This window comes from Blautia sp. RTP21359st1_E11_RTP21359_211015 (genome assembly GCF_040910705.1).
Lineage (GTDB): Bacteria > Bacillota > Clostridia > Lachnospirales > Lachnospiraceae > Blautia_A > Blautia_A fusiformis.
Map to the genome: position 1 here is coordinate 1 of NZ_JBDGAB010000023.1, position 55483 is coordinate 55483.

Here is a 55483-nt window from a genome sequence, read left to right on the forward strand (position 1 = left end):
AGGTGACGCCATAAAATGAGAACGGAATATAAAAGAGATATGAATCATAATTATCTGATCCTGACAGGAGATGAGAGAATCGATACAGATTCTTACCAGGTAAGGATGATCGTGGCCAATGCTGTGCCGGATCTTCTTCAGTGTCGGATACAGGGAATCGACGGAAAATTCATGGTGTATTATGATATAACTTCCAGGCATTCCATGACTGCGCTTTTTGAGGAAAAAAAGATGGATCTGGAGTCGCTTCAGGTGATACTGGGAGGCTTTATACAGATCATGGAAGAAATGTCCGAGTATCTTTTGAATCCCTGTCAGCTGATCCTGGAACCGGAATATATCTATCTGGATGCGGAAAGAAAAAGTGTCCGATTTTGTTATCTTCCGGGATTTCATGGGGAAATACAGAAACAGTTTCAGAGTCTTGCGGAGTATATCCTTCCAAAGCTGGATCATGAAGACGGAAAAGCGGTCATGTTGGGATATAATGTATACAGACGTGCATTGGAGGACAGCTTTCATCTGGAATACATCAAGGAAGAGTTATATAAAATATGTAACGGCGACGAGGAAGATTTTTCTCCATATGAAAAAAAGAAAACAGTGCTCCAGGAAGAAAACAGGATGACTGAGGAGGAAAAAGCAGAGGATCTGTGGCAGGTGGAAGGCTGGGAAAGAGCCAGTGTGTCCGGAAATGAAAAACAGAAAAAATCTTCAGCGGACTCACAGAAGCGGAAAACAAACAAAATATGGAAGCCAGTGGCTGGATTTGGTGCAGCATTGGTGCTTCTTCTGGGAATTACGGCAGGAATGGCCGGCGGATATATTCCAAGAATAAGCAAAGAAATTTTTCTTCTGGGAATTCTTGCAGCAATGATACTGGGGATGCTGAGCTATATTCTGATAAAAAAAGTCTGTGGAAAAAAGAAAAAACTGGATACGCCGGTGCCTGAACAGAAATATGGTGCGGTGGAAAAAGAGGCAGCTGTATATTCTGAAAATCAGAAAGAATCTGGTACGCTATCAGGGAGCAATGCCGGTGACAGCAGAAAAGAACTGGAAAAGATCAAAAAAAATATCCCGACAAAAGCGGAAGATTTTTTAGATGGATTTGGTGAAACAGTAGTTCTTTCGGCAGGTGCATCCAAAGGTCCTGCTACATTAGTAAGCCGGGAACCGGGGGAATTGGCTACCATTTATCTGGAAAGAGATATCACAGTGATCGGAAAACTGGAAACTGCGGCGGATGCAGTGATCAATATACCAACTGTCAGCAGGATCCATGCCAAGATCCGAAAAAGGGAGGGGGCATATTATCTGGCAGATCTGAACTCCAGAAATGGGACTTCTGTAAATGGACAGCTTCTGAAAACAGGAGAAGATTATTTGCTGGAGGATGAGGATGAAGTCGATTTTGCACAGGCCCGTTATATTTTTTTGAAATAACAGAGCGAAAAATCCAGTTTTGTATCGTATTAATATGGGACCGTAGGTTGTCCGCCTGATGAAAATCTGTTAAAATAATGAAATAAATTCGAATTTTCAGATTATAACAGCGAGTTATGGGAAATATTTCCGGAACCGCTGTGGAAAGAGGCCGGAATTGGAAGAAATAAAAAAAGAACCTGTGACAGTTTTACTGATCCTCATAAATACGCTGATCTTTCTTGTGGTGGAATTTACCGGCGGCTCGGAGAACGGGCAGCATATGCTGGAATGCGGTGCTGCTTATGCACCGCTGATCCTGGAACAGGGACAGTGGTATCGGCTGTTTAGCAGTATGTTTCTGCATTTTGGTGCGCCACATCTGATCAATAATATGCTGGTTCTGTTTGTGCTTGGCCAGAGACTGGAACCGGTAACAGGAAAGATAAAATTTTTTCTGATCTATATATTTGGTGGTCTGGGCGGAAATATGCTCTCTTTGTTTTTTGATATGCAGTCAGGAAACACTTCTTTATCTGCAGGAGCTTCCGGAGCTGTTTTTGCAGTCATGGGCGGTATGATCTACGTGATCATACGGCACAGAGGAAGAGTGGCAGATCTGACTGTCAGACAGATGCTGATCATGGCTGCGTTTTCACTGTATTTCGGATTTGCAAGTGAAGGCGTGGATAACGTAGCGCATATAGGCGGTTTGTTAAGTGGTTTCCTGATCGCTGTAATTCTTTATCATCCCAGAAAAATATGGAAAACAGTTCCCTGACCGGGAGCGCTCTCAAGCGTGATGTCTCCACTGTGTGCCTGAGCGATCTGTTTTGAAACAGCAAGGCCAAGGCCGGTTCCGGATTCTTTGGTTGTAAAAAATGGCTGAAATATCGTAGCCTGCTGTTCTTTTGAGATTCCACATCCGTTATCCCGGATATCAATGCGGATGCCGGAATTTTCCGGAATGACAGAAAAAGAAATCTTTCCTCCGGGAATGGGAACGGCTTCCCATGCGTTTTTCAGAAGATTCAGAAGCATCTGCCGGACACGGATCCGGTCAAGAGCCATCGATGGCAATGAATCCGGAATATCTGTTTCAAGTGTGATCTCCAGATAATCCAGAGTAGGTTTTATGGAGGAAAGGATCGTTCGGAGGTAGCTGCAGGTGTCAATGTTTTCTCTTTTGACATGGCCTGCATTATTAAATGCAGAAAGTTCATCAAGAAGTTCTTTTACATAATCAAGATTATCCATAACATCATCCCAGTGCTCATATTCTTTGACCTCAGGATGTGCAGATGCGATCATCTGGAGTCCGCTGTTAATAAGAGTCAGAGGATTCCGGAGTTCATGTGAAAATTTTGAAAGTGTATAATGAAAATCGTTTTTCAATTTACTGACTGTAGTATCGTTGCACATATTATCACCTCGGAAAAATATTAACATCAGAAATTTCAAATATCAACAAGAACAGTATTGAAAAATTCGAGAAAATACGACAAAATAAGAATATAGATAAAATAATTTTGCAAACAAGGAGGACAAAATAATGGGAGATTGCATATTTTGTAAAATCGCAAATGGAGAGATTCCATCAGCAACACTTTATGAGGATGAGGAATTTCGCGTGATTTTGGATCTGGGACCGGCAAGCAAAGGACACTCATTGATCCTGCCGAAAAAGCATGCAGCGAATATTTATGAACTTCCGGATGAGACTGCTGGAAAAGCAATGATCCTGGCTAAAAAAATGGCAGGAAAGCTGAGAGATGCACTGAACTGTGATGGATTTAATGTTGTGCAGAACAATGGAGAGATCGCAGGACAGACTGTGTTTCATTTTCACATGCATCTGATTCCGAGATATGAGGGAGATGGTGTTGGTTTAACCTGGAAACCCGGAGAACTCAGCGATGAGGTGAGAGATGAAATCTTAAAGAAAATTAAAGAATGACAAATAGCCACTAAAGAGGAAAAATGAATAATCAGACATTTGAAGAGTTTTATCTTAAATACCGAAAAATATCCAGAGGGTATGCGTATGGGGTTCTCCATGACTGGAGTACTGCTGATGATGTCAGTCGGGATGTACTTTACAAAATGTATACTATAAAGGATGGCCTGAATATTGATAATGAAAAGATGATGTTTTCTCTGATCAAGAGGGCATCTATGAATAAGGCTTTGGATTATATAAAGAAATCAAGCTCCAAGCATGAGTTTGTCTGTCAGGAAGAAGTTGCGGCATTTCTGGAAGAACAGAATTCGGTCGATGCGGAAGAGGTATTTCTGCGTAAAGAGAAGAAAGAATTTATGTATATGGTGCTGAGAAGATTTCGAAAGAAACAGCCGATAAATTATGAGATCTTAATTCAGGTCAAATATCTGGAGATTTCCGTTGAAACAGTTGCAGAAGAATATGGTCTGACGAAAAGTGGTGTCAATAACAGGATATATAAAGCGAAGCGCTGGCTGCAGGAAGAATTTCGCAAAGTATACGAATAAAAGAAAACCCTGCCAGCCCGGAAGGGAGTGGCAGAGTTTTCATATGGCTGTTGTGGAAATATAGTCAGGCTCTGGCGCATTCTTCAATAAGATCAGTGATCTTACTGATGGAATCTACCTGGCCGTTTCCTGCCATAGCATCTGTATATTTCTGACGATCGGTATAGAGCTGGCGGATGGTTTCCAGAAGCTTTTCTTCTGTGATCTCCTCTTCTTCCAGCACTTTACTGAAGCCCTGGCGTTCAAAGGATCGTGCGTTAAGGATCTGGTCACCACGACTGGCTTTGGCAGAAAGCGGGATCAGAAGATTTGGCTTATGAAGCTCGCGGATCTCACAGATCGCGTTAGCGCCTGCGCGGGAGATCACGATATCAGCCATGGCAAACAGATCCGGAAGCTCGTCCTGGATATATTCATACTGGACGTATCCGGCAGTACCGTTGAGAGATTTATCGGTTTTTCCCTTTCCGCAGAGATGGACAACCTGGAATTCCTTCAGAAGTTCAGGGAGGATCTTGCGGACATTATCATTGACAGAAGCAGCTCCCAGACTACCACCGATAACCATAAGTACCGGTTTGTCAGCAGTGAAACCACAGAATTTACGACCGTTTTCCGCATTTCCGGAAAGAAGTTCCTGGCGGATCGGAGTTCCTGTAAGAACTGCTTTGTCAGCTGGAAGATTGGCGACTGTCTCAGGAAAATTACAGCAGATTCTGGATGCAGAAGAGAGACAGAGTTTATTGGCAAGACCTGGAGTCATGTCGGACTCGTGGATCAATGCGGGGATTTTTAAACGTTTGGCCGCGATCACAACGGGAACCGTAACGAAACCGCCTTTAGAAAAAACAACGTCCGGTTTCAGCTCTTTCAGAATCTTTCTGGCCTGGCTGAATCCCTTCAGTACACGAAACGGGTCAGAGAAGTTTTTGAGATCGAAGTAACGTCTCAGCTTTCCGGATGAGATTCCATAATATGGGATTCCAAGTTCTTCGATCAGTTTTTTTTCGATTCCTTCGTAGGAACCGATGTAGGAAATCTTATAACCAAGCTCCCTGAGCTTTGGAATCAGGGCAATATTTGGAGTTACATGTCCGGCAGTACCACCGCCGGTAAGTACGATGTGTTTCATTTGGATTCCTCCTGAATAGTCATATACTATCATTAAATATGAACTCTAACGGAGGAATTGTCAAGGAAAGATAGGATTACAGGAGAAAAATAATGGAAAATTTCAGGGATGCCGAACTGAAAAAATGGTTGGCAGAAGAATATGAAAAAGAAACCGAAGAGATGGAAAAAATCCTGTTTCCAGATGGAGTGATTCCTGATGATGGAGAAACAGAAGAGGAGGCAAAGGCTGCTTATCAGAGGCTTGTAGAAAAACTGAAAGCAGATGGTGTTTACAAAGAAGACGAAACTGACAGTATTAAAACTGATGATCATAAAGAGAATGTAAAAATCGTTTATCTGCCCGAAAAGAAAAGTCATAAAGCAGCTCGTGTAGCGGCAGCAGTACTTGTATGCTCAGCCGGTATCTTCGCCGCAAGCATGACCAGCCAGGCGAACAGGAGTTATTTTATTGATTCTGTGAGGTATTGGGTTGGGGATGATACGAGTATCTCAATAGAAAATGATGAAGGAAATGAGAGAGCGCATAAGGATGAGCAGACAGCGTTAGATAATATTGAAAAAGAGATTAGTGCAAAAGTTCCACAATTTATGTATCGTCCAGATGGTTTTGAATTTAAAGATTATTATGTGAGTACTTCGGCGGGATATGCAGTAATGGAATATTATTATGGGGAAAATATAATAATGGTATATATAGGAAGATATGATCAAGAAGCTAAAAGCAGTGTTTATATTTTAGATGGGAAAGTAATTGATAAGGTAAATCTTGAGAATGAAAATATTACAGTAAATATTGAAAAAGTAAAAGATGATGCAGATACAAATGAAAATTATGTAGCATGTTGGAAAGATGAATCGATATTTTATCAGATTACAGGTAAAATGCAAAAAGAGGAATTTATAAAATTTATAAAAAATATAGTTTTCTAAAGCGATTATGGAGAATATATATCGTAATATTATTGTAATGGAAGTTTAGCGGTGAAAAGGTGATACATGAAAGAGAAAATAAAGAAAACAATAATGGCGGTATTTTTAGTATTCTGTTGTTGTATGTTGCTGGGAATTCCTGTAATGGCAGAAAACTTATCAGATGATTTTTCAGTAGAAACCGATACGGATGCAGATTATGCAGAAGATACAACCTATAGCGTATTACGTGGAAATAATTTAAATTTGGGAAATTCAAGTATTAAGAAATTAGCTAGCAATAAAGTGATTATTTCTGGTCTTACGCAGTGTCATCACTCTTGCGATATAGTTTATTTAAACATGTATTTAGAACGAAAAGTTAATGGTACTTATTCAACATATAAAAGTTGGAGTTTTACAAAAAAAAATGCAACTAATTTAGTTAAAGATATTACAGTAATCGTGCCAAGCGGTTATTACTACCGTGTACGAGGCTATCACGCAGCTAAAGATGGCAGTAAAGAATCAACCACAACCTTAACCAGCGGTATTCTCGTAAAATAACAAATCAACAAAATAAATCACATCCCCAGCGATGCCACTCCCCCCAAAAAAATAAAAAATCCAGTAAACTTTACATTACCTTCGCTGGGGAATGCCTAAAAATTCTGAATAATATCAAAAAATCTAAAAAAATCCCCTTAAAAAAAGAAACATATTTCACAAAAAGACTGTCAAAAAACATATATTTCGTGTATAATAAATACAATAATAAACCGTTAATAAACAAAAAGTCGATTATTTCTTCTTGGAATTGTATATCACAGCGTTTCTGGACGATCGGATATCACAGAGAGATCCTTCAGGCTTTTTTTGATATGGAAATTTCAGAACGTGGGATGGAAAAGGGGGCTTGTGCATGAAGATAACATTTATCGGTGCTACGCATGAGGTGACTGGAAGCTGTTATTATCTGGAAGCGGCAGGACGGAAGTTTCTGGTGGATTATGGAATGGAGCAGGGACCGGATTATTATGAAAATAAGGAGCTTCCGGTGGCTCCGGGTGATCTGGATTTTGTGCTTCTGACACATGCACACATGGATCATTCCGGAAATCTTCCGGCCTTGTATGCAAAAGGCTATCAGGGGCCGATCTATGCGACAGAGGCAACTTGTAATCTCTGCGATATCATGCTTCGTGACAGCGCACATATCCAGATGTTCGAGGCTGAGTGGAGAAACCGAAAGGGGCGGAGAGAAGGAAAACCGGAATTTATTCCTGCATACACTATGGAAGATGCCATGGGTGTGCTCCGGAACTTTGTCAGATGCCCATATGATAAGATCATCAAACCGGCAGAGGGAATCGAAGTAAGATTTGTGGATGCAGGACATCTTCTTGGCTCCAGCAGTATTGAAGTCTGGATGACGGAAGAGGACAAAACAGAAAAGATCGTTTTTTCCGGCGATATCGGAAATATCGATCAGCCGCTGATCAGGGATCCGGTATATATCCGAGAGGCAGATTATGTTGTGATGGAATCTACCTACGGAGACCGCAGTCATGGAGAACGTCCGGATTATCCGGCAATACTGGCAGAGATCATCCAGAGGACCTTTGACAGAGGCGGCAGTTTGGTGATCCCGTCCTTTGCAGTAGGCCGTACTCAGGAAATGCTGTATTTTATCCGACAGATCAAAGAACAGGGACTGGTTCACGGCCATGATGGTTTTACGGTATATGTAGACAGTCCCCTTGCCAATGAGGCAACTACGATTTTCAGTGAGAATGCATATACCTGCTATGATGAGGAAGCAATGGATCTTTTGAATAAAGGTATCAATCCGTTATCCTTCCAGGGATTGAAGACCTCCGTTACTACCGATGATTCCAGAGCTATCAATTTTGATGAGGACTGCAAGGTGATCATTTCCGCCAGCGGTATGTGTGATGCTGGTCGTATCAAACATCATCTGAAACACAATCTGTGGAATCCCAGAAATACCATTCTTTTTGTTGGATACCAGGCTATCGGAACTCCGGGACGGGCATTATTGGAAGGTGCTGTGGAGATGAAGTTGTTTGGTGAGACTGTGCAGGTAGCTGCTGAAATATGCAAAATGTCGGGAATCAGCGGTCATGCTGATGTAAACGGACTTATAGAATGGGCGAAAGCCTTTGAGACGAGACCAAAACACGTATTTGTTACGCATGGTGATGATACGGTGACGGAGATTTTTGCCCAGAGGCTTAAAGAAGAGCTTGGGTATGATGCAACAGCACCCTTTAGTGGAACTGAATATGATCTTCTGGAGAACCGGTGTATCCATGAGGCTGTCGGTGTTCGGATCGTAAAGGCAACTGCTTCGCCGAAAACAACCAAGGCTGCCCGTGCATATGAGAAGCTGTTGGCTATGGGACGTCGCCTGATGTCCGTGATCCGGAAGAATGAAGGCTGCCCCAATAAAGATCTGGATCGTTTTGCAAGAGATATCCAGTCACTGTGTGACAAGTGGGACAGAACAGATATTTAACCGGATAACAAAGATAACATTGAAACAATTATTTTGTCAAATCATCATAAAATCACCCTGCGGAAATTTTTCGCAGGGTGATGATAAATCCGATATACAAAATAAGATTATGTGAGATCAGCCTTCGTTCAATGCCTGGCGGATGGCTTTTGCAAGCTGATCCGGACATGAAGTTGGTTTGAATCCGCAGCGGATGCCTTCCAGACGGGAGATCACTTCATTTGCATCCATTCCCTCTGCAAGCTGTGCAACACCCTGTGTGTTTCCGGAACATCCGCCTGTAAACTTGATATTGTGAACTTTTTTATTATCGTCGATCTCGAACTCAATTCCCTGAGCACAGACGCCTTTTGTCTTATAAACCATTCTGGTTACCTCCTGTTCTGTTTATTTATCGATTATAGCATCTCTCAAAAAAAGTTTCCATAAAAAATAAAATTTGTTATAATGAACAATGTAGAAAAAGAAAAAGATACTGCTGAACGGAAAAAACTGTGAAATTCAGCGGGATATCATATTGAAAGAGAGGATTTACAGATCATGAAATGTGTTGGAATCATAGGAGCAATGGAACAGGAAGTAGCAAGACTGAAAGAGGTTATGGAGAATGTATCCATTACTACCAGAGCCGGAATGGATTTTTATGAGGGTGTTCTGGAAGGAAAGAAGGTAGTTGTGGTACAGTCCGGGATTGGTAAGGTAAATGCCGGCATGTGCACCCAGATCCTGGCAGATCTCTTTCAGGTGGAAGCGGTGATCAATACCGGTATCGCAGGAAGCCTTAACAATGATATCAATATTGGAGATATCGTACTTTCCACAGATGTTCTTCATCATGATATGGATGCAACCGGATTCGGATATCCGAAGGGACAGATCCCGCAGATGAAAGAGTTTTCCTTCCAGGCAGATGAGTGCCTTCGTAAGATCGCACATGATGTATGCGAGGAAGTAAATCCGGAGATCAGGGTTTTTGAAGGAAGAATTGCTTCCGGAGATCAGTTTGTATGTGATCAGGGTGTAAAAGATAATATTGTAAAGGAATTCAGCGCCTATGCTGTTGAGATGGAGGGCGCAGCGATCGGACAGGCAGCAGCTCTTAACGGGATTCCATTCCTGATCATCCGTGCTATCTCAGATAAAGCAGATAATAGTGCAAACATGGATTATCCGGCTTTTGAAAAGCTTGCAATTGAGCACAGCGTACGTCTGACCCAGGGAATGCTGAAACGGATGGCCTGATCGGAACTTTGGAGGGAACCGTCATTTTTCTTCTGCATATACTGTAAGAGATAGCAGAGAGAGGACAGCAGAAGAGTTATGATCTATCCAGATTTTTATCCGTTTTATGCTACACAGGGAAGTCCTGGTTTTTATAATGAAGAGAGAGAACAGGAAAAGGAATTTGATCTGATGAGATCATACTATCCGGATACAGCCCGAAGGATCCAGGAAAAAGCGGAAGCACAGTGTCAGCTTTTGGATTATGAGGGAAGCCGGCTGTATGATGAATATCCGGATCGTTTCATGCTCTATCACATCTGTCACCAGGTGAAAGGACAGATGGAAGGAGATACCAGTGTACAGGAGATTCCAGGAGGGTTCCTGGATGATCTGATCGAAGTGCTGGTGTATCAGGAGATTTCCAGACGAAGATGCAGGAGGAGAAGGTGCAGAAAATGTTTCCGCACTGAGTATTAAAATGGCGGTTTACCCATGAACGATACAGTGATACTGGCAGAAGCGACCAAAACTGGTTCGCATAACATCTGTCCATATACAATAAAACAAAAAGTGAATATAATGGAAGTATGATGAAAACAATAAGGGAATTTTTAGAAGAACAGATTAATGAACAGCTGATACAGGCTGTTGTCAGTGGCCGCAGGACTGGCGAGGGACCTTCCAAGGTGAAGCTTCGTCCTGTGGAGCTGAAGGGTCAGATTTTTTACCAGGCGTCCATGACAGAAGGGACGAAGGTTTATCATAAGAATTTTACCAGGGAAGAGATGATAGCTTATCTGGAGCATGCCATGGAGGAATTTCGTCAGCTTCAGGCAACCGGACGCAGTCAGGATGGAAGTATCCTTATCAGCAAGAAAGGGAAAGCAACCATCAAAACAAAACAACACGGGCCTGCACAGAATGAGAAGATAAAGATCGCTCCTCATAACCGGGTGAAACAGTACATTCTCAGAGAGGGAACGGCAGCTCCGTTTCTGGTGGATCTGGGAGTTATGACAAAGGATGGAAAGATCGTTGCTTCCAGATATGACAAGTTCAGACAGATCAATCGCTTTCTGGAGTTTATCAGGGATATCCTTCCGAAGCTTCCTAAAGACAGAGAGATCACGATCCTGGATTTTGGCTGCGGAAAATCCTATCTTACTTTTGCTATGTATTATTATCTCAGAGAACTGGAGGGTTTTGATGTAAACATCATAGGGCTGGATCTTAAGGAAGATGTGATACGGCATTGCAGTGAATTGGCCAGATCTTATGGTTATGACAAGCTGCATTTTTACCAGGGAGATATTGCAGGGTACGAAGGCGTTTCTTCTGTGGACATGGTGGTGACACTTCATGCCTGCGATACAGCAACAGATTTCGCTCTGGCCAAGGCAGTGGAATGGGGGGCTCAGGTGATCCTGTCTGTTCCATGCTGTCAGCATGAACTGAATCGTCAGATCCGAAACGAAATGCTCCAGCCTGTTATGCGTTATGGGATCCTGAAGGAAAGAATGGCAGCTCTGATCACAGATGGTCTTCGTGCCGAGCTTCTGGAAAGCAAAGGATATGAAACCCAGCTTCTTGAATTTATCGATATGGAACATACACCAAAGAATATTCTGATCCGCGCAGTAAAAACCGGAAAGAAAAAGAGCAGGGACAGTTTTTCGGATACCATGAAGGCTCTTCATGTGGCTCCTACCCTGGACAGGCTTCTTTATCCGGAAGAGTCAGCCTCACAGAAGGGAGAATGACATGATGAAGATCCTACGTAAGGGAGTGATACTGCTGGTGATCTTTGTGGCAGTAGTAGCCGGGACCTCATTTCTGATGAACAGTCAGTCTACAGATAACCGCTCAGATATGAACGATGCCACACTTCCGGAGGTTATGGTAAAGATCGGAAGTACCCAGGCAAATAAGATGTATGGATACAGACAGCAGATGCAGACCGATTTCATGAGAGGAAGTATTACTCCGCTGGATACGACCAAAAAAGTGTCTTTTGAGATCAACCCATATGCTGATACAGTAACAGGGCTTGCTTATGAGGTACGGACTTCAGACGGAAGCAAGGTTATGGAGAATCGTAAGATCAAGAATCTCACGAAAGAGGATAACGGCTGTTTAAGTACAGAGATTGAGATCGGCAGTGACCTTCGCATGAACCAGGAGTATTCCATGCAGATCACGCTGGATACCAGTGAGGGGGAAGTTTACTACTATACAAGAGTGGTTTCCAGAACCCAGTTGAATACAGAAGCGTATCTTCAGTTTGTCAAGGATTTTTCCACAAAGTGTCTGGACAAGGAACAGGCAGATACGCTGACCGGATATCTGGAAGCGGAGGATATTTCCGGCGGAACGAATTACAATAATATTTCCATCAGTTCCGGACTTTCCAATATCAGCTGGGGATCCCTTTCTCCGAAGCTCTACATGGAAGGAGTTCCGCTGATCGATGATATCAATGAAACGACTGCAAGTATCACGCTAGATTATCAGGTTTCCGCACAGGATGATGAGGGTAAAACCGAAATTTATGATGTTACGGAATTTTACCGTATGCGTTATACAGAAACAAGGATCATGCTGCTGGATTTTAAACGTTCTGCAACGAAGGTATTTGATCCGTCTCAGAAGGTAGTTTCCGATGCAGGCCTGCTTCTGGGGGTCCGTGACAAGAATGTCACCTATGCTTCAGACAGCAGTGGAAAGATCGTTGCTTTTGAGCAGGATGGGGATCTCTGGTCTTATGCACCGTCCAGCGGAAAGATCACAAGGATCTTCAGCTTCCGCAAAGAGGAAGATAACGATTCCAGATATGTGCGCAACGAACATGATATCAAGATCATCCGAGTGGCAGATAACGGGGATGTGGACTTTGTATTGTACGGTTACATGAACCGTGGTGTTCACGAGGGATACAGCGGTGTCTGTGTTTATCACTACAACAGCGACCGTAATGTGGTGGAAGAAAAAGTATTCATACCAAGTACAGAATCCTACGAGTTCCTGAAGGAAGATCTTGGAACACTCACTTATGTAAACAAAAACAATCAGCTGTTTCTGCTGTTTGCACAGAAGCTGTATCAGGTAGATATTGAGACAGGAACCTCACAGGTTCTGGAAGAAGGAATCAAACAGAACCATTTTGTTGTGTCAGATACCAAGGCACATGCAGCATGGCTGATCGAATCCGGAGATGATGCAGGGAAGATCCGGGAAATTGAATTTGATTCTCTGAAAACAAGAGATATTTCGCCGGAAAGCGGAAAAAATCTGAGAGCTCTGGGATTTATGAATGAAGATCTGGTATATGGGATCCTTTCCGATGAAGACATTCTTACGGATGCCAACGGACATGAAACAGAGGGAATCAGTACATTCCGCATTGAAAGCTTTAAAGGAAAGGTGAAAAAAGAGTATCGTCAGGATGGCCTTTATATCACCAACGTAACGGTTGGCAGTACCATGATGGAGTTTGAACTTTCTGCAAAATCGGGGAATGCTTATACAGTCCAGAAAAAGGACAATATCATGAATAACAAAAAAGCATCCGGAAGCCAGATAGATGTAGCATTGATCACTACAAACCGTGCAGGAACGCTGATCCGCCTGACCATGACTCAGAAACCGGAGACAGACAGTCCGCTGCTTGTTTGTTCCAAGATCGAGAGTACTGAAGACTCATCGGTAACATTGGATACTACCGTTCCACAGGGAGAACTTTATTATGTTTATGCATATGGTTCTCTTGACCGTATCTATACCGATCCGGCTGCAGCTGTGAAACGCGCGGATGCGCAGACTGGAGTGGTACTTAACCGTGCGCAGCAGTATGTCTGGGAACGTGGAAACAAAAAAACAAAGCTCCAGATGAATATAGAGGATGTACCGGAAAGTATACGTACAGCCAACTGGAAGAAAAAAGAACTTCAGGATAGCCTTGGTGATATGGGAACGGTGATCGATCTGACCGGCTGCACTCTTGACAATGTTCTTTATGAGGTCAGTGCCCAGAGACCGGTGATCGCCAAGACAGGAGAAAATTCCAGTGTGGTGATCGTAGGCTATGATGAATATAATACCTATCTTTATGATCCGGCAACAGGGCAGATCAGCCCGTATGGAATGAATGACAGTACAGCGCTGTTTGAGAGTGCCGGAAATGTATTTCTCACCTATATAGAAAACGTTATAGAGTGATGCTTACAGAGCAGGCCGGATGAAGGCCATGGGGTTACAGCAGGATGGCAAGACGGGAGTTCCCGTTTGGCATAAATCGGAAAACAGGAAAAAAGTTCCTGTTTTCCGGGGAAAGCGCGACAGGAAAGGGGAAAAATCAATGTTAAGTGAAAGTATTAAAAAACTGGTACAGTATGGGGTGGAGAGTGGTATTACTCCGGAATGCGAAAGAATTTATGCAACCAATCTTCTTCTGGATGCCTTTGGGGAAAGCGAATATACAGAACCGGAGACAGAGTATGCTAAAATCAATCTTGAGGAGACTTTGAACGAACTTCTTGATGAGGCTGTAAAGAGGGGCATCATCGAGGACAGTATTGTGTACAGAGATCTCTTTGATACAAAACTGATGAACTGTCTGATGCCGCGTCCTGCCCAGGTACAGAGAGAATTCTGGGATGCTTATAAAGAAAATCCAGAAAAAGCCACAGATTATTTTTATAAGCTGAGTCAGGACAGTAACTATATCAGACGTTATCGCGTAAAAAAAGATCAGAAATGGACAGTAGACAGCGAATATGGCAAGATCGATATCACGATCAACCTGTCCAAGCCGGAAAAAGACCCAAAGGCTATCGCAGCTGCCAAGCTGGTAAAATCCAGCAGCTATCCAAAATGTCTGCTTTGTCCGGAAAATGAAGGCTATGCAGGAAGAGTCAATCATCCGGCAAGGGAGAACCACAGGATCATCCCGATCACCGTCAATGACAGTCCATGGGGCTTCCAGTACTCTCCATATGTTTACTACAATGAACATTGTATCGTATTTAACAGTCAGCATACTCCGATGAAGATCGAGAGAAATACATTTATCAAGCTGTTTGATTTTGTAAAGCTGTTCCCACATTATTTCCTTGGCTCCAATGCGGATCTTCCAATCGTAGGAGGTTCTATCCTCAGCCACGATCATTTCCAGGGCGGGCATTACACCTTTGCCATGGCGAAGGCAGAGATTGAAAAGCATGTGACGATCCCGGGATACGAAGATGTGGAAGCCGGCATTGTAAAATGGCCTCTTTCCGTACTGCGTATCCGCAGCAAAGACGAGACGAGACTGATCGATCTGGCAACACATGTACTGGCAGGCTGGAGAGGATATACGGATGAGGCTGCATTTATCTTTGCAGAAACAGACGGAGAGCCGCATAACACCATCACACCGATCGCACGTAAAGTGGGAGATACCTTTGAACTGGATCTGACATTACGTAACAATATCACAACAGAGGAGCATCCGCTGGGGGTTTATCATCCGCATGCATGCTATCATCATATCAAGAAAGAGAATATCGGTCTTATCGAAGTTATGGGACTCGCTGTTCTTCCGGCACGTCTGAAAGAAGAGCTGGAGCTTCTTGAAGAATACATTTTAAGCGGCAGGGACATCGCTTCCAATGAGAAAATCGAGAAACATGCTGCATGGGTTGCAGAATTTCTGCCAAAATATGAGAAACTTGATAAAGATAATATCCAGGAAGTTCTTCGCAGGGAAGTGGGCAATGTATTTGTTCATGTACTGGAGGATGCCGGTGTTTATAAATGCACACCAGAGGGCAGGGATGCATTTATGAGATTTATCAATACTCTGTAAAAAAAGTACGGAGGCACCCGGGGATGGATATGTATTTCAGGAGGAGTTTGTTTATATGAAAAACAGAGAAAAAACCGGAAAGGCCTTTCGGATAAAATGGCTTTTGCTGGCACTTGTGGCAGCTGCACTGATCTTTGTGCCGGCTGCATCGCATAAGGTGTCGGCGGCGAAGCTTGTTTATACCGTTAAGTTCAATAATAATTCAGGGACCAGCAAAAGTAAGACGTATACCGCACTGACACAGAATGTGACATTAAATACTACGATCCGGCTTCCGGCAGTACCCAAGGCTGTGGGATATCAGAATCTCGGATGGACCACACGGAAGGGGAGCAGTAAGGTGGTATATAAAGCAGGTGCCCGCGTAAAGGTCAGAAAAGATATGACTCTGTATGCGGTCCGCAGAAAGAGCAGATACTATACCGTAAACTTCTATCTTGGAAATGGAAGCACCAATTCCGCATATAAGAAGCTGCAGAAAAAAGTAGAAGAGGGTACATATTACACATTGCCTGCAGTTCCATCCAGATCGGGATATGTAAATCTTGGCTGGTCAACAGCAAAGAACGGCAAGGCATCTACTGCAAAAAAAGTAGGAACGAAGATTAAAATCTCCGGTAATATCAGATACTATTCCGTACAGATGCAGTCAGTAAAAGTAAATCTCCGCAAGGCAAACGGAACCGTATGGAAGACAGTAACACTTGGAAAGGGCGGTTACCTTAAGCTTCCATCTGTATCCAATGCGACAGGTTATACGTTTATGGGCTGGTCTAAGACCAGACGGACCGGTTCTTCCACAGATCCGGATTATGAAGCCGGCGAACTTCTGCGGATCAGCAAAAACACCAATCTGTATGCGACAGTATTTAACCGTGCACTGGAGAAGGATATCAGCTCCGATGAGATGGCTCATCCGGCGATCGGTATGATGTACAGTAAGGTTATTTTTGTGGGAGATTCCCGTACTGCAGGAATACAGGCGACACTGAAAAAACAGATGAGCAGTTCTGTAACAAATGGGGTTTCTTTTGTTGCAAACCCAGGAAAGGGCTTGAGCTGGTTCCGGGATACAGGATATGCACAGCTTATAGAAGAGATCGACAAAACAGAAGGTTCCAAACCGATCGCCGTTATCTTTAATCTGGGTGTCAATGACCTGGGAAATGCAGGCAATTATGTCAGCTATATGACCAGTATCGCATCCACATTGAAAAGTAAGAACTGTAAGCTCTTTTACATGTCTGTAAACCCGATCAACAGTACTATGATCACAAAAGCAGGAAGAGGCGCCCGTACAGAGGCACAGGTAAGAGAATTCAACAGCAAGATCCGTTCCGGTCTTTCTCTGGATTACAAGTACATCGATATGTACAGCGTACTTATGAAAAAAGGCTACGGGACCAATGCTTCCTACAATGGCACAGACGCTGACAGTGATGACGGACTTCACTACACAACAAAGACATTCAAGAGGATCTACTATTACTGCATTACTTATCTCAACACAGGAAGTATCAACGCATCTTATTATTAATGGTATAACAGACAGAAAAATCCCGTCTGCCGGAGACATTCCGCCAGGCGGGATTTTTCTGTCCGGCGGCCCGCTATTTTTCTGTCCGACAGGGCAATTACTCCTTGCACGAACCATGAGAATAGTCTATACTTAATTCGATACGGACGTTTGGAGGTCCGCAGGGACGTGTAATCCTGAATATGAGGAATGAGGTATAGATTATGAAACTGACAACAGTGAAAGAGATTTACAGAAACCGTGAACAGTATCTCGACAAAGAGATCACCGTAGGTGGATGGGTGCGAAGTGTTCGTGATTCCAAGGCGTTTGGATTCATCGTACTTCATGATGGAAGCTTTTTTGAAACTCTTCAGATCGTATATCACGATAACATGGAGAATTTCGCAGAGGTTTCCAAGCTGAACGTTGGAGCGGCCATCATTGTTAAGGGAACGCTGGTAGCTACCCCTCAGGCGAAGCAGCCATTTGAGATCCAGGCAACAGAGATATCTGTAGAGGGAGCTTCCGCACCGGATTATCCACTTCAGAAGAAGAGACACAGTCTTGAATACTTAAGGACCATGACACATTTAAGACCGAGAACAAATACTTTTCAGGCTGTATTTCGTGTACGTTCTCTCTGTGCATATGCGATCCATAAATTTTTCCAGGAGAGAGGCTTTGTCTATGTGCATACACCGCTGATCACAGGAAGTGACTGTGAAGGTGCAGGAGAGATGTTCCAGGTAACAACACTGGATCCGAAGAATATTCCGCTGACAGAGGATGGAAGTGTTGATTATTCACAGGATTTCTTCGGAAAGGAGACAAACCTTACCGTAAGCGGACAGCTGAACGGAGAGACTTATGCACAGGCATTCCGCAATATCTACACATTCGGACCGACCTTCCGTGCTGAGAATTCCAACACTACCCGTCATGCAGCTGAGTTCTGGATGATCGAGCCTGAGTGTGCGTTTGCAGACCTTCAGGACGCTATGGAGCTTGCAGAGGCTATGCTGAAATACGTGATCCGTTATGTCTTTGAGAATGCACCGGAGGAAATGAACTTCTTCAATTCCTTCATTGACAAGGGGCTTCTTGACAGACTGAACCATGTGCTTAATTCTGAATTTGCGCATGTGACCTATACAGAGGCTGTTGAAATCCTTGAGAAGAACAATGACAAATTTGATTACAAGGTATTCTGGGGATGTGATCTTCAGACAGAGCATGAGCGCTATCTGACAGAGCAGGTCTACAAGAGACCGGTATTTGTTACAGATTATCCGAAGGAGATCAAGGCATTCTACATGAAACTCAACGAGGATGGAAAGACAGTTGCGGCTATGGACTGCCTGGTGCCGGGAATCGGAGAGATCATCGGAGGAAGCCAGAGAGAGGATGACTACGACAAGCTGAGAACACGTATGGATGAGCTGGGTCTGAAACCGGAGGATTACGATTTCTATCTGGATCTTCGTAAATATGGTTCCACACGTCATTCCGGCTTTGGTCTTGGATTTGAGAGATGTGTCATGTACCTTACAGGTATGGGCAACATCCGTGACGTGATCCCATTCCCGAGAACTGTAAAGAACTGCGATCTTTGATCAGAATACTTTTGCACAGCAGGACGTTCTGTGCTCCTGAGATCAGAGAACAGCAGGGAGAAATTGGCAACAGGTATTGATATGTGTGACTGACACACAAGGGAGAACATTATGAGATTTATTCATCTTGCAGACGTGCATCTGGGCGCAGTTCCCGACAGGGGCTGCCCGTGGAGCAAAGAGCGGGAGGAAGAAATCTGGAGCACTTTCCGCCGGGTTATTGCGGGCATCCGCGAAGATCCGGTGGATTTGCTATTTATATCCGGAGATCTGTTCCACCGCCAGCCTCTTATGAGAGAGCTTAAGGAAGTAAATTATCTGTTTTCCACCATCCCGGATACCAGAGTGTATCTGATGGCAGGAAATCATGATTTTATAAGCAGAGATTCTTTTTATAATACGTTTGAGTGGAATTCCAACGTTATATTTTTCAGGAGCAGGGAACTGACCTGCGTTAAAGATCCCAGGCTTGATGTCTATGTATATGGACTGAGTTACTATGACCGGGAAATAAAAGACGGACTTTATGATCAGGCTGTCCCTGTCCAGAAAGAAGGAATCCATATTCTGCTGGCCCATGGCGGCGATGAGAAGCATATTCCTCTCAGTGCAGCAGCTCTGGCGGCGTCAGGCTTCGATTATGTGGCGTTAGGGCATATCCACAAGCCGCAGATCCTGATCCGTGACCAGGCGGCCTTTTCCGGGGCTCTGGAGCCCATTGACAGGAATGATACAGGGGAACATGGATATATGGAGGGACGACTGATCAACGGAAGGATCCGTACAGAGTTCGTTCCCTTTGCCTGTCGTTCCTATCAGCAGCTGGTAATGACACTTCACGAGGAAACTACACAGATATCTCTGGAAGAAGCGGTAAAATCCCAGATTTTCCGCAGAGGAGGAAGGAATATCTACAGGATCGTTCTTCAGGGAATGCGTTCGCCGGATCTTCTTCTGATCCCTGAGAAACTGAAAAGTCTCGGAAATGTTACCGATGTTGTGGATGAATCCTGGCCGGCGTATGATCTTGGTGAGCTCTACAAACGCTACAGCGGTACTCTGATCGGTGATTATATCGGCTATTTTCTGGCCAAAAAGGGTATGGATACCGTGGAAAAAAAGGCGCTGTATTATGGGCTTCAGGCATTGCTTGAGACAGGCAGCCGGCGATAAAGGGGCAGCACAGGAGGATAGCATAAGATGGTTATCAGACGTTTAAAAATAAAAAATTTCGGGAAGATCCGGGACAAGGATATGGAGCTTTCGCCTGGGATCAACGTACTTTACGGTGAAAATGAGAGTGGAAAAACTACCACACATACATTTATCCGCTCCATGTTTTACGGCGTTCGCAGACTGCGGGGAAAGGCTGCTCTGAACGATACATATACAAAATATGAACCGTGGGAAAATCCGGCAGAATATGGTGGGATCATGTGGTTTACAAGTAAGGGGAAGAAGTATCGTCTTACCAGGAATTTTTATAAAGAAAAGAAGCTGGGAGAGCTTCTCTGTGAAGATGATGGCAGTCTTGTGGATGCGGAACAGGGAGCTCTTGGGACTATTCTGGGAAATGTAAGTGAGGCAGTTTATGATAATACGGTGTCTGTGGCACAGCTGAAAAGCGTTACAGGAAAAGATCTCGTACGTGAACTGCAGAATTACATGGCCAGCTATCAGGGAACCGGTGACAGTTCCATTGACATGGGACGAGCCATGCAGATGCTGAAAATGTCCAGAAAAGGATATCTGACAGAAGCGGCCCGGCGAAAAAAGGAGCTGGAAAAGGAAAAAGAAAAGATTTCCGCAAACATGGAATATATCCGCAGAGAGATCCGTGAACTGGATGAGAAGCGTGATCGGATCATGCAGCAGCAGGACGGGATGAACATAGGGACCAGAGAACGGAGTACAGAGGATCTTCTTGAGCTTCGGATCGATCGTGTAAAAAGAAGGCGGGAGCTGACAGATGCAGTTCTGGCAGTTGTGCTGCTTGGTGGGATTGCCGGTACCAGCTGCCTGGCAGCTTTTTCCGGGCAGGTCATTTTTAGCGTTCTGGCAGGCGTGGCAACTGCGGCGATTTCTGTAGCGGCATTGTTTTTCCGCATACGGCTCAGCAGGGAGCTGAATAAGAGAGAACGTCAGAGAGAGCGCTGGCATTCCAGACATGAGGAGCTGACCTGGAACCGGAACAATCTGGACAGTGACTACGAAGAGAAGCATACAGCGCTGGAGAACCTGCAGGCAGAGTTGACGGAATGTGAAGAAAATACAGAAGTGATCACTCCGGAGGAAACGGAGATTCAGGCGTTGAATATGGCTATGGAGACGATTGAGGCACTTTCCGGAAACATTACGGATCAGGTAGGGGTCCGTCTGAAAAAACGTACATCTGAGATATTAAGTGAGATCACCGGTGGCAGATACCAGGAGGTTCTGATGGATGAGGCACTGCATATGTCTGTGAACACAGGGGAGCGTATCGTATCCATTGAGAGACTGAGCCGCGGGACACTGGAGCAGATTTATTTTGCCCTTCGTATGGCAGCAGGAGAGCTTTTCTGCAAAGAGGAACCGTTCCCTGTGATCCTGGATGATGTATTTGGCATGTATGATGAAGAACGTCTTGCAGCGGCTCTCAGGTGGCTGCATAAAGAAAACAGACAGGTGATCATAAGTACCTGCCATAAAAGAGAAATGGAGATCCTGGATAAAGAGAGGATTCCCTATCAGAAGCTTCCTATGTGAGCTTTTGCAGGAAGATTTCAGCATAAAGATCAAAAGCAAAGCAGACAGCAGATGCGGATCATGGATATCCGTCTGTTACAGAAATATAAAGCGGCTGCGCTTTCTGAGAAACTGTTATATCGTTCTCAGAAGGTGCAGCCGCTTTGCGTGCGTTATGATTTATTTCTCATGCTGGCTCATGTAATTTGTTACGCAGCGTTTGATTCTGTCTACCGGATTCAGAAGGTGGCTGACAGAGGTATCATGGTTCAGCGTATCAATGATCAGAGCAATATATTTGCTCATATCGCAGCTGATGTAGTATGGCTTCTCAAGAAGCTCCGGTGACTGATAAACCAGGTTAGTAGTAAGGAGCTTGTCGAAGTAGCCCTTCTTGTAAGCATCGTCAAATTTATCAAGACCATCGGTAAAGAATCCGAAGGTAGAGCAGATGTAAACTCTGCCTGCTCCTTTCTCTTTCAGGAGAGACGCGATCTTAATGATCGTATCACCGGAGGAGATCATATCATCGATCAGGATCATATCCTTGCCCTCGATCTTTGGTCCGAGGAATTCATATGCTGCGATCGGATGACGGCCGTTTACATATCTTGAGTAATCCAGACGTTTATAGTACATACCCATATCAACACCGAGGACATTGGCGAGATAGATCGCACGGTTCATGCTTCCTTCGTCCGGGCTGATCGTCATGAAATGATCCTTGTCGATATGAAGTCCCTTTTCATTATTAAGAAGAGCCTTGATGAACTGGTAGGATGGCTGTACAGTCTCAAAACCATGAAGAGGAGTCGCATTCTGTACACGGGAATCATGTGCATCAAAGGTGATGATATTCTCAACACCCATATCGATCAGCTCATGAAGTGCATTGGCACAGTCAAGAGACTCTCTTCCGACACGTTTGTCCTGGCGACTCTCATAGAGATATGGCATGATCACGTTGACTCTGCGGGCTTTTCCGCCTACAGCGGCGATAACACGCTTCATATCCTGGAAATGATCATCCGGGGACATAAGATTCGTGTAAGGTCCGATCGGATAGGATAAGCTGTAATTTGTCACATCTACCATTACGTAGATATCATCACCGCGGACAGATTCGTTGATGGTGCATTTACCCTCACCGGAGCCGAAACGTGGAGTCTTGGCGTCAATAATGTAAGAATCGCGCTTGTATCCCTCGAATGCAAAGGAGTCCATTCCAGGATACTGTCTTTCGGCACGCCATTTGACCAGCCAGTCATTCACCTTCGCGCCTAATGAGCTGCAGCTCTGAAGGGGAATCAGTCCAAGTCTTCCTACCGGGAGTGTGGAAAAATCTTTTGTATTTACCTGTGCCATTTTAATTTCCTCCTAAAAATATTTTCTGTATACGGATGTCCTTCCCGATCAACGATATCATCTGATAGTTGCTGGCAATTCGGGAAAATGTTCTCTCGGAATAGGTATCCGAGAAATTTTTGAGCGTCAGATTCGTGGAAATGATCGTGGATTTCCTGCGCATGATCCGCTCATTGAGACAGAGAAAAAGCTGTGAAGATACGAAACTGTTGGTAAGCTCCGTTCCCAGGTCATCAATGATCAGAAGATCACAGTCATAGATCAGTTCCTCGTCTGTGCCGGTATCTTTTCGGGAAAAAGAATTCGCAGCCATCATATCAAAAAGATCGTAGGCGGAAAAGTACAGGACACAGTGGGTGGATCTGAGAAGCTCTCGGGCGATGCAGTGTGAAAGAAAGGTTTTTCCCACACCGGTATCACCATATAGAAACAGGTTTTCAAATTTATGGTCGAAGTTCTGCACAAAGCGCTGTGCAGTGTCATAGGCCCGTCTGGCTGTTTCCAGGGCAGACAGTCCCGTGGCTTCGTTTTTTATTGTAGCAGAATAATAGTCAAATGAAAAGCTGTCAAAATTCTCTTTTTCGAGAATTTCATTCAGATTGGACTGTGCATAAAGCAGTTCGATCTCAGCTTTTTTAAAACAGGTGCATTTTCGGCTGCCGATATAGCCGGTATCCTGACAGTCAGGGCAGGTATAAGGCATCTCAAGATAGTCTCCGGGAAAGCCGTTTGCAACAAGAAGGGTGATCCGTTCATCGGAAAGCTCCTGGATGGCTGCCTTCAGATCCGAAGTTCCCTTTTCTTCGCCGTTTAAAAGGCGGCGGACTTTGTCAGCACTTAAAGTTGCCACCTCGTCATCGATCTCTTTCAGACGGGGGATCTTTCCGTAGGCTTTGGCTGTGTGCTCCTCCAGAATACGGTGGTTCTGTGCCTGCCGGCGGCTGTATTCTCTCATTATAGTATCATATTGAAAATTCTGTAAAGGCATAAAGCGCTCCTTCCAGGTTCTGTTACTGATTATTTAAAAGACGTTTCTCATATTCCGCAAAATCATAATCACGCTGGTGGAAATTATTGAAGCGGTTGCTATTCTGAGGTTGAGTCTGGGGCTGCTTCTTCCTGGAAACGGATTTCTCAAGCTGGCGTTTTTTGTGTGCGGCATCCAGAAGCCGGATATCCTCCAGCGTATGTACGTTTTTCTTTTTCCAGCCGGAGAGGATCTTATCTGCATATTGGAAACTGGGCTGTCCGGTGGAAAGGACAGTACGGCTGCAGGCTTCCTGGATCAGCTCCAGATCAAAACCGTAGGTCTTGCGCCAGGTATCAATGTAAGTGATCTCGTTATCAACAGGATTGCGGCCGCTGATCCCCATAGCCTTCAGGATCGTGTAATAATCCTTGGAAAAACGGGAGCTGGCATCCCGGGCCATCTCGACGGTGGTGATGCCGTCTTTTGCCCAGGCGAGTGCAACAGTTTCAATATAACGCATACTCTTGCGGCCTCTGGAAACACAGTATTCCACCAGATATTCGATGAGATCCGCAGACATATGGAGTTCATCATAGAAAAAAAGGATCTTCTGCATTTCTGTAGGTGTCAGTGTTTTGGTCAGATACTGCTCTGTGATATAGAGAAGCTGACTGATCTCTTCGTTTTGCTTAAGTTCTCTGATCCGGTCAGGAGTGAGACTGAGAATGTAATCAGCGGAGCTTGGGACTCCCGGATCCGTGTTCTCGGAAACGGAAGCAGAATTGCCGGAACCGGTGAAAGTATCCACGGAAGCGCTGCTCTCTCTATGACCGGTATCCGCAAAGGGTTCCAGCAAAGTGATCCCGGAAAGCTTCTGATCTGCAGTATAGGTTAATGCGATTAGTTTCTCACTTTCCCAGTATTTCAGCGCACGGGAAATATCTCTTTCCGTGCAGAAAAGGCTGTCTGCCATATGCTCCAGGCTGAAAGAAGAAGGAGCGGCAGATACCATCCGGAGAAGGTAGATATATACCTTTACGAACTCCCCGTTGGCACGAGGCATGAAATTGTCAATAAAGCGATTGGAAAGAATCGTTACCTCCAGTTCAGAGGAATTCTGAAGTGAAATCAGGCTCATGATCAGCAGCTCCCTTTCTAAAATACAGCAGATATTTCAGGTGATATCCCAAAGTCCGCCATGCTAAAAAGGATTATAGCACAACCGCTTTTACTTGAGAATAGTCTATTTTCACAGAAGTTGTGCACCAATTTCCATGTGGAAAATGTGGATAGTGTGGAAAACTTTGAGGATAACATTATCAGCAACTAACAAAAACCTTAATTTTGTAAGAAAAATGCGGTATTTGTTGAATTTGGCTGTTGAATTATGTCAAGTAGGTTATACACAAAAAAATCCACATGCCAGGCACGTCTGAAATGTGCATAAGCATGTGGATAATGTGGATAATTATTTTCCGAGAAGGTGTTCTCCAATATTTACAACGTCTCCGGCGCCCATAGTTATCAACAAATCACCATGTGCACAACTTTTTAAGAGGAAGCTCTCGATCTCATCAAAAGTCGGGAAATATTCGCAGGGGGTTCCAAGTTCCTGAATCTGTTTCTGGAGATCCTGGGAAGAAATACCAAGATTGTCTGTTTCACGTGCGGCATAAATATCAGCCAGTACAACATGATCGGCCAGAGTCAGCGCTTTTGCAAATTCCGGAAGAAGAGCTTTGGTACGTGTGTAGGTATGAGGCTGGAATACACACCATACCTTCTGATGCGGATAATTCTTTGCAGCATGAAGGGTTGCCTCGATCTCGGTTGGATGATGCGCGTAATCATCAATGATGGTGATACCGCCGATCTCACCTTTATACTGGAAACGCCGGTCTGTACCGGTAAAGCTTCCGAGACCTTTGACGATCACATCATCCGGAAGGTCCAGAAGGCGTCCTACGGCAATGGCGGCCAGTGCATTGGATACGTTGTGGATACCCGGTACACGCAGATAATAGCTGCCGATCTTTTTGCCCCGGAAGAGAACGGAGAAGGAAGGATGTCCGTATTTATCCCAGGTAATGTCTGCTGCGGTGTAATCGGCATCGTGCTCCAGACCATAGGTAAGAACATTGCATGGAAGCTCCCGGGTGATCGTCTCATACTCCGGTGTGTCGGCGTTGATGATCAGAGTACCGTCAGCAGGGAGAAGCTCTGCAAATTTCCGGAAGGAATGGCGGATGTCATCGATGTCCTTGAAGAAATCCAGATGATCGGCATCCATGTTCAGGATCACACTGATCTTAGGGAAGAAGCTTAAAAAGCTGTTGGTGTATTCGCATGCCTCTGTGATAAAGGTCTCAGAATTTCCAACGCGGATGTTTCCGTGGATAGCAGGAAGGATTCCGCCAACACTGATGGTAGGATCACAGTCACCCTCAAGAAGGATATGGGAAACCATGGAAGTAGTAGTGGTTTTTCCGTGGGTTCCGGAAATTGCGATCGGTGTATCGTAGTTCCGCATGATCTGTCCCAGAAGCTCTGCGCGGGTGAGCATTGGAAGCCCTTTTTCTTTCGCACAGGCAAATTCCGGGTTGTCCGGGTGGATCGCTGCTGTATAGACAACCACATCTACATCATCCTTGATGTTGGAAGCGCGCTGTCCGTAATAGATCACAGCGCCACGTTCTTCCAGTGTGCGGGTCAGCGGGCTGGATTTGGCATCGGAACCGGAAATCCGGAAATTTTCTTCCAGAAGGATCTCGGCAAGGCCGCTCATGCTGATGCCTCCGATCCCGATGAAATGAATATGGAGCGGTTTATGAAAGTCTATCTGATACATAATAATCTCCTTATATATATGTTATTTTCGTAGCTCTTTTGTCTGTTTTATTATAACGCCAACAGAAACAATTGAAAAGTGGTTCTTTTGGCTAAAAAAGCGGTTTTTTCCGGAATATAAAAGTAACCAGAAAATAACATCGAAAAATGTTGAAAATTACCAGAGGAATGAAAAAAATGATGAGTCTTACCAATTTATAATATACAATAGCGATAAAAAAAGTAAAATACAGCTAAAATAATTGTAAAAAATGTTCACTAATACAGTAAAGTATGCTATAATGGAATAATCATAACATACAAGAGGTGATCGCATGATTAAGAAAGAGATGATTGCCATGCTCTTGGCCGGTGGGCAAGGCAGCAGGTTAGGAGTTTTGACAGAAAAGGTTGCAAAGCCGGCAGTCGCTTTTGGTGGTAAATATCGTATCATCGATTTTCCACTGAGCAATTGTATTAACTCGGGAATTGACACGGTGGGTGTGCTGACACAGTACCAGCCTCTCCGCCTGAATACACATATCGGTATCGGTATTCCGTGGGATCTTGACCGCAATGAAGGCGGTGTCACAGTCCTTCCTCCGTATGAGAAGAGCACAAGCAGTGAATGGTACACAGGAACTGCCAATGCGATCTATCAGAATCTGGCTTATATGGAGCAGTATAACCCGGATTATGTACTGATCCTTTCCGGTGACCATATCTATAAGATGGATTACGAAGTGATGCTGGATTTCCACAAGGCGAACAAGGCAGATATTACGATCGCGTGTATGCCGGTTCCCATTGAGGAAGCCAGCCGTTTTGGTATTATGGTTACTGATGAGAGCAGCCGTATTACTGAGTTTGAGGAGAAGCCGGAGCATCCAAGCAGCAATCTTGCATCCATGGGTATCTATATTTTCTCATGGCCGGTTCTGAAGGAAGCACTGATCGCCCTGAAGGATCAGAATGGCTGTGACTTCGGTAAACATATCCTTCCGTACTGTAAAGAGAAGGGGCAGCGTCTTTTTGCTTATGAGTACAACGGCTACTGGAAAGATGTAGGAACTCTTGGTTCTTACTGGGAAGCAAATATGGAGCTGATCGATATCATTCCGGAGTTTAATCTTTATGAGGAATTCTGGAGGATCTACACCAAGGGAGATGTGATCCCGCCACAGTATATTTCCGCAGATGCAGTTGTGGACAAGTGTATCATCGGTGAGGGAACAGAAATCTATGGGGAAGTACATAATTCAGTGATCGGTCCGAATGTTATCATCGGCAAGGGCAGTGTGATCCGTGATTCTATTATCATGAAGAATACAGCAGTTGGTGAGAACGTTGTTATGGATAAAGCCATCGTGGCAGAAGATGTTGTCATCGGAAATAATGTTGTGATCGGATGCGGCGAGGAGGTACCGAATGTTCTGAAACCGGCTGTATATTCCTTTGGACTTGTGGCTATCGGCGAAAACAGCGTGATTCCGGACGGTGTCAAAATCGGTAAGAATACCGCTATCGCCGGTGTTACAACAAAAGAAGACTACCCTGACGGAGAACTGGCAGCCGGCCAGGTAATTGCAGCAAAGGACGGTGGGAAAGAATGAGAGCGATAGGTATTATTTTGGCAGGCGGTAATAATAACCGCATGAGAGAATTATCAAACAAAAGAGCAATCGCGGCAATGCCTATTGCAGGAAGTTACCGCGCGATCGACTTTGCCCTCAGCAACATGGCAAATTCACATATCCAGAAGGTTGCTGTGCTGACACAGTATAATGCCCGTTCCCTTAATGAGCATTTAAGTTCATCCAAATGGTGGGATTTCGGAAGAAAACAGGGAGGACTTTATGTCTTTACTCCAACCATTACCAGAGATAACAGCTTATGGTATCAGGGTACTGCAGATGCGATCTATCAGAACCTGAGCTTTTTAAAGAACAGTCATGAACCCTATGCGGTGATCGCTTCCGGCGATGGAATCTACAAGCTGGATTACAATAAAGTCCTGGAGTATCATATCGCAAAGCGGGCAGATGTTACCGTTGTATGTACTACATGCAAGGATCAGAGCCAGGTTGAGAGATTTGGTGTTCTTCGCATGAATGAGGACTGTCGGATCGAGGAATTTGAGGAGAAACCGATCGTTTCCTCCTATAATACGGTATCTACTGGTATCTATGTCATCCGAAGAAGGCAGCTGATCGAACTGATCGAGCGTGCTGCCCAGGAAGGAAGGCATGATTTTGTAAATGATATTCTTATCCGTTACAAAAATCTGAAGAGGATTTACGGATATAAGATCGATAACTACTGGAATAATATCTCTACTGCAGAGGCTTATTATCAGACAAATATGGATTTCCTGAAACCGGAGATCCGGAACTATTTCTTCAAACAGGAGCCGGCGATCAAAACCAAGATCGCAGATGTACCTCCTGCTAAGTACAATCCGGGTGCAACTGTGAAGAACAGTCTGGTGTCCAGCGGATGTATCATCAACGGAACTGTGGAGAATTCTGTTCTGTTCCGTGATGTATTTGTAGGAAATAACTGTGTGATCAAAAACTCTGTGATCCTTAATGACGTATATCTTGGAGATAATACGCATATTGAGAATTGCATTGTTGAGAGCCGGGATACCATCCGGGCGAATTCATATTACTGCGGCGAAGAAGGAGAAGTGAAGATCGTCGTAGAGAAAAACGAACGCTACGTATTATAAATGCGGAAGATCAGTTTTCCGCAGATACGGTTAGCGAAATGAAAGGGGCAAGTAGCAATGAATATTACAGATGTACGTGTGAGGAAGGTAGCAAAAGAAGGGAAAATGAAGGCCGTTGTGTCTGTCACAATAGATGATGAGTTTGTGGTACATGACATCAAGGTGATCGAAGGCGAGAAGGGGCTGTTCATCGCAATGCCAAGCCGTAAGGCAAGCGACGGTGAATATCGTGACATCGCACATCCGATCAATTCAGCAACAAGAGAGCAGATCCAGACGATCATCCTGGGCAAGTATCAGGAAGTAATGGCTGAGGAAGCTGAGAATGAGGTTCTTATGGAGGCTGCGGAGTAAGAGAAGCAGCTTCAGGGGGGATTACATCAGAGAAGTATTCTCGTAGCTGATGATCTTTGGATTGAAACAGCATAGAATAAAAACTGCCGTTTTACAGATAAATCTGTGAGAGGGCAGTTTTTTTGTGCTCCGGAAAACAAAAAAAACGCTTTTCAGTTCATAAAAATTTAAATTATTACGTATTTGTTACAGAAATAAAATAAAATTATTGCTTTTTATGAAAAATGTGTTATACTAGAATCCATGAAAGGACGAAAGGTGTTTATATGAAGAATAGAAAAGTTTTCACATTACTGCTTACAGGTATGCTGACCCTTTCCATGGGAAGCACCGTATATGCATCAGGTACAGACGCTGCGATCGCAGAGGCACAGGCGGAGAAACAGGCCGCTGAGGAGGGTCTTGCGCAGGTACAGAGCAGCATCGGCACACTGGAGAGCAAGAAGCAGGAGCTGGAGAGCTATCTGGCTGATTTAAACGCACAGTATGAGGATCTTACCAACAGCATTTCTGAGCTTAGTATTCAGGCTGCTGAGAAGGAAGATGAATTAAATAAAGTAAAAAAAGAACTGAAAAAAGCAAAGAAAGCTTCTGCAGATCAGTATGAATCCATGAAGCTTCGAATCGCATATATGTATGAAAATGCCGGAACTTCCGCACTGGAGACACTGCTTTCTTCCGAAAGCCTTGCAGAATTCCTCAATCGCGCGGAGAATGCGATCCAGATTTCTACATACGATAGAGACATGCTGGATAAATATGTGAGTCTTCAGAAGAATATCCAGGAAAATGAGAAAAAGGTTGAGACGGAGTCCGCAGAGATCGATGATCTGATGACGGAGCGTGCAGCCAAACAGCAGGAAGTGCAGTCCATGGCTTCCAGCACAAGCGATGATATTAACTCTTATGTAAACCAGATCAGCGCCAGCCAGGAAGAGGCGCAGCAGCTGATGGCAGATATCAGTAATGCAGACAGCAGTATTACCGCTCTGGTACAGCAGGCAGAGGCGGAGAAGGCTGCAGAAGAGAAAGCTAAGGCTGAAGCGGCAGCAGAGGCTGAGAGACAGGCAGCAGAAGCGGCAGCCCAGGAAGAAGCCGATCAGGATAACGAGGACAGTGAAGAGGCTGATTCTGACGATGATTACGGCTATGATCCGGAGGAGGATACAACCGAGTCTTCCAGCAGCTCTACAAGTACAGACATTGTTGTAGAGGAGGAAGAGGAAGCGGATGATGTACAGTCCGGAAGTTCCGAAGATGTTTCCGAGGACAGCTCCCAGGAGGAGGTTTCTGAGGAGGTTTCCAATGATGAGACAGCTTCCGAGGAGACGGAAGATGCCTCTGCGGATACGTCCGATTCCGGTTCTTCCAGTCAGGGAACATATCTTGGAAACTTTACACTGACCGCATACTGCAACTGTGCACAGTGCTGCGGTACAGCCGGCAATCTTACCGCCAGCGGAACAGTTCCGACAGCAGGACGTACCGTTGCTATGGCGGGTGTTCCGTTTGGGACCAAGCTTCTGATCAACGGCACTGTTTATACGGTAGAGGATCTGGGAACTCCTTACGGACATGTGGATATCTATTGTGGAAGCCATTCTGAGGCATTAAGCTTCGGACTTCAGTCTGCAGATGTATATCAGGTGGGCTGATCCGGAAAAATCCAGAGGAGAATATTTAAGAGAAATACAGCGCTGCAGGATCGTATGCTGATCCTTGCAGCGCTGCTTTTGTATGCATGACGCAGATATGTGTTTCGTGAAGTGTAGTGTGTGGAAATTCACAAATTTCCTGCAATCCGGAGATTTTACAGATACGGCGTACCCGGGATCTCCGGATAGGTTCCCATACCGATGAGAAGCTCAAGGCCTGTCTGACGGCCTTCCAGTACAGCAGCTTTTACAGCACTGGCATCACCGGAGATGGCGATGATCACTTCATTGGAATGACTGGTACCGATATTCGGAGTCATATATTGTGTAATGGATACTGCTGCGGATTTCACGGCATTATCTGCCATTACAAGACCGATAGCAGCCGGAGAACCTGCCATGAAACCAAATGCTTCACCCAGAGGTGTGCCGAAGGCTTTATGGATAGCAGGACCTGCACTTGCGGAAAAAGCAAACTCCAGGTGGCCGGATTCGCTGATGTAGACCTCACCTGCATATTTGTTAGTCAGTTCCAGAGCCAGAGAAATGGCGTGACGCACGTCGGATACATCATTTCCGCCAAGGACGATATAGTTTCCATGACCGCCCCAGCCCTTGGTGTCTCTTGGAAGTTCAATGGAAAGGACTTCTGTATTTGTGGCTTTTACTGCATCGTCAATAGCTGTGATCTGGCCGGCAGCGCCTGTTCGGGAACTGAAAAGCCCCAGACAGTGGTATTGGGTACCTACGTTCATCTTTTTAAGCAGAGAATCATCAACTCCGGAGATCACGAGTCCGATTGTGTCAAGGACTGCGGTCCCTACAAATTCAGTCCGTGTGCAGTTGGTGCTGATGTTATGAATATCGTGTATATCCATGTGGAAAAATCCCCCTTTTTGCTGAAAACTCATTGGTTTCAGTATAGCATCAGAGAGGGAAATTTGAAAGTGAAAATTGACAATATCATTTGTAAATGGCAGGTTTACATAGTAGTAAACGGCATTGTAAAATGTAAACTAAAAAATAAAATTAAGTTGACATCCAAATTCTGCTGTGTTAAATTGTTAACAGCGAAAGAGCGGATATCATTTATAAAGGACAGGAATGATCTTCCGACAGGAAAAGCAGAAAAGGAAAGAAAGGATACAGATTATTATGACAACAGTGGCAGCAGGCAGAAGCAAGACGTATGATCTTGTTTACAGTGCAGTTTTTGCAGTAGTGATGGCAGTTTGCTCATGGATTTCCATTCCGGCACAGGTACCGTTTACTCTGCAGACATTCGGAGTATTTATGGCAGTTGGTGTGCTTGGAGGAAAAAGAGGAACTCTGGCAGTTCTGGTTTACGTTCTTCTTGGAGCAGTAGGAGTTCCGGTTTTTGCAGGATTTTCCGGAGGCATTGGAGCTCTTCTCGGAAATGCAGGTGGATATATCATTGGATTTATCTTTTCCGCACTTGTTATGTGGGCAATTGAGCACGTTTTTGGCAGAAAGCCGGTTGTTCAGATCATTTCCATGGTCGTTGGACTGATCGTATGCTATGCCTTTGGAACCGCATGGTTTATGTTTGCCTACACAAGAAGCACAGGTCCGGTAGGCCTTATGGCAGTTCTTGGCTGGTGTGTGTTCCCGTTTATCATTCCGGATCTTATCAAGATCGCACTGGCTTATGTTTTATCAGGAAAGGTACGTAAATATGCAAGATAAAAGCAGTGCTGCGGCATATGCTTCTGATGAGGGCACAGAGGAAATAGTCATTCCTCTGCGCCCTCATCATGGCATGTGCCTGGCGTATTTTAAGGGGGAAGGCTACAGTAACGGTTTTACTGCACATATGGCCGAGATGCTGAAGATTTTTCTGGAGGGAAAGAAAATAAGGCTTCATGTGGATACGGATGAGATCTGCTCTGCCTGTCCGAATAATCTGGGCGGACATTGTGAAACCGGAGATAAAGTGGCAGAGTATGACAATGCCGTGCTGGAAAAATGTGGACTGAAGGCCGGACAGACATTGCACTTCAGCGAATTTACAAAAAAAGTCCAGGAAAAAATCCTTGCGATGGATAAACGTAAGGAAATCTGTGGAAACTGCCAGTGGAACAGTATCTGCGAAGAACAGAAGAGCCGCTGGGCATAAAAGAAAGCAAAAATATAGAAATATAAAAAAGTATATGATCTGAGAATGCCGGAGGAAATGGCAATGGCTGTTGCATTTCCTGAAATGATGTCTTGGAATATATACTTTTTTTGTTTGAAATATTAGATAATAATATAAATATTTTGAAAACAATTTTTAGTTGAGAAAAAAACAACAATAACCGTGAGGCTTTTTTGCCAGATATGTATAGACAAATAATTTAAGCATTGATAAAATGACGATATGTTAGTTTAGACAAACTAAAGCGTGCTTGACAGAGCACTTCTGCAGAAACTGACATATGTTGAATATTCTGCAGAAGAAATTTCAATTAACCAGAGCAGCTGTAAGGTCATGATCTGGTATAAAGTCGTGTAATATAAAAGACAAAGAGGAGGACAGGTATGCATAAGTGGAAGCTTTTTAAGAAGTCAGCTGCACTCGTTCTGAGTTCAGCGGTGATCGCGTCAGGAGCGCCGGTAACGGCAATGGCGTCTGAGGCGGAAGTTTTTAGTGACGTGTCAGAAGAAACACAAGGAGAGACAGCACAGGAAGAAGGAGAGAACGAGGATCAGGAGTCGGTTTCCCAGGACCAGCTGGAAGTTGGTGAAGCTGATATTCAGTCGGAAGAGCCGGAAGAAAGTGATGCAGAAGCTATTCAGGAAGAAGTAGCAGAAATTTCAGCAGAAGAGATTCAACAGGAAGAGGAACCGCAGATCCAGGAGGATACAGAAGAGGCATTCGGTGATGGAGAAGCATTTATGGCAGAAGCAGGCGAGGTTCTTCAGGATGCTTCTGAGATCACTGTTGCAGGAGTGAAATATCTCTGGTCCATGCAGCCGGCAGAGGGATATACACAGATAGGAACAACAGGCGTTTATGTAAAAGTGGCAGATGGACAGACCGCTCTGAACGGAAAACTGTACGGAACGACAACTTTAAGTTATTCGGAATTTTATGCCGGGGATACCACTCAGGAGAGCTATGACGCTATCACTTCGGCAACAACGAGTAAAAATCAGATTTTTGTTAATGAGGACAGCACAGAGGTGACCTCTTCCGGATATCAGATCCAAGGTGTGAAGAATGTAAGTGTTGCAGTGGACGCGGAAACCTATGTAGATGCACAGGCGCTGAAAGCTGCTTCCAAGCTTCCGAGAGAGGGTGTCTATACAGAGGCAGCAGATATTACATTGAATGAAGCGCCGTCACAGGAAACAGGACAGTATAAAACTCTGAATACAGACGGAACATACAGTGCAACAAAATTCGATGTAAAAGCAACAGTCACAGATGCATCTGCCCAGATCCAGGCACCATCGATCTGGGGCGATTACATGCTGGTGGTAAAAGAAGCCAGCACAAAATATCTCCGCAATTCCAGGCAGGGTGATTTTGCCGTAGGTGGAAATACACTGGGAGTGATCCTTGAAACTGCCAGTGGTAAGAAGGTAGGACTTCGTCATACCTATGAAATCTGGGTACAGCCCTACGAACTTGCGTTTTCAGCAGGATCCGGGCTTATCGGGGAAAAAATTTCAAAGGTGACTTATATTACTCCGGACGGCTCCTATGTATATGAGTTCGGAGACAAAGCTCCTCTTGTAAAAAAACAGCCTGAAGCAGGAATGAAGGTACAGGCAGCTTTTGTAAAAGAAAATACAACCCAGGTTAAAGTTGATGATCTTGACAAATATGAAAACCCTAAGGTTTCCGTATACTACACAACAGGAAGTGGCCATGGTAAAAAGACAACGTATGTTGTAGATCATGCAGTGGCAGAGAATGGGGTGGTAACCTTTGACAGCAGTGTAGCCAGGGCCGGGGATGAGATCTACACGGTTATGATCTCAAGCGACAATTATGTGGATATGACAAAAAATATCACACTGACAGGCCAGCCGATCACGGTTTCCAATGTTTCCTATTACTGGGTAAAGGGAGCGGTGGATGGATATACACAGATTCCGGGAACAGATATTTATTATAAGGTGGCAAATGGACATCAGGCACTGACAGGAACACTTTACGGTACGGCATCTCTGTCATACGAGGAATTTTATGCGGGAGATGCAACGAGCCGCAAGTATGATTCCGTTACATCTGCCACAACCAGAAAAAGTACTGTTTTCGGAAATGCAGATGTTCAGAATCTGACAGAAAATGGCTATGAGATCGCAGGAGTAAAAAAGGTTAATGTAGCTACAGATGCAAAAACGTATGTAGAGGCGCAGATCCTTTCAGAAGCGGGAGAACTTCCGGAAAGCGGAGTATATACAGAAGCAGCAGGGATCACCCTGGGACGTACTCCGACGGTAGAGCCTGGGCAGTATAAAACACTGAATACAGATGGAACATACAGTGCTACAAAATTTAATGTAAAAGCAACTGTGACAGATGCGGAGGCAACACTCAAAACATCTTCTCGCTGGGGAGATTATGAGATTGATGTAAAAGAAACCAGCACAAAATATCTCCGCAATACAAAGAGTGATTCCGATTTTGCAGTTAACTCCGGGATTCAGGGAATGATCCTGGAAACAACAGACGGCGGAAAATATGGCATGCGTCATATGAACGAGATGTGGCTGAAGGTGTATAAGGTTGCCTTTGCAAAAGATACAGGTCTTGAGGGAAAAACCGTAAACAAGATCACGTACATTATGGCAGACGGCGCGTATGTATATGAATTTGCAGATGGTATTTATGTTAAACCGCAGGCAACAGAAGAGATGGCTGTTTCTCCGGAATTTACGGACAGCACCCATGTTAAGCTTGCAAATCTTGATAAATACAAAAATCCGAAGGTATCTGTTTTCTATACAACAGGTGTCGGACATGCTTCAATGACAACATATCTTGTACAGGATGCAGTAACTACAGATGGAGTGGTTGCTCTGGATTCCACTGTAGCGAGACCGGAAAATGAAACCTATACAGTAAGAGTTTCCAGTGATGGTCATGCAGATGTTTCTGTTCAGCTGGTGTATGGAACGATTGCTTTTAAAGAAAATTCAGGAGTTCTTTATATCGGAAGCTCCAGACAGCTTGAAGCAACAGGCGAGAATTGCAAGGATGTAACATACGCTTCCGATAATGAAACGGTTGCATCTGTGGACGAGAACGGAAAAGTAACTGCGAAAGCAGCAGGAACAGCCGTGATCACAGCAACATCTGCAGCAGGAAAAACTGCACAGTACAAGCTTACTGTAAAAACGCCATCTGTAAAACTGAATGCATCAGCGAAGACGCTTTATGTAAAAGGATCTCCAGCTACAGTGACGCTGAAAGCAACGACCGCAGGTGTTACCGGAAAAGTAACCTATACAAGCAGTAAACCATCTGTTGTAGCTGTAGCCGCAAATGGAAAGGTAACTGCAAAGGCGGCAGGTACAGCTGTGATCACAGCGAAATGCGGAAATTATAAAGCAACCTGCAAGATCACAGTTAAGAAGCCGTCTGTAAAAGCTTCGGCTTCAGCGAAGACTGTATTTGTGGGTGGAACAAGCCAGATCAAAGTGAAAAAAACAGGCGTTAGCGGAAAAGTTACTTATACAAGCAGTAATAAATCCGTTGCAGTGGTAAGCGCAGGCGGAAAAGTAACAGCAAAAAAAGCAGGAACAGCTACAATTACAGTAAAATGCGGAAGCTACAAAGCAACCTGCAGGATCACAGTAAAAAAAGGTAGCCTGAAGATCACATCCAAAACAGCTGTAAGTGTAAAAGCAAAGAAAACAACAGCCATCAAGGCAGTTGCTACTTCAAAGGCAAAGATCACCTACAGAAGCAGCAATACAAAAGTTGCTACTGTAAGCAGCAAAGGTGTTGTTAAAGGTGTGAAAAAAGGAAAAGCTGTTATCTATGTAAGCAGCAACGGAATCACAAAAAAGGTAACAGTTACAGTGAAATAAGCATATATTTCACTTGAATATACTTGATATGTTATAAAGAACCTTTCCCAAAACTGCTTCGGGTCTGCGAAAATGCATGCCCGAAGCAGGAAAAAAGAAAAAATTCGATTTTTTTGAAAAATTTTAATTTTTTCTATTGACAAAGTACAGAAACTCTAATATAATAGCTCTTGCAGTTGAGCAACACACAAACAACTGAAACAGAATAACGAAGCGTGGCTCAGTTTGGTAGAGCGCTGCGTTCGGGACGCAGAGGTCGCAGGTTCAAATCCTGTCGCTTCGACTAACAGCTTGAGAATCCCTTGGTTGAGGGGTTCTTTTTTATGTTTGTACATCCTGGAGCTTTTTTCAGTTGATGGAATGATTTCTCTCGATCTTCATATATATTAACGAAACCGAAATACCGGAGGGACGTGCGTTGGCTGGATATCAGCGTTTTGTTGCGTATGTGTACGAGTATCGGAAAGGAAAAAAAGATGGCAGCAGCGGTTATGTGAGGGTGGAGGCCAGAGATAGGAAATGCCGTGTGGAGGTTCATCTGCGCTGCGTTGGACTGGAGCCTGGAAGTCGGTGCAGAGTGTATGGGTTTGTGCGGCAGGAAGGGCTGATGGATGGTATTTTGATCGGAAACTGTGTTACCGGGCGGGAACGGATCGAGTGCGCACTGGAGACGGATACAGGGGATATTGGAGGCATGGGAAAAAGTCTTCAGGAGCTTGGAGGACTGCTTCTGATCTCCGATGCCGGCGGATTCTGGGGAACGGAATGGGATGATCAGCCGATCCGGCCGGAGAATTTCCGCGAGTGGAAGAAAAAAGAAACGGAATCTCGGAAGGAAACGGAGAAAACAGGAACGGAATATCAGAAGGCGGCGGAGAAAAAAGGCAGAGAGCGGGAAGAAAAGGAAGAAGAAAATCAAAAAGATGGAACCTTGCCAGAAGTGCAGGAAAATCAGAAGGAGTCAGATAGGATCATGACGGTGGAGGAGATTCAGGAGGATGTATTAAAGACATCGGAAACCGGAAATTCATATCAGGCTCCCGGTCCGCATCCGCCGGAGCCACCGCGACCAGGCCAGCCGTCACCGCATCCGCCGGAACCACCACGACCAGATCAGCCGTCACCGCATCCGCCGGAACTACCACGGCCAGGCCAGCCGTCACCGCATCCGCCGGAACTATCACGGCCAGGCCAGCCGTCACCGCATCCGCCGAAACCATCGCGACCGGAGCCATCTCGTCCACTTCCGGGAATACCCTGTGATGATCCCTTTAACGACGGCTATTTCACAGACTGCCGCAAGATCAAACCATCGGACTGCAGTGCCTTATGCAGAAAAAACGGCTGTTTCTGCAGCAACCGTTTTGTCATGTACGGATATCAGAATTTCGGCCATCTTCTGCTGTGCAGAAATCCCCGGGGACAGTACATACTGGGAGTGCCCGGCGGATACAGTCAGCAGGAACGGTTTATGGCCAATATGTTTGGCTTTCCCTACTTTAAGGAATGTCCGGATATTCATATCCCAGGCGGAAAGGGAGGATACTGGTACTGTTTTATTAACATCTGATCAGAAAAATTTTGGCATCCATGCAGATAATCAAACAGTTTTGCAAATCCGCAGATCACAGCTCCATACCACGAATTTCTACTACCGGGATCGTCTGAGACAGGATATCCCGGTAGTTTTTCATTTCTTCCTCGGAGCAGGCAGAGAATCCCGGTATCAGAACTCCGTCGGAATCCCGGTAAGCCTGGAGATAATAAGCTTTTGCGCCGCTTAACCACCGGCTGATCTCCTGAAAATCTTTTTCGGAATGAAGTTCCCTCACAACTGTTGTACGAAATTCATAATCAAGGTGTCCGTCCAGCAGCCATCCGGCAGTTTCCCGGATCCCATTCAGATCAGCATGTACACCGGTAAGCACATGATAGTTGGAAGGACAGGCCTTGATATCCATGGCAACCTTGTTGATCAGGTCAGCTGCTGCGAGATTTTTTACCACGGAGGGGCGGGAACCGTTGGTATCGAGCTTCACATCATAGCCCAGCTCCCTGATCCTGCTGAGAAATTCCGGCAGCTCCGGTGCAAGTGTGGGTTCACCGCCGGAAATACAGACGCCATCGAGAATCCCCTTTCTTTTTTTTAGAAAAGCCAGGATTTCCTCCTGGGAATATTCAGGCTGGGTGTCAGGCTCCACGACAAGAGCTCCATTCTGGCAGAATGGGCAGCGGAAGTTGCAGCCGCCTAAGAATATGGTACAGGCTACCCTTCCCGGATAATCCAGCAGGGTTGTTTTGTTAAATCCACATATTTTCATAGGAAAATCCCCTTGTTTCTCTTATTTATGATACTACAAGCATACTCTCCCCCGAAAAAAGCTGCAAGCCTTTTTAACCGAAGCAAGTAAGTTTCCTGCGGAGTTGCGAAAAGCAGTAAGCAGAGATGGGGACTTGCTCATGGAAGAAAAAAACATATAATTTATGGGCTACACCTCCTGGGGCTGCATTGACCTTGTCAGTGCATCTACAGCAGAGCTGAAAAAACGTTACGGCTACATCTACGTGGACCGCAACGACGACGGAACAGGTACACGGAACCGTTATAAGAAAAAATCCTTCTATTGGTATAAAGATGTGATCGCTACCAATGGTGAGTCACTTCACAAATAATCTGGCTGCTTGACTTTCCGGAAAAAAGCAGATATAATGCATTCATTGACGCAGACAATGGAGTTCTCGAGAGCTTCCGTTGTCTGCGTTTTTCTGTCATACAATAAGAAAACGCTGCAGAAATTAGTGTGGAAATTTCTGTGGCGTTTTTGGCTGTGTGCGAATATCTGTTTTGCAGCAGATTGACATGGAATATTTGAAAAGTTATAATCGAACGGACAGAAGGCTGAGAGCAGTCTTAGTATGAACAGATAGAATTCCGGAGCTTTTTCCGGAATGTGAAGTTACAGGAGGAGTAAAAACGTGACAGATCAGGAACGTTTTATGAAAGAGGCGATCCGCCAGGCAAAAAAGGCCCGTGCATTGGAGGAAGTGCCGATCGGCTGCGTGATCGTGCATGAGGGAAAGATCATAGCCAGAGGCTACAATCGCCGCAATACAGATAAAAATACCTTATCTCATGCAGAGCTTAATGCTATCCGAAAGGCAAGTAAAAAGCTGGGAGACTGGCGTCTGGAGGGATGCACCATGTATGTAACGCTGGAGCCTTGTCAGATGTGTTCCGGTGCACTGGTACAGTCCAGAATCGATGAGGTGGTGATCGGCTGTATGAACCCGAAAGCAGGCTGTGCCGGATCTGTGATGAATCTTCTTCAGATCGAAGGCTTTAATCATCAGGTAAAGATCACAGAAGGGGTATTGGAAGAGGAATGCTCCGAAATGCTTTCCACATTTTTCAGGGAACTGCGGGAGAAAAAGAAGCAGGCAAAAATCCTGAAGAAGCAGGAAGCAGAGCGCCTTGCCGGGCAGACACAGTCAGAGAGAGCGGAACAGAACGAAAAATCCCGGGAGATTTACTCTTGACAGAATCCTGTGAAAATATCAAAATAAAATCATAAATGGATTTCACTATTACAGACAGAAAATCCATTCAGGTCAAACGAAAGTCGTTGATACAGGAACGACAGAAAATGGAGGAACAAAAAATGGAACTTGAAGCTTTAAGAAAAGACATGGTAGCAGCAATGAAGGCCAAAGATAAGGTAACAAAGGAAGCAGTTTCCGCACTGATCGCAGCAGTAAAAAAAGCTGCCATTGATGAGGGATGCCGTGATGACATCAAAGGAGAGCTTGTAGACAAAGTTATCCTGAAAGAGCTGAAAACAGCAAAAGAGCAGATCGACACCTGCCCTGCAGAACGTACAGATCTGAAAGAGGAGTATCAGGCAAGATATGATATCATTGCGAAATATGCTCCGAAGCAGATGGATGAAGCAGAGATCAAGGCTTATATCGAGGAGAAATTTGCAGATGTTCTGGCAACAGGAAATAAAGGCCAGATCATGAAGGCAGTTATGGGAGATCTGAAGGGAAAGGCAGACGGCAAGCTGATCAATCAGGTAGTTGCCGGATATTGTAAATAAAATAATAGTACAAAAAATCCCGCCGGATCAGTCATAAATGACAGACCCGGCGGGAATGCTGTTTATATAGAGATCATATATTATAACCTTTTTTACGCGCGCCGCACCTCGGAATGGTCTCACAGACGTTACCTTTACAGTTAACTCAGCCCAGGCACCCTCACGGCACACAAGAGCTTCTGCTTAGTGCTGCTGCATTCCTGCCCTGACACGGTTCACAGATTCCTGTTGCGTAAGACCCAGACGTCAACGCCACTTATAAAGGGCTGCTCTGCAAGATACAAGCCTCAGATTGGCATCACCCCTGCTGTAGCGGATTGCAGGTACAGGGCACCGCTATCTCCCCGGCTGCGCGGAATTTAATTATAGACTCTGAAACCAGATTTGTCAAGGTACAGACCGAAATAAATCAGTTCATATTAAGTGTACAGTACTGTACCGCCCCGTTTTTGGTGTTGCGAAGGGTGAAGCTGATATAGGCGGACTGTTTCGCGGAAAGGTTTCCGATACGGAGCGTGGAAGAAGAAGCCCCGCTGTTAGGGGCGTTGTAATTGGTACTATACTGTGTATGGGTCCGGTTGTTGTTGAAAGAAACGCCTGTGATCTTCCAGCCATTTGCAGCGGTGCATTTCATGACAGCATTCTTCTGTGTCTTGTTGGCGTAACGAAAGGCGTTATGGCCGGAGCTTTTGAATTTTGCGGCAAGGTTGCCTTTTACACCTGTGATGGAGACGGATTTCAACGGGTTGACATAACGAAGCACCTTGATGGTGGAAGTATAGGTTTTGTTTCCGACCTTGAAGGAAATCTTTCCGGTTCCGGGCTTTTTAACGGCAAAACCGATATTGTAGAAACGATCGGAGTGCGTGTACGGTTTTGCACCCTTGCGGAAAGCCTCCGTGGTACTTTTGAAGCTGCTGGAACCGAAGGAGTCCAGTGCGATCACAGATCCTCCGCTGACTACTTTAACATTGGATTTGAGAATGCTCTGTTTAGCAGGAATATTGCTGATCGAGATCTCATCGTATCCCAGGTCCTTTCCGGATGTGGGCATATAAACGATCCGGGTTTTGGAATAATTGATCGCTGCACTGGCGGCGAGAGGAGTCATGGCGCATACCATGGCTGCGGCTAATAAAGCGCAGGATAGCTTTTTGAGGAATTTTTTCATAGGACTCTCCTTTCTAGATGAAAATTTTCTGTAAACATACGAAAGTTACTGATAATTTTATTTTACGATGTGATACAGGTAAAGTCAATCAATACACTCGCTGTTTTCGTGCTTTTTTGGCTATTGTACACTGCCTGAAAATGCTTTATAATATTATACTGTGTAAAACTCTGTGAAAAGAGAGGATACAGTAGTTGTTCTGCAGAAATACGTCAGGTGGAATATCTGTCTTATATGCAGACAGCAACAAATAAAATGTGCACATAAGAGGGCACAGAATGGAGGACGCTATGATTAAAAGAATCGGTCTGCTGACAAGCGGTGGTGACTGTCAGGCACTGAACGCAACCATGAGAGGCGTTGTAAAGGGTCTGAGCAACAGCGTTGAGAACCTTGAGGTTTATGGATTTGATGACGGATATAAGGGACTGATCTACGGGAAATACCGTATGCTTACAGCCAGGGACTTTTCCGGAATCCTGACTCAGGGCGGAACTATTCTCGGAACATCCAGACAGCCATTCAAACTGATGCGGGTTCCGGATGAGAAGGGACTGGATAAGGTTGAGGCCATGAAACAGACTTACTATAAGCTCTGTCTTGACTGTCTTGTGATCCTCGGCGGAAACGGAACGCAGAAAACCGCCAATCTTCTCCGCGAGGAAGGCCTGAATATCATCCATCTTCCGAAGACCATTGATAATGATATCTGGGGTACAGATATGACCTTTGGCTTCCAGAGCGCTCTGGAGATCGCAACAAATGCCATTGACTGCATCCATACAACAGCTGCATCTCATGGACGTGTATTTATTGTTGAGATCATGGGACATAAGGTCGGAAGCCTTACACTGAATGCCGGTGTTGCAGGCGGAGCAGATGTGATCCTGATCCCGGAGATCCCATACGATATCAATAAGGTTGTAGAAGCCATCCAGAAGCGTAACAAGGCAGGCAAGCGTTTTACCATTCTTGCAGTAGCTGAGGGAGCTATCTCAAAAGAAGATGCAGAGCTTCCGAAGAAAAAATACAAAGAAAAGCTTGCGGAAAGAGCGAAGAAATATCCGTCTGTATCCTATGAGATCGCAGACCAGATCCAGCAGGTGACCGGAAGTGAGGTACGTATCACAGTTCCGGGACATATGCAGCGAGGCGGAGAGCCATGTGCATATGACCGCGTTCTTTCCACAAGGATCGGTGCCGGTGCAGCGCAGGCGATCATGGATGAGGAATACGGTGTTATGATCGGTGTCATCAACGGCAAGATCAAGAGGGTTCCTCTTGCTGAATGCGCAGGCAAGCTGAAGATGGTATCTCCAAAGGATCAGCTTGTAAAAGCAGCCAAACAGATCGGAATCAGTTTTGGCGATTAATGAATTATGAGTCATCTGGCCGCCGCGGGAGTCTTTCCGCGGCGACTGTGGCGAAGAGAAGGAGAGTTTTATGAGTTATACTGCTCTTTACCGTAAATTTCGTCCCGACAATTTTGACGATGTAAAAGGACAGGATCATATTGTGACAACACTGACCAACCAGATCAAGGCGAACCGTATCGGACACGCATACCTGTTCTGCGGAACGCGTGGTACCGGAAAAACTACGGTTGCAAAGATCCTGGCGAAGGCAGTAAACTGTGAACATCCTGTAAATGGCAGCCCCTGCAATGAATGTGCCATGTGCAAGGCCATTCAGGCGGGAACTGCCATGAATGTGATCGAGATCGATGCAGCCTCCAACAACGGTGTTGATAACATCCGTGAGATCCGTGAGGAAGTGGCTTATCGTCCAACAGAGGGTAAATACAAGGTTTATATCATCGATGAGGTGCATATGCTCTCAACAGGTGCATTTAATGCTCTTCTGAAAACATTGGAGGAGCCGCCTTCTTATGTTATTTTTATCCTGGCGACTACAGAGGCCCACAAGATACCGATCACAATACTGTCCAGATGTCAGCGCTATGACTTTCACCGGATATCCATTGATACCATTGCTGCCAGACTTTCCGAGCTTCTGACAGCAGAAGGGGTGGAAGCAGAGGAGAAGGCTGTACGCTATGTGGCAAAAAAAGGCGACGGGTCCATGCGAGATGCCCTGAGTCTTCTGGATCAGTGTATTTCCTTTTATCTGGGACAGGTGCTTACTTATGATAAAGTCCTGGATGTTCTGGGAGCTGTGGATACAGAGGTATTCAGTAGGCTTCTCCGAAAGGTTCTTTCCGGCGATGTGACAGGTTCCATCCATGTGCTGGAGGACCTGATCACAGGCGGCCGGGAGCTGGGACAGTTTGTATCAGATTTTACCTGGTATATGCGAAATCTTCTGCTTGTGAAGACTTCCGAAAATCCGGAGGAAGCCATTGATGTTTCTTCTGAGAATCTGAAGCTTCTGAAGGAAGAGAGCGGGATGACAGATGTGGAGACGCTGATGCGTTACATTCGTATTTTTTCCGATCTGTCCAATCAGATCCGTTTTGCAAGCCAGAAGCGTGTATTGGTGGAAATCGCACTGATTAAGCTGTGCAGACCGGCCATGGAGACAAATCTAGACTCTGTTCTTGACAGGCTTCGTGTCCTGGAAAAGCAGATGGAGGAACGGCCTGTGCAGCAGGTGATCGTTCGGGAGAGCGAGGCCGGTGGAGCCGGGGAACCGGGGGCGGCAGTGACCGGTACAGCAACGGTACAGCAGCAGAAACCACAGAAGGCAGCTCCTGAGGATCTTCAGAAGATCGTGGCAGGCTGGCGTGCCATCGTGGGTCAGACTACCGGACTTTTCAAGCAGTCCCTGCAGCGTGCAGTCCCCAAGTATAACGGAGAAACAGGAGATCCCATCCTTTATGTGGAATTCCAGGATTTTCTGGGGATGAATTATGTAGACAATCCGGAGGCGAAGAAAGAGCTTCAGGACATTATTGCTGCCCGGACAGGCAAAAGCGTGGAGATACATATGCTGGTAGCCAACAAACATCAGCACACCAATCTCGCGCAGATCACAGTAGACGATGCACTTCGGGAGAATATCCACATGGATATCGTAGTGGAAGAAGACCCGGATGAGGAGTCATAAATCCGTAAACAAAAAACAGGAGGAAAGTATTATGGCAAAAAGAGGTGGATTTCCTGGCATGGGTATGCCGGGAAACATGAATAATCTTATGAAACAGGCGCAGAAAATGCAGCGTCAGATGGAAGAAAACCAGAAAGCTCTTGAGGAAAAAGAGTTTACAGCAACAGTAGGCGGCGGAGCTGTTTCCGTTACAGTTTCCGGTAAACGTGAAATAACAAAGGTCACACTTTCCGAGGAAGCGGTAGATCCGGATGATATCGAGATGCTTGAGGACATGATCGCGGCAGCAACAAATGAGGCGCTCCGTCAGGTTGAGTCCGAGTCAGCAGCAGTGATGTCCAAACTCACAGGTGGCCTTGGCGGTCTTGGCGGAGGTCTTCCTTTCTGATGGAATATTACAGCAGCCATATCAATAAACTTATTGAGCAGCTTTCCCATCTTCCGGGGATCGGAGCCAAATCTGCCCAGCGTCTTGCATTTCATATCATGAATATGCCGAAGGACCAGGTGGAGCAGCTGACCGCCTCCATTACCGATGCAAGGCAGAATGTTCAGTACTGTAAGTGCTGTTACACGCTGACAGATCAGGAGCTTTGTCCGATCTGCGCCAATCCCAAAAGGGATCACAGCACGATCATGGTGGTTGAGAATACCAGGGATCTGGCAGCATATGAGAAAACAGGTAAATTTGACGGTGTATATCATGTACTTCATGGTGCGATTTCCCCGATGCTTGGGATCGGGCCGGATGATATCAAACTGAAGGAACTGATGAAGCGCCTTCAGGGGGATGTAAAGGAAGTTATTGTGGCAACCAATTCCAGTCTTGAAGGCGAAACGACAGCTATGTACATCAGTAAGCTGATCAAACCGACCGGGATCAAAGTAAGCCGTATCGCCAGCGGAGTTCCGGTGGGCGGTGATCTGGAGTATATTGATGAGGTGACACTTCTCCGGGCACTGGAAGGAAGAGTGGAACTATAACCGGATCAGGTGAAAAATTCCCTGAGGGATTGCAAAAAGTGATAAGCAGCCAGGAAATTTCCCCAGATTATAAAGGAGGTGAGACTGGTGGCAAAAAAGAAAGCAACCTCATCGGATGTGGCAGCACGCGCAGGAGTTTCCCAGGCAACGGTATCCATGGTGCTGAACCGGAAATATAATGTTTCTTTTTCGAGAGAAACTGTGGAGCGGGTGGAGCAGGCGGCCAGAGAGCTTGGCTATGAGCTTCCCGGACGTCGGAAACACAAAGCTGACAGAAAAGAAAAGCTGATCGTTGTTTTCTGTCCCACACTCACCAGTCCCTATTATGTACTGTTGCTTCAGGGAATCGAGGCTGTGGCCAATGAGCAGGGATATGGGGTATTTATCTGCAACACCCAGCGCGATGCGGGGCTGGAAGAAAAATATCTCCGTATGATGCAGACCATGCGGCCGGCAGGGATCATCTATACCTGCAATCCTCATCCGGATTTCCAGCATCAGGTAGAAAAGATCGCAAAAGAAACACCGCTGGTCATCATCAGCAACAAGGAAAAAACAACCACGGTAGATGCTATCAATCAGGACAACACAGTGGTAGGAAGGCTGATGGCCAGACATCTTCTTGATCTGGGGCACACGGATGTGGCATTTATCACGCCGCCACTTACCAGACGGCAGTGGCAGCGATCCAAGCGTGTGGAGGGCTTTGTCCGCGAGTTTGAAAAAGAGGGAAAAAAGGATCATGTGCTCATCAAGGCGGCAGATGAGTCCAATGACAGAAAGATCCCGCGGATGGATTCCGAGTATGCCATGGGCTACGAGCTGACCATGGAGCTTCTCCAGGAAGGACATAAATTTACGGCTATCGCAGGACAGAATGACATGATGGCCATAGGCGCCATTGATGCGCTGCATGAAATGAGGATACACGTTCCGAAGGATGTTTCTGTCATAGGGTGCGACAATATTTTTTATTCCGGCATCCGCAGGATCTCCCTGACAACCATTGATCATTTTGTTGCGCTGAAGGGAAGAGATGCCTGTGACATCATTATCCGTAAGATCGACATGAATGATAAATTTTACCTGGATGAAAGACCTGCCAGCCTGTATAATATCGAATATACCCCGAAGCTGATCACGCGCCGCACGACGGGGTATGCAAGACTGGACAGAAACCAGTCTGATGAACAGAAAAATAAATAATAGCGCAAAAATTATTAATAATAATATATAGAGAGAGTTTCCATGACACATTTGAATAGAAACCTTGTTAGCTACGATAATTACGGCGATATTCGAATTGAGGAAAATGGAAAGAAGCTGTTTTGGGTGAAAAAATTGACAGGCACTATTAATAAAATGTTATTTTATTAATAAAAGATTTATTAATAAAAAGCAGGTGCCTTGACCCCCGCAATGAGTTTGTTATAATGGAATCATCAAGAAAAAGAACGAACGTAAACAGGAGGAAAAAACAATGAAATTTTTTATCGACACAGCTAAAGTAGAGGATATCAGAGAAGCAAATGACATGGGAGTTATCTGTGGAGTTACAACAAACCCGTCTCTGATCGCCAAAGAAGGAAGAGACTTCAACGAGGTGATCAAAGAGATCACAACGATCGTTGACGGACCGATCAGCGGTGAGGTTAAAGCTACCACAACAGATGCTGAGGGAATGATCCGTGAGGGACGTGAGATCGCAGCCATCCATCCGAACATGGTTGTTAAGATTCCTATGACAACAGAGGGACTGAAGGCAGTTAAGGTTCTTTCCTCTGAGGGGATCAAGACAAACGTTACTCTGATCTTTTCTGCTAACCAGGCACTTCTTGCAGCAAGAGCAGGTGCTACATATGTATCTCCGTTCCTTGGAAGACTGGATGACATCTCCACAGATGGCGTTGAGCTGATCCAGCAGATCGCTGAGATGTTTGCAGTTGCAGATATCCCGACAGAGATCATCGCAGCAAGTGTTCGTCATCCAATGCATGTAACTGCATGTGCACTTGCAGGCGCAGATATCGCTACGGTACCGTTCAAGGTAATTGAGCAGATGACACATCATCCGCTGACAGATGCAGGTATCGCTAAATTTCAGGCTGATTACAAGGCAGTATTCGGTGAGTGATCGAAACCTCTTTTATATACAAATTCCCTGTGAACAGCAGGGCACTAAAAAGGAGACATTAATAACATGGATAAGTTAGAACTTCAGAAAGTTGCCAACGAAGTCCGCAAGGATATCGTAACAGCAGTCCATGCAGCAAAGGCCGGCCATCCGGGCGGATCCCTTTCTGCAGCAGACGTGTTCACCTATTTATATTTTGAAGAGATGAACATCGATCCGAAGGATCCTAAGAAGGCAGACCGTGACCGTTTTGTCCTTTCCAAAGGACATACAGCACCGGGACTCTATTCTGTACTTGCAGAGAGAGGATATTTTCCAAAAGAGGATCTGAAAACACTTCGTCATCTGGGCTCCTATCTTCAGGGACATCCGGATATGAAGCATATTCCGGGCGTTGATATGTCCAGTGGTTCTCTTGGTCAGGGAATCTCTGCAGCAGCAGGTATGGCTCTTTCTGCCAAACTCAGTAATGATGACTATCGAGTATATACATTGCTGGGTGATGGTGAGATCGAGGAAGGCCAGGTGTGGGAGGCAGCTATGTTCGCAGGCTTCCGTAAACTGGACAACCTGGTTGTGATCGTAGATAACAATGGACTTCAGATCGATGGTGACATTGCAGATGTATGCTCCCCGTATCCGATCGACAAGAAATTTGAAGCTTTCAATTTCCATGTGATCAATGTTGCGGACGGCAACGATATGGATCAGCTGAAGGCTGCTTTTGATGAGGCAAGAGCTACAAAGGGTATGCCGACAGCTATCATCATGAAAACAGTAAAAGGTAAAGGCGTTTCCTACATGGAGAACGCAGTAGGCTGGCACGGAAAAGCTCCGAATGACGAGCAGTATGCACAGGCAATGGAAGATCTGGAGAAGGTAGGTGAAGCATTATGTCAGAAGTAAAGAAAATCGCAACGAGAGCAAGCTACGGCAGTGCCCTCATAGAATTAGGAAAAAAACACGAGGATCTTATCGTTCTTGACGCTGACCTTGCTGCAGCTACACAGACAGGTATGTTTAAAAAAGAATTCCCGGAGCGTCACATTGACTGCGGTATCGCAGAGTGCAACATGATGGGTATTGCGGCAGGAATCGCTTCTACAGGTAAGGTTCCCTTTGCAAGTACTTTTGCAATGTTTGCAGCAGGACGTGCTTATGAGCAGGTTCGTAACTCCATCGGATATCCGAAGCTGAATGTAAAGATCGGAGCAACTCACGGCGGTATTTCTGTAGGTGAAGATGGCGCCACACATCAGTGCCTGGAGGATTTTGCCCTGATGAGAGTGATTCCGGGCATGGTCGTTGCAAGTCCTTCTGATGATATCGAAGCAAAAGCTATGGTTGCTGCTGCTTACGAGCATCAGGGACCGGTATACATGAGATTCGGACGTCTTGCTGTTCCGGTTATCAATGACAGACCGGATTATAAATTTGAGCTTGGTAAGGGCATCGTTCTCCGCGAGGGAAAAGATCTTACCATCATCGCAAACGGACTTTGCGTTGCACCGGCTCTTGAAGCAGCTGAGAAGCTTGCAGCAGACGGAATCGATGCAAAAGTGATCAATATCCATACCATCAAGCCTCTGGATGAGGACCTTGTTGTTGCAGCTGCCAAAGAAACCGGCAAGGTTGTAACTGTTGAGGAGCATTCCATCATCGGCGGTCTTGGCGGAGCTGTATGCGAGTGCCTGGCTGAGAAGGCACCGGTACCGGTTAAACGTATCGGAATCCATGATGTATTCGGTGAGTCCGGTCCGGCATTAGAACTTCTTCATAAATACGGTCTCGATGCAGAGGGTATCTATAAGCAGATCAAGGAGTTCGCATAATCAAGATCAACAGGGGATAAGTCTGTTTCTGCAGGAAGTATCTTAAGGATCCCGCAGGCGATCACATCTGCAAGTGCTACCACGGTGGAGAGCCGGGTAGTCTGCAGGGTAAGCTGCTCCATGATTCCGGCAGTATTTACAATGCCGGTGATATGGATGTCCCCTACAGGTGGAAGATCTTTCTGAACACCAGCACCTGGGTAAAGTGCACCATTTCCAATGGTCACATAGCCCAGGTGTTTTTTTTGTCCAAGAGAAGCATCTATGGCGATTACAAGGGCGTGTGGATGAAGCCTTGTGATAAGCGATGAAGTTTTTTCCAAGTTCAGGGCATGGACCGGGCAGGAAAGAGTGCCGTAGACAAAAATATGTCCGGTTTCATGAGGATGAAGAAGGTGTCCGATATATGGGCCTAAACAATCTCCGGTAACACGATCACTGCCAATGCATAAAAACACGATCTCAGTCCATTTTTTAGGACAGTGAAGAATGCATTTTTTCAGAAGATAAGCAATCTCGCCGGATGAACCGTTTTTTCCGGCATCAATGTAAAAAGCCATGAGAAACCTCGATTCTTTTTTCACTCTATCATATCCTGAAAAAAGGAAAAATATGCATGGTGCGGAATCTGTCGCTAAATTCTATGGACAGACTCTTACATTCTGCTAAAATCCGCATTTTTACTGTGCTATGCTTGGACAGAAGGAGTGATATGAGATGATAGAAGTCATTTATAAGGAGGACACAACAGAACAGGAAACCGCACAGGAATCGTTTTCCATGCCTAGAAATGTAAGACAGATTGGGCTGGCGAACGGAGATTACAGGATTTATATAGAAGATTATGTATACACATTTCTCTGCAGCCTGGCAGAAGATGAAAAGCCGGAAGGCCAGGGAAGTGTGGCGGTACTTACAGGTGAAATTCAATGGACTGCAGATATGACCTGTATTTTTATAAAAGGTGCCATTGCAGCAGACGGCATGGAGGCTGCGGCAGAACATATTGACTTTTCGGAAAAACTCTGGCAGAAACTGCAGGAGGATAAGGATCAGTATTTTCCGGAGCAGGAGATCGTGGGATGGTTTTTTGCACAGCCTCAGATAGCAATGGAGATCACGGAGCTTTTTGTGAAAGTACATCTCAGACATTTCGGAGGGGAAAAGATCCTGATGCTGATGGATCCTGGAGAACGGGAGGATGCCTTTTTCCGTTATGATGGCGGCATGATGGCAAAACTGAGCGGGTATTATATTTATTATGAGAAAAATTCTCAGATGCAGACGTATATGATCGAACGCAGCCAGAAAGAGGGCGGAGAAGCATCCGAGAAAGTGGAGGACAGGGCTGTCAGAAATTTCAGAAAGATCATAGATAGTAAAAATCCGGAGGAACAGGGAGAAGAGAAAACTTCTGTTTTTTCTTATGCGGCTACGGTGTGTCTGGCATTGGCAGTTCTTGTGGCTGGAGTGGGCTTTTATCGGAATCAGCAGGAAAAAACAGAGGTTCCGGAAGATTATCGCGCTGCTTCTGCTTCGGTGGTGCAGATGACACCTGCAGTAACAGAACCGGTGCGGAGTGTATCGGTTTCGCCAAAGGCGGTGCAGACGCAGAAACCGGTGCAAACACAAAAACCGGTACAGACGCAGGAAGCTGTGCGGGGAACTCCGGTCCCGACGGAAACCATGCAGAAAAGAGAAAAAATCTCAATAACACCGGAACCTCGAAGTTCAAAAAAACAGTCTGTTTCAGAAGCAACGCAAAAAAAGGATAATAAAACAGAAGAGAAAAAAACAGAAGAGACTTCAGTGGCTGCAGGAAATCCTGGAGAAACTTATGTGATCCGCCCGGGAGACACCTTGTATCAGATCAGTCTGAACCGCTATGGCACTGTAGAGGCGATGGAACAGATCTGTGCATTAAACGGAATTTCTGCCAATGAGATCATTTATCCCGGGCAGGTAATTGTACTACCCTGATGGAGTGTGCTATAATAACTGGAAAACCAATTACAAAATAAAATACTTAAGGTAAGGGATACAGTTGTGAATATCATAAAAAAAATACAGAAAAAACAAAAGCGTAAAAAGCTGATGAGGCAAAAAGCCAGGCTTGCACAGGAACAGGCTGCACAGGAAGGCGCTCACTACGGGAGAACTTCTCATCGCCGAAGGATTTCAAGAAAGGGGAAAAAGGTGATCACAGCGGCAGTGATCGCTGCTGCAGTCTGCCTGGTTTTTCTCTATGCAGAAAAAAGAAGCTATCACAGCTATAAAGTATTAAATACAAGCGAACAGGAAGATGTTGTGTCCACACAGTATGTGGACATGGATGGAGATATCCTGAGATACAGTCCGGATGGAGTATCTGTTGTGGACAACAGCATGAATACGATCTGGAATGAAACCTATACAATGCAGAATCCTATTGCAGATGTGAATGGAAGCAGGGCGGTTGTTGCAGACAGCGAGGGAACATCGCTTTATATCTGCGACAAAAAAGGTGTGACCGGAACTGTAACAACATCTTATGCTATTGTAAAAGTGCGGATCGCATCGAATGGAATGGTTGCAGTGATCCTGGACAATGATGATAATACCTGGATCAATTTTTATAATCCGGATGGCAGTCTGGTCGCGGAAAATCTGACTAAGATCGATGATCCGGGATATCCCATGGATGTAGCAGTGTCTGATAACGGAGTGATGATGGTAACATTCCAGTATGTTGATGGAAGCAAGACTACCAGCTATGTGGCATTTTATAATTATGGGGATGTAGGGCAGAATGAGGATGATCGGATCGTAAGTGGTTATACCTATGAGAATGTAGTGATCCCGCAGGTGGAATGTATCAGTGACAGTAAGTATATTGCTTTGCGAGATGATGGATTTTCTACTTACCAGGGAAGCCAGATTCCCAAAGAAAGCAAAACAGTCAATGTAAAACAGGAGATCGTAAGTACATTTTTCAGTGATGACAGGATTGGCCTTGTATTTAAAAACAATAATAAAGATGATCTGTATACAATGGAAGTCTATAGTATGAGCGGACAGCTGAAATTCCGTAAAAATTTCAATATTCCATATACGACTATAAAAATGAGCGGAGATAATATCATCATGTATAACAGCTCGCAGATCTGCGTGATGAACAGCCGTGGCGTACAGAAATATGCCGGAAATGTAGATGGAACGATCCGGGATTTCTTTAAGATCGGATGGAATAAATATCTTATGGTACTGGATACAGGCGTCAGCACCATAAAATTCAGTTAAGGGGGCAGATATGAACTGGACATGGCTTGGACTGGCTGTGCTGGTCCTGCTTGCCTTTTCCATGGTGGATGGATACAGGCATGGCTTTGTAAAAGAAGTAGTATCTGCATTGCTTGTTCTGATCTCCGTTGCTCTGGTATGGCTGATCAATCCTTATGTGAATCAGTTCATACGTGAGAATACGTCTGTTTATGAAAAAATCCAGACTGCCAGCGGATCATTTGTGGATTCTCTGGCAGATGGAAAAGAAACCATGGATGAGGAGGAACAGAAGGCGTTGATCAGCAGTATGGATATTCCGGATCTCCTCCAGAAGGGGATAACAGAAAATAATACGGCATTGGTGTATCAATATCTGGCGGTTAATACATTTGCAGGGTATATTTCCGGATATCTGGCCAATGTAGCAGTGAACTGTCTTTCTTTTTTGGTATCATACATACTTTCCTCAATCCTGATCCATGTGCTGGCGTATGCCATGGATCTCCTGGCAAGATTGCCGGTCATTCGTGGGATCAACAAAATAGCCGGCGCCGTAGTAGGAGGCATGAAGTGTATTGTTTTTGTATGGGTCGGAATGCTGGTACTTACGATTTTATGCAACACGGAAATAGGGCAAAAGGGTCTGGGACTGATCCGGGGTGATACAGTACTGGATTTTCTTTATGATAAAAATATTTTTATCCGTATTTTTACAGGAATATTTTATGGTGGGTAAAAGAAACCGCATTTTGCAGACGGAAAAGCACCAGGATACAGGTGGTGACCATGTCTGTGAAATGCGGTTTTTGGCGAAAAAATACGTTTTTTAGAAAAAAATGAAATTTATGTAAAAAACATGTTGACAGGTAATGGAAAAAATGATATTCTATCAGAGTTGTTAGGAACAAATTGTTTTTAAGAAACAGATAAATACATCTGCTTTCAGAAAAATAAAAAAGTAGTTGACAAAAGACAGAAGATATGATAAAGTATCCAAGTCGTCAACAAAACGACAACAAAATCTTAACTCAAAAATGTTTGAAAAAAACTTAAAAAAGTGCTTGACAAACAAAAAGAGATGAGATAAAATAAACGAGCTGTCTGAGAGACAGACACAACAAACCTTGATAACTAAACAGTGAAACACATACGATTCTCGAAAATTTCTTTACATTTAAAGAACGGTTTAAACAAACCAAAAGCAGTAAAAACGAGAGATAGCCAAACGGTTGTCTTGAGTAAACGAATCAAACATTTTATCAGAGAGTTTGATCCTGGCTCAGGATGAACGCTGGCGGCGTGCTTAACACATGCAAGTCGAACGGGAAACCTTTTATTGAAGCTTCGGCAGATTTAGATTGTTTCTAGTGGCGGACGGGTGAGTAACGCGTGGGTAACCTGCCTTATACAGGGGGATAACAGTCAGAAATGACTGCTAATACCGCATAAGCGCACAGAGCTGCATGGCTCGGTGTGAAAAACTCCGGTGGTATAAGATGGACCCGCGTTGGATTAGCTAGTTGGTGAGGTAACGGCCCACCAAGGC

At 45.0% G+C, this 55483-nt stretch carries 48 protein-coding genes, 1 tRNA gene, 1 rRNA gene, 1 other RNA gene and 1 pseudogene; 40 read left to right on the plus strand and 12 right to left on the minus strand.

Features of this window, described 5'->3' with window-relative positions:
* Positions 1-15 precede the first annotated feature (15 nt).
* Both AB5026_RS09585 and AB5026_RS09590 read left to right on the plus strand, forming a co-directional pair.
* Positions 16-1446, plus strand: coding sequence for a DUF6382 domain-containing protein (locus AB5026_RS09585; protein ID WP_368213219.1), 1431 nt, complete (start codon positions 16-18; stop codon positions 1444-1446).
* A 157-nt stretch (positions 1447-1603) separates the two neighbouring features.
* The gene (locus tag AB5026_RS09590) at positions 1604-2206 is read left to right on the plus strand and encodes a rhomboid family intramembrane serine protease (protein ID WP_368213221.1); all 603 of its coding nucleotides are present in this window, start codon (positions 1604-1606) and stop codon (positions 2204-2206) included.
* Here the strand turns inward: AB5026_RS09590 and AB5026_RS09595 are convergent.
* Positions 2173-2847, minus strand: coding sequence for a nitrogen regulation protein NR(II) (locus AB5026_RS09595; protein WP_144093378.1), 675 nt, complete (start codon positions 2845-2847; stop codon positions 2173-2175). The two genes, AB5026_RS09590 and AB5026_RS09595, sit on opposite strands and share 34 nt — an antisense overlap.
* 130 nt (positions 2848-2977) lie before the next feature.
* Here AB5026_RS09595 and AB5026_RS09600 point away from each other — a divergent pair, with 130 nt between their 5' ends.
* The gene (locus AB5026_RS09600; RefSeq protein ID WP_015525628.1) at positions 2978-3382 is read left to right on the plus strand and encodes an HIT family protein; all 405 of its coding nucleotides are present in this window, start codon (positions 2978-2980) and stop codon (positions 3380-3382) included.
* A gap of 23 nt (positions 3383-3405) precedes the next feature.
* Positions 3406-3933 carry an RNA polymerase sigma factor gene (locus tag AB5026_RS09605; RefSeq protein WP_368213223.1) on the plus strand — a complete coding sequence of 176 codons (528 nt, stop codon included), beginning with the start codon at positions 3406-3408 and terminating at the stop codon, positions 3931-3933.
* Between the two features lie 64 nt (positions 3934-3997).
* Here AB5026_RS09605 and AB5026_RS09610 read toward each other — a convergent pair whose 3' ends face one another.
* Positions 3998-5065, minus strand: a complete 1068-nt coding sequence (locus AB5026_RS09610; protein WP_044962288.1) for an undecaprenyldiphospho-muramoylpentapeptide beta-N-acetylglucosaminyltransferase — start codon at positions 5063-5065, stop codon at positions 3998-4000.
* Positions 5066-5157: 92 nt separating this feature from the next.
* Between AB5026_RS09610 and AB5026_RS09615 the strand changes: the two genes are divergently transcribed.
* The 3 genes from AB5026_RS09615 (at position 5158) to AB5026_RS09625 (ending at position 8515) form a co-directional block, all read left to right on the plus strand.
* Entirely contained in the window at positions 5158-5997 is an 840-nt protein-coding gene (locus AB5026_RS09615) for a DUF4367 domain-containing protein (RefSeq protein ID WP_368213225.1), read from the plus strand.
* Between the two features lie 66 nt (positions 5998-6063).
* The gene (locus AB5026_RS09620) at positions 6064-6543 is read left to right on the plus strand and encodes a DUF6147 family protein (protein ID WP_243121618.1); all 480 of its coding nucleotides are present in this window, start codon (positions 6064-6066) and stop codon (positions 6541-6543) included.
* A gap of 355 nt (positions 6544-6898) precedes the next feature.
* Positions 6899-8515 (plus strand): MBL fold metallo-hydrolase, encoded by a 1617-nt coding sequence (locus AB5026_RS09625; protein ID WP_329983800.1) that lies wholly within the window; start codon positions 6899-6901, stop codon positions 8513-8515.
* A 117-nt stretch (positions 8516-8632) separates the two neighbouring features.
* Here the strand turns inward: AB5026_RS09625 and AB5026_RS09630 are convergent, their stop codons facing one another.
* Positions 8633-8881 carry a TIGR03905 family TSCPD domain-containing protein gene (locus AB5026_RS09630; protein ID WP_110102758.1) on the minus strand — a complete coding sequence of 83 codons (249 nt, stop codon included), beginning with the start codon at positions 8879-8881 and terminating at the stop codon, positions 8633-8635.
* A gap of 174 nt (positions 8882-9055) precedes the next feature.
* Here AB5026_RS09630 and AB5026_RS09635 point away from each other — a divergent pair, with 174 nt between their 5' ends.
* The 9 genes from AB5026_RS09635 to AB5026_RS09675 all read left to right on the plus strand — a co-directional run bounded on the left by AB5026_RS09635 (position 9056) and on the right by AB5026_RS09675 (position 21464).
* Positions 9056-9757: a 5'-methylthioadenosine/adenosylhomocysteine nucleosidase gene (locus tag AB5026_RS09635; protein ID WP_015525635.1), complete on the plus strand. Its 702-nt coding sequence runs from the start codon at positions 9056-9058 to the stop codon at positions 9755-9757.
* A gap of 78 nt (positions 9758-9835) precedes the next feature.
* Positions 9836-10216, plus strand: coding sequence for a hypothetical protein (locus AB5026_RS09640; RefSeq protein WP_021652849.1), 381 nt, complete (start codon positions 9836-9838; stop codon positions 10214-10216).
* 113 nt (positions 10217-10329) lie between these two features.
* Positions 10330-11499, plus strand: coding sequence for an SAM-dependent methyltransferase (locus AB5026_RS09645; RefSeq protein WP_015525637.1), 1170 nt, complete (start codon positions 10330-10332; stop codon positions 11497-11499).
* A gap of 1 nt (position 11500) precedes the next feature.
* Positions 11501-13954, plus strand: a complete 2454-nt coding sequence (locus AB5026_RS09650) for a hypothetical protein (protein WP_161209118.1) — start codon at positions 11501-11503, stop codon at positions 13952-13954.
* 139 nt (positions 13955-14093) lie between these two features.
* Complete coding sequence (gene galT / locus AB5026_RS09655; protein WP_288631319.1) at positions 14094-15584, plus strand: UDP-glucose--hexose-1-phosphate uridylyltransferase; 1491 nt, start codon at positions 14094-14096, stop codon at positions 15582-15584.
* Between the two features lie 55 nt (positions 15585-15639).
* The gene (locus AB5026_RS09660) at positions 15640-17121 is read left to right on the plus strand and encodes an InlB B-repeat-containing protein (protein WP_368213228.1); all 1482 of its coding nucleotides are present in this window, start codon (positions 15640-15642) and stop codon (positions 17119-17121) included.
* 203 nt (positions 17122-17324) lie between these two features.
* Positions 17325-18716 carry an asparagine--tRNA ligase gene (asnS, locus tag AB5026_RS09665; protein WP_022426258.1) on the plus strand — a complete coding sequence of 464 codons (1392 nt, stop codon included), beginning with the start codon at positions 17325-17327 and terminating at the stop codon, positions 18714-18716.
* Between the two features lie 111 nt (positions 18717-18827).
* Positions 18828-19889 (plus strand): metallophosphoesterase, encoded by a 1062-nt coding sequence (locus AB5026_RS09670; protein WP_015525644.1) that lies wholly within the window; start codon positions 18828-18830, stop codon positions 19887-19889.
* 27 nt (positions 19890-19916) lie between these two features.
* A complete protein-coding gene (locus AB5026_RS09675) occupies positions 19917-21464 on the plus strand; it encodes an ATP-binding protein (RefSeq protein ID WP_022426260.1) in 1548 nt (515 codons plus the stop codon).
* A 159-nt stretch (positions 21465-21623) separates the two neighbouring features.
* Here the strand turns inward: AB5026_RS09675 and AB5026_RS09680 are convergent, their stop codons facing one another.
* The 4 genes from AB5026_RS09680 to murC all read right to left on the minus strand — a co-directional run bounded on the left by AB5026_RS09680 (position 21624) and on the right by murC (position 26626).
* On the minus strand, positions 21624-22808 hold the full coding sequence (locus AB5026_RS09680; protein WP_015525646.1) for a ribose-phosphate pyrophosphokinase: 1185 nt from the start codon (positions 22806-22808) through the stop codon (positions 21624-21626).
* A 1-nt stretch (position 22809) separates the two neighbouring features.
* Positions 22810-23796, minus strand: a complete 987-nt coding sequence (locus tag AB5026_RS09685; RefSeq protein WP_059086197.1) for an ATP-binding protein — start codon at positions 23794-23796, stop codon at positions 22810-22812.
* 22 nt (positions 23797-23818) lie between these two features.
* Positions 23819-24916 (minus strand): DnaD domain protein, encoded by a 1098-nt coding sequence (locus AB5026_RS09690; protein WP_118368462.1) that lies wholly within the window; start codon positions 24914-24916, stop codon positions 23819-23821.
* Between the two features lie 330 nt (positions 24917-25246).
* The gene (gene murC / locus AB5026_RS09695; protein WP_021652856.1) at positions 25247-26626 is read right to left on the minus strand and encodes a UDP-N-acetylmuramate--L-alanine ligase; all 1380 of its coding nucleotides are present in this window, start codon (positions 26624-26626) and stop codon (positions 25247-25249) included.
* A 313-nt stretch (positions 26627-26939) separates the two neighbouring features.
* Here murC and AB5026_RS09700 point away from each other — a divergent pair, with 313 nt between their 5' ends.
* The 4 genes from AB5026_RS09700 (at position 26940) to AB5026_RS09715 (ending at position 31344) form a co-directional block, all read left to right on the plus strand.
* Positions 26940-28217 (plus strand): glucose-1-phosphate adenylyltransferase, encoded by a 1278-nt coding sequence (locus AB5026_RS09700; protein WP_110102765.1) that lies wholly within the window; start codon positions 26940-26942, stop codon positions 28215-28217.
* Positions 28214-29335, plus strand: a complete 1122-nt coding sequence (gene glgD / locus AB5026_RS09705) for a glucose-1-phosphate adenylyltransferase subunit GlgD (protein WP_021652857.1) — start codon at positions 28214-28216, stop codon at positions 29333-29335. Before AB5026_RS09700 ends, glgD begins: the two co-directional genes overlap by 4 nt.
* Before the next feature lie 57 nt (positions 29336-29392).
* Positions 29393-29689 (plus strand): septation regulator SpoVG, encoded by a 297-nt coding sequence (gene spoVG, locus AB5026_RS09710; RefSeq protein WP_173722319.1) that lies wholly within the window; start codon positions 29393-29395, stop codon positions 29687-29689.
* A gap of 266 nt (positions 29690-29955) precedes the next feature.
* Positions 29956-31344: a hypothetical protein gene (locus AB5026_RS09715; protein ID WP_021652858.1), complete on the plus strand. Its 1389-nt coding sequence runs from the start codon at positions 29956-29958 to the stop codon at positions 31342-31344.
* A 155-nt stretch (positions 31345-31499) separates the two neighbouring features.
* Here the strand turns inward: AB5026_RS09715 and pduB are convergent, their stop codons facing one another.
* Entirely contained in the window at positions 31500-32216 is a 717-nt protein-coding gene (pduB, locus tag AB5026_RS09720; protein ID WP_044962320.1) for a microcompartment protein PduB, read from the minus strand.
* A gap of 283 nt (positions 32217-32499) precedes the next feature.
* On the opposite strand from pduB, the gene AB5026_RS09725 reads away from it, so the two are divergent.
* The 5 genes from AB5026_RS09725 to AB5026_RS09745 all read left to right on the plus strand — a co-directional run bounded on the left by AB5026_RS09725 (position 32500) and on the right by AB5026_RS09745 (position 38962).
* Positions 32500-33051 carry a biotin transporter BioY gene (locus tag AB5026_RS09725; RefSeq protein WP_368213232.1) on the plus strand — a complete coding sequence of 184 codons (552 nt, stop codon included), beginning with the start codon at positions 32500-32502 and terminating at the stop codon, positions 33049-33051.
* Positions 33041-33481, plus strand: a complete 441-nt coding sequence (locus AB5026_RS09730; RefSeq protein WP_021652861.1) for a DUF1284 domain-containing protein — start codon at positions 33041-33043, stop codon at positions 33479-33481. Before AB5026_RS09725 ends, AB5026_RS09730 begins: the two co-directional genes overlap by 11 nt.
* Before the next feature lie 404 nt (positions 33482-33885).
* A complete protein-coding gene (locus AB5026_RS09735) occupies positions 33886-37392 on the plus strand; it encodes an Ig-like domain-containing protein (RefSeq protein WP_368213233.1) in 3507 nt (1168 codons plus the stop codon).
* A 209-nt stretch (positions 37393-37601) separates the two neighbouring features.
* Positions 37602-37675 (plus strand) — tRNA-Pro (locus tag AB5026_RS09740).
* 135 nt (positions 37676-37810) lie between these two features.
* On the plus strand, positions 37811-38962 hold the full coding sequence (locus AB5026_RS09745) for a DUF6128 domain-containing protein (protein WP_178818103.1): 1152 nt from the start codon (positions 37811-37813) through the stop codon (positions 38960-38962).
* A 55-nt stretch (positions 38963-39017) separates the two neighbouring features.
* Here the strand turns inward: AB5026_RS09745 and AB5026_RS09750 are convergent, their stop codons facing one another.
* The gene (locus tag AB5026_RS09750) at positions 39018-39713 is read right to left on the minus strand and encodes an anaerobic ribonucleoside-triphosphate reductase activating protein (protein ID WP_173740031.1); all 696 of its coding nucleotides are present in this window, start codon (positions 39711-39713) and stop codon (positions 39018-39020) included.
* A 163-nt stretch (positions 39714-39876) separates the two neighbouring features.
* On the opposite strand from AB5026_RS09750, the pseudogene AB5026_RS09755 reads away from it, so the two are divergent.
* The 3 genes and pseudogenes from AB5026_RS09755 to AB5026_RS09765 form a co-directional block, all read left to right on the plus strand.
* Positions 39877-40065 (plus strand): annotated as a pseudogene (locus AB5026_RS09755) (family 1 glycosylhydrolase); the annotation flags it as partial.
* A 303-nt stretch (positions 40066-40368) separates the two neighbouring features.
* Complete coding sequence (gene tadA, locus AB5026_RS09760) at positions 40369-40929, plus strand: tRNA adenosine(34) deaminase TadA (protein ID WP_227574179.1); 561 nt, start codon at positions 40369-40371, stop codon at positions 40927-40929.
* A 122-nt stretch (positions 40930-41051) separates the two neighbouring features.
* Positions 41052-41489 carry a GatB/YqeY domain-containing protein gene (locus AB5026_RS09765; RefSeq protein ID WP_022426683.1) on the plus strand — a complete coding sequence of 146 codons (438 nt, stop codon included), beginning with the start codon at positions 41052-41054 and terminating at the stop codon, positions 41487-41489.
* Between the two features lie 94 nt (positions 41490-41583).
* On the opposite strand, the gene ffs is transcribed toward AB5026_RS09765, so the two are convergent.
* Positions 41584-41845: signal recognition particle sRNA large type (gene ffs / locus AB5026_RS09770), an RNA gene on the minus strand.
* A 53-nt stretch (positions 41846-41898) separates the two neighbouring features.
* Positions 41899-42660, minus strand: a complete 762-nt coding sequence (locus AB5026_RS09775) for a hypothetical protein (protein ID WP_147603228.1) — start codon at positions 42658-42660, stop codon at positions 41899-41901.
* Between the two features lie 290 nt (positions 42661-42950).
* Between AB5026_RS09775 and AB5026_RS09780 the strand changes: the two genes are divergently transcribed.
* From AB5026_RS09780 to AB5026_RS09815, 8 genes are all read left to right on the plus strand, one after another.
* On the plus strand, positions 42951-44033 hold the full coding sequence (locus AB5026_RS09780; protein ID WP_021977972.1) for a 6-phosphofructokinase: 1083 nt from the start codon (positions 42951-42953) through the stop codon (positions 44031-44033).
* Between the two features lie 70 nt (positions 44034-44103).
* Complete coding sequence (gene dnaX / locus AB5026_RS09785; protein ID WP_092072216.1) at positions 44104-45726, plus strand: DNA polymerase III subunit gamma/tau; 1623 nt, start codon at positions 44104-44106, stop codon at positions 45724-45726.
* A gap of 31 nt (positions 45727-45757) precedes the next feature.
* Positions 45758-46114 (plus strand): YbaB/EbfC family nucleoid-associated protein, encoded by a 357-nt coding sequence (locus AB5026_RS09790; RefSeq protein WP_015525666.1) that lies wholly within the window; start codon positions 45758-45760, stop codon positions 46112-46114.
* A complete protein-coding gene (gene recR / locus AB5026_RS09795; RefSeq protein ID WP_015525667.1) occupies positions 46114-46710 on the plus strand; it encodes a recombination mediator RecR in 597 nt (198 codons plus the stop codon). The genes AB5026_RS09790 and recR overlap by 1 nt, the downstream gene beginning before the upstream one ends.
* An 87-nt stretch (positions 46711-46797) precedes the next feature.
* Positions 46798-47916, plus strand: a complete 1119-nt coding sequence (locus AB5026_RS09800) for a LacI family DNA-binding transcriptional regulator (protein WP_147603229.1) — start codon at positions 46798-46800, stop codon at positions 47914-47916.
* Between the two features lie 274 nt (positions 47917-48190).
* Positions 48191-48844 carry a fructose-6-phosphate aldolase gene (gene fsa, locus AB5026_RS09805; RefSeq protein ID WP_015525668.1) on the plus strand — a complete coding sequence of 218 codons (654 nt, stop codon included), beginning with the start codon at positions 48191-48193 and terminating at the stop codon, positions 48842-48844.
* A 66-nt stretch (positions 48845-48910) separates the two neighbouring features.
* Positions 48911-49750 carry a transketolase gene (locus AB5026_RS09810; protein ID WP_015525669.1) on the plus strand — a complete coding sequence of 280 codons (840 nt, stop codon included), beginning with the start codon at positions 48911-48913 and terminating at the stop codon, positions 49748-49750.
* Positions 49738-50676, plus strand: coding sequence for a transketolase family protein (locus tag AB5026_RS09815; RefSeq protein WP_015525670.1), 939 nt, complete (start codon positions 49738-49740; stop codon positions 50674-50676). Before AB5026_RS09810 ends, AB5026_RS09815 begins: the two co-directional genes overlap by 13 nt.
* On the opposite strand, the gene yyaC is transcribed toward AB5026_RS09815, so the two are convergent.
* A complete protein-coding gene (yyaC, locus tag AB5026_RS09820) occupies positions 50649-51260 on the minus strand; it encodes a spore protease YyaC (RefSeq protein ID WP_265190927.1) in 612 nt (203 codons plus the stop codon). The genes AB5026_RS09815 and yyaC overlap by 28 nt on opposite strands.
* Positions 51261-51393: 133 nt before the next feature.
* On the opposite strand from yyaC, the gene AB5026_RS09825 reads away from it, so the two are divergent.
* From AB5026_RS09825 to AB5026_RS09840, 4 genes are all read left to right on the plus strand, one after another.
* Positions 51394-52656: a LysM peptidoglycan-binding domain-containing protein gene (locus tag AB5026_RS09825; RefSeq protein ID WP_022426513.1), complete on the plus strand. Its 1263-nt coding sequence runs from the start codon at positions 51394-51396 to the stop codon at positions 52654-52656.
* Positions 52657-52722: 66 nt separating this feature from the next.
* Positions 52723-53955, plus strand: coding sequence for a DUF5711 family protein (locus AB5026_RS09830; RefSeq protein WP_022426514.1), 1233 nt, complete (start codon positions 52723-52725; stop codon positions 53953-53955).
* Positions 53956-53965: 10 nt separating this feature from the next.
* Positions 53966-54673 (plus strand): CvpA family protein, encoded by a 708-nt coding sequence (locus AB5026_RS09835; protein WP_021650939.1) that lies wholly within the window; start codon positions 53966-53968, stop codon positions 54671-54673.
* A 520-nt stretch (positions 54674-55193) separates the two neighbouring features.
* A 16S ribosomal RNA gene (locus tag AB5026_RS09840) occupies positions 55194-55483 on the plus strand; the annotation flags it as partial.

Bases quoted from the DNA above. Each gene is read 5' to 3' on its own strand.
- AB5026_RS09585 (WP_368213219.1), top strand. From the start codon at position 16: ATGAGAACGGAATATAAAAGAGATATGAATCATAATTATCTGATCCTG.
- AB5026_RS09595 (WP_144093378.1), bottom strand. From the start codon at position 2,847: ATGTGCAACGATACTACAGTCAGTAAATTGAAAAACGATTTTCATTAT.
- AB5026_RS09600 (WP_015525628.1), top strand. From the start codon at position 2,978: ATGGGAGATTGCATATTTTGTAAAATCGCAAATGGAGAGATTCCATCA.
- AB5026_RS09605 (WP_368213223.1), top strand. From the start codon at position 3,406: ATGAATAATCAGACATTTGAAGAGTTTTATCTTAAATACCGAAAAATA.
- AB5026_RS09610 (WP_044962288.1), bottom strand. From the start codon at position 5,065: ATGAAACACATCGTACTTACCGGCGGTGGTACTGCCGGACATGTAACT.
- AB5026_RS09615 (WP_368213225.1), top strand. From the start codon at position 5,158: ATGGAAAATTTCAGGGATGCCGAACTGAAAAAATGGTTGGCAGAAGAA.
- AB5026_RS09620 (WP_243121618.1), top strand. From the start codon at position 6,064: ATGAAAGAGAAAATAAAGAAAACAATAATGGCGGTATTTTTAGTATTC.
- AB5026_RS09625 (WP_329983800.1), top strand. From the start codon at position 6,899: ATGAAGATAACATTTATCGGTGCTACGCATGAGGTGACTGGAAGCTGT.
- AB5026_RS09630 (WP_110102758.1), bottom strand. From the start codon at position 8,881: ATGGTTTATAAGACAAAAGGCGTCTGTGCTCAGGGAATTGAGTTCGAG.
- AB5026_RS09635 (WP_015525635.1), top strand. From the start codon at position 9,056: ATGAAATGTGTTGGAATCATAGGAGCAATGGAACAGGAAGTAGCAAGA.
- AB5026_RS09640 (WP_021652849.1), top strand. From the start codon at position 9,836: ATGATCTATCCAGATTTTTATCCGTTTTATGCTACACAGGGAAGTCCT.
- AB5026_RS09645 (WP_015525637.1), top strand. From the start codon at position 10,330: ATGAAAACAATAAGGGAATTTTTAGAAGAACAGATTAATGAACAGCTG.
- AB5026_RS09650 (WP_161209118.1), top strand. From the start codon at position 11,501: ATGATGAAGATCCTACGTAAGGGAGTGATACTGCTGGTGATCTTTGTG.
- galT (WP_288631319.1), top strand. From the start codon at position 14,094: ATGTTAAGTGAAAGTATTAAAAAACTGGTACAGTATGGGGTGGAGAGT.
- AB5026_RS09660 (WP_368213228.1), top strand. From the start codon at position 15,640: ATGAAAAACAGAGAAAAAACCGGAAAGGCCTTTCGGATAAAATGGCTT.
- asnS (WP_022426258.1), top strand. From the start codon at position 17,325: ATGAAACTGACAACAGTGAAAGAGATTTACAGAAACCGTGAACAGTAT.
- AB5026_RS09670 (WP_015525644.1), top strand. From the start codon at position 18,828: ATGAGATTTATTCATCTTGCAGACGTGCATCTGGGCGCAGTTCCCGAC.
- AB5026_RS09675 (WP_022426260.1), top strand. From the start codon at position 19,917: ATGGTTATCAGACGTTTAAAAATAAAAAATTTCGGGAAGATCCGGGAC.
- AB5026_RS09680 (WP_015525646.1), bottom strand. From the start codon at position 22,808: ATGGCACAGGTAAATACAAAAGATTTTTCCACACTCCCGGTAGGAAGA.
- AB5026_RS09685 (WP_059086197.1), bottom strand. From the start codon at position 23,796: ATGCCTTTACAGAATTTTCAATATGATACTATAATGAGAGAATACAGC.
- AB5026_RS09690 (WP_118368462.1), bottom strand. From the start codon at position 24,916: ATGAGCCTGATTTCACTTCAGAATTCCTCTGAACTGGAGGTAACGATT.
- murC (WP_021652856.1), bottom strand. From the start codon at position 26,626: ATGTATCAGATAGACTTTCATAAACCGCTCCATATTCATTTCATCGGG.
- AB5026_RS09700 (WP_110102765.1), top strand. From the start codon at position 26,940: ATGATTAAGAAAGAGATGATTGCCATGCTCTTGGCCGGTGGGCAAGGC.
- glgD (WP_021652857.1), top strand. From the start codon at position 28,214: ATGAGAGCGATAGGTATTATTTTGGCAGGCGGTAATAATAACCGCATG.
- spoVG (WP_173722319.1), top strand. From the start codon at position 29,393: ATGAATATTACAGATGTACGTGTGAGGAAGGTAGCAAAAGAAGGGAAA.
- AB5026_RS09715 (WP_021652858.1), top strand. From the start codon at position 29,956: ATGAAGAATAGAAAAGTTTTCACATTACTGCTTACAGGTATGCTGACC.
- AB5026_RS09725 (WP_368213232.1), top strand. From the start codon at position 32,500: ATGACAACAGTGGCAGCAGGCAGAAGCAAGACGTATGATCTTGTTTAC.
- AB5026_RS09730 (WP_021652861.1), top strand. From the start codon at position 33,041: ATGCAAGATAAAAGCAGTGCTGCGGCATATGCTTCTGATGAGGGCACA.
- AB5026_RS09735 (WP_368213233.1), top strand. From the start codon at position 33,886: ATGCATAAGTGGAAGCTTTTTAAGAAGTCAGCTGCACTCGTTCTGAGT.
- AB5026_RS09750 (WP_173740031.1), bottom strand. From the start codon at position 39,713: ATGAAAATATGTGGATTTAACAAAACAACCCTGCTGGATTATCCGGGA.
- AB5026_RS09765 (WP_022426683.1), top strand. From the start codon at position 41,052: ATGGAACTTGAAGCTTTAAGAAAAGACATGGTAGCAGCAATGAAGGCC.
- AB5026_RS09775 (WP_147603228.1), bottom strand. From the start codon at position 42,660: ATGAAAAAATTCCTCAAAAAGCTATCCTGCGCTTTATTAGCCGCAGCC.
- AB5026_RS09780 (WP_021977972.1), top strand. From the start codon at position 42,951: ATGATTAAAAGAATCGGTCTGCTGACAAGCGGTGGTGACTGTCAGGCA.
- dnaX (WP_092072216.1), top strand. From the start codon at position 44,104: ATGAGTTATACTGCTCTTTACCGTAAATTTCGTCCCGACAATTTTGAC.
- AB5026_RS09790 (WP_015525666.1), top strand. From the start codon at position 45,758: ATGGCAAAAAGAGGTGGATTTCCTGGCATGGGTATGCCGGGAAACATG.
- recR (WP_015525667.1), top strand. From the start codon at position 46,114: ATGGAATATTACAGCAGCCATATCAATAAACTTATTGAGCAGCTTTCC.
- fsa (WP_015525668.1), top strand. From the start codon at position 48,191: ATGAAATTTTTTATCGACACAGCTAAAGTAGAGGATATCAGAGAAGCA.
- AB5026_RS09810 (WP_015525669.1), top strand. From the start codon at position 48,911: ATGGATAAGTTAGAACTTCAGAAAGTTGCCAACGAAGTCCGCAAGGAT.
- AB5026_RS09815 (WP_015525670.1), top strand. From the start codon at position 49,738: ATGTCAGAAGTAAAGAAAATCGCAACGAGAGCAAGCTACGGCAGTGCC.
- AB5026_RS09825 (WP_022426513.1), top strand. From the start codon at position 51,394: ATGATAGAAGTCATTTATAAGGAGGACACAACAGAACAGGAAACCGCA.
- AB5026_RS09835 (WP_021650939.1), top strand. From the start codon at position 53,966: ATGAACTGGACATGGCTTGGACTGGCTGTGCTGGTCCTGCTTGCCTTT.